The sequence below is a fragment of the Klebsiella grimontii genome (genome assembly GCF_900200035.1).
In the GTDB taxonomy this organism is placed as follows: domain Bacteria; phylum Pseudomonadota; class Gammaproteobacteria; order Enterobacterales; family Enterobacteriaceae; genus Klebsiella; species Klebsiella grimontii.
The window spans coordinates 114,924-172,219 of sequence record NZ_FZTC01000014.1 but is presented as its reverse complement, the minus strand read 5'-3'; the positions used below and the strand labels follow the sequence as shown (position 1 = coordinate 172,219).

The 57,296-nt window shown below is 55.4% G+C and carries 54 protein-coding genes, 3 tRNA genes, 2 pseudogenes and 1 other annotated feature (2 of these 60 cut by a window edge); of the genes and pseudogenes, 18 read left to right on the top strand and 41 right to left on the bottom strand.

Translation table 11 applies throughout. The annotated features are described in order from the left end of the window. Positions 1-2,042 carry the 5' portion of an isoleucine--tRNA ligase gene (gene ileS, locus KOSB73_RS06580; RefSeq protein WP_024360377.1) on the bottom strand. 775 nt of this gene lie to the left of the window's left edge, so 2,042 of the gene's 2,817 nt are visible here — the first part of the coding sequence; the start codon lies at positions 2,040-2,042; its stop codon lies beyond the left edge, outside the window. A gap of 44 nt (positions 2,043-2,086) precedes the next feature. Next, positions 2,087-3,025 (bottom strand): bifunctional riboflavin kinase/FAD synthetase, encoded by a 939-nt coding sequence (ribF, locus tag KOSB73_RS06575; RefSeq protein ID WP_049088259.1) that lies wholly within the window; start codon positions 3,023-3,025, stop codon positions 2,087-2,089. Positions 3,026-3,355: 330 nt separating this feature from the next. Between ribF and rpsT the strand changes: the two genes are divergently transcribed. Next, positions 3,356-3,619 (top strand): 30S ribosomal protein S20, encoded by a 264-nt coding sequence (gene rpsT, locus KOSB73_RS06565; RefSeq protein WP_003018940.1) that lies wholly within the window; start codon positions 3,356-3,358, stop codon positions 3,617-3,619. 110 nt (positions 3,620-3,729) lie between these two features. On the opposite strand, the gene nhaR is transcribed toward rpsT, so the two are convergent. The 6 genes and pseudogenes from nhaR to dnaK all read right to left on the bottom strand — a co-directional run bounded on the left by nhaR (position 3,730) and on the right by dnaK (position 10,011). Beyond that, positions 3,730-4,629, bottom strand: a complete 900-nt coding sequence (gene nhaR, locus KOSB73_RS06560; RefSeq protein ID WP_004872310.1) for a transcriptional activator NhaR — start codon at positions 4,627-4,629, stop codon at positions 3,730-3,732. A gap of 53 nt (positions 4,630-4,682) precedes the next feature. Further along, the gene (nhaA, locus tag KOSB73_RS06555; RefSeq protein WP_024360379.1) at positions 4,683-5,858 is read right to left on the bottom strand and encodes a Na+/H+ antiporter NhaA; all 1,176 of its coding nucleotides are present in this window, start codon (positions 5,856-5,858) and stop codon (positions 4,683-4,685) included. A gap of 98 nt (positions 5,859-5,956) precedes the next feature. Next, positions 5,957-6,251 (bottom strand): annotated as a pseudogene (locus tag KOSB73_RS31090) (hypothetical protein); the annotation flags it as partial. Positions 6,252-6,369: 118 nt separating this feature from the next. Continuing rightward, positions 6,370-6,543, bottom strand: a pseudogene (locus tag KOSB73_RS31315) (LysR family transcriptional regulator); the annotation flags it as partial. Positions 6,544-6,870: 327 nt separating this feature from the next. Beyond that, a complete protein-coding gene (gene dnaJ / locus KOSB73_RS06545; protein ID WP_024360381.1) occupies positions 6,871-8,007 on the bottom strand; it encodes a molecular chaperone DnaJ in 1,137 nt (378 codons plus the stop codon). 87 nt (positions 8,008-8,094) lie between these two features. After that, positions 8,095-10,011: a molecular chaperone DnaK gene (gene dnaK / locus KOSB73_RS06540; protein ID WP_004128758.1), complete on the bottom strand. Its 1,917-nt coding sequence runs from the start codon at positions 10,009-10,011 to the stop codon at positions 8,095-8,097. A gap of 384 nt (positions 10,012-10,395) precedes the next feature. On the opposite strand from dnaK, the gene KOSB73_RS06535 reads away from it, so the two are divergent. From KOSB73_RS06535 to satP, 3 genes are all read left to right on the top strand, one after another. After that, the gene (locus KOSB73_RS06535) at positions 10,396-10,800 is read left to right on the top strand and encodes a DUF2541 family protein (RefSeq protein WP_049086827.1); all 405 of its coding nucleotides are present in this window, start codon (positions 10,396-10,398) and stop codon (positions 10,798-10,800) included. A 27-nt stretch (positions 10,801-10,827) separates the two neighbouring features. Continuing rightward, positions 10,828-11,577, top strand: coding sequence for an acidic protein MsyB (gene msyB, locus KOSB73_RS06530; protein WP_024360384.1), 750 nt, complete (start codon positions 10,828-10,830; stop codon positions 11,575-11,577). An 88-nt stretch (positions 11,578-11,665) separates the two neighbouring features. Then, positions 11,666-12,232, top strand: a complete 567-nt coding sequence (gene satP / locus KOSB73_RS06525; RefSeq protein WP_004132816.1) for an acetate uptake transporter — start codon at positions 11,666-11,668, stop codon at positions 12,230-12,232. A 46-nt stretch (positions 12,233-12,278) separates the two neighbouring features. Here satP and KOSB73_RS06520 read toward each other — a convergent pair whose 3' ends face one another. The 3 genes from KOSB73_RS06520 to tal all read right to left on the bottom strand — a co-directional run bounded on the left by KOSB73_RS06520 (position 12,279) and on the right by tal (position 15,350). Then, positions 12,279-13,589, bottom strand: a complete 1,311-nt coding sequence (locus KOSB73_RS06520; RefSeq protein ID WP_024360385.1) for an MFS transporter — start codon at positions 13,587-13,589, stop codon at positions 12,279-12,281. Positions 13,590-13,709: 120 nt separating this feature from the next. Beyond that, the gene (gene mog / locus KOSB73_RS06515; RefSeq protein WP_004098459.1) at positions 13,710-14,297 is read right to left on the bottom strand and encodes a molybdopterin adenylyltransferase; all 588 of its coding nucleotides are present in this window, start codon (positions 14,295-14,297) and stop codon (positions 13,710-13,712) included. A gap of 99 nt (positions 14,298-14,396) precedes the next feature. Further along, the gene (gene tal / locus KOSB73_RS06510) at positions 14,397-15,350 is read right to left on the bottom strand and encodes a transaldolase (RefSeq protein WP_004098458.1); all 954 of its coding nucleotides are present in this window, start codon (positions 15,348-15,350) and stop codon (positions 14,397-14,399) included. Between the two features lie 203 nt (positions 15,351-15,553). Here tal and KOSB73_RS06505 point away from each other — a divergent pair, with 203 nt between their 5' ends. Both KOSB73_RS06505 and yaaA read left to right on the top strand, forming a co-directional pair. After that, a complete protein-coding gene (locus KOSB73_RS06505; protein WP_024360386.1) occupies positions 15,554-16,984 on the top strand; it encodes an alanine/glycine:cation symporter family protein in 1,431 nt (476 codons plus the stop codon). 77 nt (positions 16,985-17,061) lie between these two features. After that, positions 17,062-17,835 carry a peroxide stress protein YaaA gene (gene yaaA, locus KOSB73_RS06500; protein ID WP_004128743.1) on the top strand — a complete coding sequence of 258 codons (774 nt, stop codon included), beginning with the start codon at positions 17,062-17,064 and terminating at the stop codon, positions 17,833-17,835. A gap of 49 nt (positions 17,836-17,884) precedes the next feature. Here the strand turns inward: yaaA and thrC are convergent, their stop codons facing one another. The 6 genes from thrC to yjjY all read right to left on the bottom strand — a co-directional run bounded on the left by thrC (position 17,885) and on the right by yjjY (position 24,150). Further along, complete coding sequence (gene thrC / locus KOSB73_RS06495) at positions 17,885-19,165, bottom strand: threonine synthase (protein ID WP_049086824.1); 1,281 nt, start codon at positions 19,163-19,165, stop codon at positions 17,885-17,887. A gap of 3 nt (positions 19,166-19,168) precedes the next feature. Further along, on the bottom strand, positions 19,169-20,098 hold the full coding sequence (thrB, locus tag KOSB73_RS06490) for a homoserine kinase (RefSeq protein ID WP_004132828.1): 930 nt from the start codon (positions 20,096-20,098) through the stop codon (positions 19,169-19,171). A gap of 1 nt (position 20,099) precedes the next feature. Beyond that, complete coding sequence (gene thrA / locus KOSB73_RS06485; RefSeq protein WP_004132830.1) at positions 20,100-22,562, bottom strand: bifunctional aspartate kinase/homoserine dehydrogenase I; 2,463 nt, start codon at positions 22,560-22,562, stop codon at positions 20,100-20,102. A gap of 25 nt (positions 22,563-22,587) precedes the next feature. Then, positions 22,588-22,705 (bottom strand) — a sequence feature (Thr leader region). Continuing rightward, positions 22,644-22,712 carry a thr operon leader peptide gene (thrL, locus tag KOSB73_RS06480; RefSeq protein ID WP_004222578.1) on the bottom strand — a complete coding sequence of 23 codons (69 nt, stop codon included), beginning with the start codon at positions 22,710-22,712 and terminating at the stop codon, positions 22,644-22,646. Its footprint overlaps the feature before it by 62 nt. 212 nt (positions 22,713-22,924) lie before the next feature. Continuing rightward, on the bottom strand, positions 22,925-23,611 hold the full coding sequence (locus KOSB73_RS06475; protein WP_049086823.1) for a tRNA/rRNA methyltransferase: 687 nt from the start codon (positions 23,609-23,611) through the stop codon (positions 22,925-22,927). Positions 23,612-24,009: 398 nt separating this feature from the next. Continuing rightward, positions 24,010-24,150 (bottom strand): YjjY family protein, encoded by a 141-nt coding sequence (gene yjjY, locus KOSB73_RS06470; protein WP_001541509.1) that lies wholly within the window; start codon positions 24,148-24,150, stop codon positions 24,010-24,012. A 95-nt stretch (positions 24,151-24,245) separates the two neighbouring features. Here yjjY and arcA point away from each other — a divergent pair, with 95 nt between their 5' ends. Beyond that, complete coding sequence (gene arcA / locus KOSB73_RS06465; protein ID WP_004132265.1) at positions 24,246-24,962, top strand: two-component system response regulator ArcA; 717 nt, start codon at positions 24,246-24,248, stop codon at positions 24,960-24,962. Between the two features lie 53 nt (positions 24,963-25,015). Here arcA and creD read toward each other — a convergent pair whose 3' ends face one another. The 4 genes from creD to creA are packed head-to-tail and all read right to left on the bottom strand — an operon-like array spanning position 25,016 to position 29,031. After that, positions 25,016-26,374, bottom strand: coding sequence for a cell envelope integrity protein CreD (gene creD / locus KOSB73_RS06460; RefSeq protein ID WP_004132266.1), 1,359 nt, complete (start codon positions 26,372-26,374; stop codon positions 25,016-25,018). Positions 26,375-26,431: 57 nt separating this feature from the next. Beyond that, complete coding sequence (gene creC / locus KOSB73_RS06455) at positions 26,432-27,856, bottom strand: two-component system sensor histidine kinase CreC (RefSeq protein WP_049086821.1); 1,425 nt, start codon at positions 27,854-27,856, stop codon at positions 26,432-26,434. After that, positions 27,856-28,545 carry a two-component system response regulator CreB gene (gene creB, locus KOSB73_RS06450; protein ID WP_004132269.1) on the bottom strand — a complete coding sequence of 230 codons (690 nt, stop codon included), beginning with the start codon at positions 28,543-28,545 and terminating at the stop codon, positions 27,856-27,858. Before creB ends, creC begins: the two co-directional genes overlap by 1 nt. A gap of 12 nt (positions 28,546-28,557) precedes the next feature. Next, positions 28,558-29,031, bottom strand: coding sequence for a protein CreA (gene creA / locus KOSB73_RS06445; protein ID WP_024360392.1), 474 nt, complete (start codon positions 29,029-29,031; stop codon positions 28,558-28,560). 209 nt (positions 29,032-29,240) lie between these two features. On the opposite strand from creA, the gene robA reads away from it, so the two are divergent. After that, positions 29,241-30,110, top strand: a complete 870-nt coding sequence (gene robA, locus KOSB73_RS06440; RefSeq protein ID WP_004132273.1) for an MDR efflux pump AcrAB transcriptional activator RobA — start codon at positions 29,241-29,243, stop codon at positions 30,108-30,110. On the opposite strand, the gene gpmB is transcribed toward robA, so the two are convergent. Then, the gene (gene gpmB, locus KOSB73_RS06435; protein WP_004128725.1) at positions 30,107-30,754 is read right to left on the bottom strand and encodes a 2,3-diphosphoglycerate-dependent phosphoglycerate mutase GpmB; all 648 of its coding nucleotides are present in this window, start codon (positions 30,752-30,754) and stop codon (positions 30,107-30,109) included. The genes robA and gpmB overlap by 4 nt on opposite strands. Positions 30,755-30,868: 114 nt before the next feature. On the opposite strand from gpmB, the gene yjjX reads away from it, so the two are divergent. Further along, entirely contained in the window at positions 30,869-31,390 is a 522-nt protein-coding gene (gene yjjX / locus KOSB73_RS06430; protein WP_004132276.1) for an inosine/xanthosine triphosphatase, read from the top strand. Here yjjX and trpR read toward each other — a convergent pair. Both trpR and sltY read right to left on the bottom strand, forming a co-directional pair. Then, positions 31,371-31,703 (bottom strand): trp operon repressor, encoded by a 333-nt coding sequence (gene trpR / locus KOSB73_RS06425; RefSeq protein ID WP_004132278.1) that lies wholly within the window; start codon positions 31,701-31,703, stop codon positions 31,371-31,373. The genes yjjX and trpR overlap by 20 nt on opposite strands. Positions 31,704-31,820: 117 nt before the next feature. Beyond that, positions 31,821-33,758 carry a murein transglycosylase gene (gene sltY / locus KOSB73_RS06420; protein WP_049086192.1) on the bottom strand — a complete coding sequence of 646 codons (1,938 nt, stop codon included), beginning with the start codon at positions 33,756-33,758 and terminating at the stop codon, positions 31,821-31,823. Positions 33,759-34,031: 273 nt separating this feature from the next. Here sltY and ettA point away from each other — a divergent pair, with 273 nt between their 5' ends. Then, positions 34,032-35,699, top strand: a complete 1,668-nt coding sequence (ettA, locus tag KOSB73_RS06415; RefSeq protein WP_014227837.1) for an energy-dependent translational throttle protein EttA — start codon at positions 34,032-34,034, stop codon at positions 35,697-35,699. Positions 35,700-35,797: 98 nt separating this feature from the next. On the opposite strand, the gene nadR is transcribed toward ettA, so the two are convergent. From nadR to serB, 3 genes are read right to left on the bottom strand one after another with little or no spacing between them, the layout of a single operon-like run. Then, positions 35,798-37,030 (bottom strand): multifunctional transcriptional regulator/nicotinamide-nucleotide adenylyltransferase/ribosylnicotinamide kinase NadR, encoded by a 1,233-nt coding sequence (gene nadR, locus KOSB73_RS06410; RefSeq protein WP_004132285.1) that lies wholly within the window; start codon positions 37,028-37,030, stop codon positions 35,798-35,800. 21 nt (positions 37,031-37,051) lie between these two features. Next, positions 37,052-38,434, bottom strand: a complete 1,383-nt coding sequence (gene radA / locus KOSB73_RS06405; RefSeq protein ID WP_049086194.1) for a DNA repair protein RadA — start codon at positions 38,432-38,434, stop codon at positions 37,052-37,054. 9 nt (positions 38,435-38,443) lie between these two features. Beyond that, complete coding sequence (serB, locus tag KOSB73_RS06400) at positions 38,444-39,415, bottom strand: phosphoserine phosphatase (RefSeq protein ID WP_049086195.1); 972 nt, start codon at positions 39,413-39,415, stop codon at positions 38,444-38,446. Positions 39,416-39,519: 104 nt separating this feature from the next. Between serB and KOSB73_RS06395 the strand changes: the two genes are divergently transcribed. Beyond that, positions 39,520-40,161, top strand: coding sequence for a YtjB family periplasmic protein (locus KOSB73_RS06395; RefSeq protein WP_004128710.1), 642 nt, complete (start codon positions 39,520-39,522; stop codon positions 40,159-40,161). A 10-nt stretch (positions 40,162-40,171) separates the two neighbouring features. Continuing rightward, positions 40,172-41,188, top strand: a complete 1,017-nt coding sequence (gene lplA / locus KOSB73_RS06390) for a lipoate--protein ligase (protein ID WP_004132289.1) — start codon at positions 40,172-40,174, stop codon at positions 41,186-41,188. A gap of 58 nt (positions 41,189-41,246) precedes the next feature. Here the strand turns inward: lplA and deoD are convergent, their stop codons facing one another. From deoD to KOSB73_RS06325, 13 genes are all read right to left on the bottom strand, one after another. Further along, the gene (gene deoD, locus KOSB73_RS06385) at positions 41,247-41,969 is read right to left on the bottom strand and encodes a purine-nucleoside phosphorylase (protein WP_004098401.1); all 723 of its coding nucleotides are present in this window, start codon (positions 41,967-41,969) and stop codon (positions 41,247-41,249) included. A 94-nt stretch (positions 41,970-42,063) separates the two neighbouring features. After that, positions 42,064-43,287, bottom strand: a complete 1,224-nt coding sequence (deoB, locus tag KOSB73_RS06380; RefSeq protein ID WP_049086196.1) for a phosphopentomutase — start codon at positions 43,285-43,287, stop codon at positions 42,064-42,066. 52 nt (positions 43,288-43,339) lie between these two features. After that, positions 43,340-44,662 carry a thymidine phosphorylase gene (gene deoA, locus KOSB73_RS06375; RefSeq protein WP_098067343.1) on the bottom strand — a complete coding sequence of 441 codons (1,323 nt, stop codon included), beginning with the start codon at positions 44,660-44,662 and terminating at the stop codon, positions 43,340-43,342. A 77-nt stretch (positions 44,663-44,739) separates the two neighbouring features. Next, positions 44,740-45,519, bottom strand: coding sequence for a deoxyribose-phosphate aldolase (deoC, locus tag KOSB73_RS06370; RefSeq protein ID WP_004132293.1), 780 nt, complete (start codon positions 45,517-45,519; stop codon positions 44,740-44,742). A 414-nt stretch (positions 45,520-45,933) separates the two neighbouring features. Next, a complete protein-coding gene (locus KOSB73_RS06365) occupies positions 45,934-47,211 on the bottom strand; it encodes a NupC/NupG family nucleoside CNT transporter (RefSeq protein ID WP_004132295.1) in 1,278 nt (425 codons plus the stop codon). A gap of 145 nt (positions 47,212-47,356) precedes the next feature. Further along, positions 47,357-48,136 carry a metal-dependent hydrolase gene (locus KOSB73_RS06360; protein ID WP_049088256.1) on the bottom strand — a complete coding sequence of 260 codons (780 nt, stop codon included), beginning with the start codon at positions 48,134-48,136 and terminating at the stop codon, positions 47,357-47,359. Then, on the bottom strand, positions 48,133-49,206 hold the full coding sequence (locus KOSB73_RS06355) for a patatin-like phospholipase family protein (RefSeq protein ID WP_049086200.1): 1,074 nt from the start codon (positions 49,204-49,206) through the stop codon (positions 48,133-48,135). Before KOSB73_RS06355 ends, KOSB73_RS06360 begins: the two co-directional genes overlap by 4 nt. Before the next feature lie 120 nt (positions 49,207-49,326). Next, on the bottom strand, positions 49,327-49,488 hold the full coding sequence (locus KOSB73_RS06350) for a DUF1328 domain-containing protein (RefSeq protein WP_003856556.1): 162 nt from the start codon (positions 49,486-49,488) through the stop codon (positions 49,327-49,329). 123 nt (positions 49,489-49,611) lie between these two features. After that, complete coding sequence (gene osmY, locus KOSB73_RS06345) at positions 49,612-50,223, bottom strand: molecular chaperone OsmY (protein ID WP_004132300.1); 612 nt, start codon at positions 50,221-50,223, stop codon at positions 49,612-49,614. A 217-nt stretch (positions 50,224-50,440) separates the two neighbouring features. Continuing rightward, a complete protein-coding gene (prfC, locus tag KOSB73_RS06340; protein WP_004128689.1) occupies positions 50,441-52,030 on the bottom strand; it encodes a peptide chain release factor 3 in 1,590 nt (529 codons plus the stop codon). Positions 52,031-52,121: 91 nt separating this feature from the next. After that, positions 52,122-52,799: a pyrimidine 5'-nucleotidase gene (gene yjjG, locus KOSB73_RS06335; RefSeq protein WP_004128688.1), complete on the bottom strand. Its 678-nt coding sequence runs from the start codon at positions 52,797-52,799 to the stop codon at positions 52,122-52,124. Between the two features lie 14 nt (positions 52,800-52,813). After that, on the bottom strand, positions 52,814-53,260 hold the full coding sequence (gene rimI, locus KOSB73_RS06330) for a ribosomal protein S18-alanine N-acetyltransferase (RefSeq protein WP_004128686.1): 447 nt from the start codon (positions 53,258-53,260) through the stop codon (positions 52,814-52,816). After that, on the bottom strand, positions 53,229-53,642 hold the full coding sequence (locus KOSB73_RS06325) for a DNA polymerase III subunit psi (RefSeq protein WP_098140329.1): 414 nt from the start codon (positions 53,640-53,642) through the stop codon (positions 53,229-53,231). The genes rimI and KOSB73_RS06325 overlap by 32 nt, the downstream gene beginning before the upstream one ends. 158 nt (positions 53,643-53,800) lie before the next feature. On the opposite strand from KOSB73_RS06325, the gene rsmC reads away from it, so the two are divergent. The 4 genes from rsmC (at position 53,801) to KOSB73_RS06305 (ending at position 55,316) form a co-directional block, all read left to right on the top strand. Further along, positions 53,801-54,829, top strand: a complete 1,029-nt coding sequence (gene rsmC / locus KOSB73_RS06320; protein ID WP_024360401.1) for a 16S rRNA (guanine(1207)-N(2))-methyltransferase RsmC — start codon at positions 53,801-53,803, stop codon at positions 54,827-54,829. Positions 54,830-54,996: 167 nt separating this feature from the next. Next, positions 54,997-55,083: transfer RNA gene (locus KOSB73_RS06315), tRNA-Leu, on the top strand. A gap of 28 nt (positions 55,084-55,111) precedes the next feature. After that, positions 55,112-55,198: transfer RNA gene (locus tag KOSB73_RS06310), tRNA-Leu, on the top strand. 31 nt (positions 55,199-55,229) lie between these two features. Continuing rightward, positions 55,230-55,316: transfer RNA gene (locus KOSB73_RS06305), tRNA-Leu, on the top strand. Positions 55,317-55,336: 20 nt separating this feature from the next. Here KOSB73_RS06305 and KOSB73_RS06300 read toward each other — a convergent pair. Then, complete coding sequence (locus KOSB73_RS06300; protein WP_004132308.1) at positions 55,337-55,576, bottom strand: DUF1435 domain-containing protein; 240 nt, start codon at positions 55,574-55,576, stop codon at positions 55,337-55,339. A gap of 262 nt (positions 55,577-55,838) precedes the next feature. Between KOSB73_RS06300 and KOSB73_RS06295 the strand changes: the two genes are divergently transcribed. Beyond that, positions 55,839-56,885 (top strand): GGDEF domain-containing protein, encoded by a 1,047-nt coding sequence (locus KOSB73_RS06295; RefSeq protein ID WP_024360402.1) that lies wholly within the window; start codon positions 55,839-55,841, stop codon positions 56,883-56,885. 108 nt (positions 56,886-56,993) lie between these two features. Beyond that, positions 56,994-57,296, top strand: the beginning of a protein-coding gene (gene fhuF / locus KOSB73_RS06290) for a siderophore-iron reductase FhuF (RefSeq protein WP_004132120.1). It continues 486 nt past the right edge of the window; 303 of the gene's 789 nt are visible here — the first part of the coding sequence; the start codon lies at positions 56,994-56,996; its stop codon lies off the right edge, out of view.

Here is a 57,296-nt window from a genome sequence, read left to right as displayed (position 1 = left end):
ATCTCTTCCGGTTTCACCATGTCTTTTGCCGGGTCGAAGCCGTTGAGGTTCGCCAGCAGGAAGCGCGCGGTGTTACGGATACGACGATAGCTGTCGGCGGCGCGTTTGAGGATCTCGTCGGAGACGGCCATTTCGCCGGTATAGTCGGTGGAAGCCACCCACAGGCGCAAAATATCCGCACCCAGCTTGTTCATCACGTCCTGCGGCGAAACGGTGTTGCCGATGGATTTGGACATCTTGCGGCCCTGACCATCAACGGTAAAGCCGTGGGTCAGTACCTGGCGGTAAGGCGCTTTGCCCTTCATCGCGGTAGAGATCATCAGCGAGGACATAAACCAGCCGCGGTGCTGGTCGGAACCTTCCAGATACATGTCGGCGGCGTGACCGGTAAATTCCGGACGCACGTCAACAACGGAGGAGTGGGTCGACCCGGAGTCAAACCACACGTCCAGCGTATCCGGCACCTTCTCGTAGCTATCCGCATCGGCGCCGAGGATATCGCGGGAATCGAGATCCCACCACGCCTGGATGCCGTCAACTTCTACGCGTTTGGCGACTTCTTCCATCAGCTCCAGCGTACGCGGGTGCAGCTCTTGCGTCTCTTTATGCACGAACAGCGACATCGGTACGCCCCAGGTGCGCTGACGAGAGATACACCAGTCAGGACGGTTGGCGACCATCGATTCGATACGCGCCTGGCCCCAGTCCGGGATCCACTGCACGCCTTTGATTTCGGAAAGCGACTGCGCGCGCAGGCCTTTTTGATCCATGCTCACGAACCACTGCGGCGTGGCGCGGAAGATGATCGGCGTTTTGTGGCGCCAGCAGCACGGGTAGCTGTGCTGCATTTTTTCAACGTGCAGCAGCGCGCCTTTTTCTGACAGCAGCGCAACGACAACATCGTTAGCTTTGAAGACGTTTACGCCGTCCAGCGTCGGGTAAGTTCCCGGCAGGTAGGCGCCGTCCGGACCAACCGGGTTAGCGACTTCCAGACCATATTTTTGACCGATGACATAGTCATCCGGACCGTGGCCTGGCGCGGTATGTACCGCACCGGTACCCGCGTCCAGCGTGACGTGATCGCCCAGGATCGCCGGGACGTCGAAATCGAGGAACGGATGCTTAAAGCGCATCAGCTCCAGCTCGGCGCCGTTCACCACCGCCAGGATGGTGTAATCAGCAATGCCGGCGCGCTTCATCACGCTTTCGACCAGGTCTTTCGCCAGGATCAGCGCCTGATCGTCAACCTGCACCAGCGCATAGTCAAACGCCGGGGAGAGGGAGATGGCGCGGTTCGCCGGCAGGGTCCACGGGGTGGTGGTCCAGATAACCAGAGAAACCGGGCCGTTAACGTCGGCCACGCCGAATTTCGCCAGCACCGCCGCTTTATCGGCCGCGTGGAACGCCACGTCGATGGACGGGGAGGTTTTGTCGTAATACTCGACTTCCGCTTCCGCCAGCGCTGAGCGGCAGTCTACGCACCAGTGCACCGGCTTAGCGCCTTTGTGCAGGTGGCCGTTGCCGATGATTTTACCCAGCGCGCGGATGATGTTGGCTTCGGTTTTGAAGTCCATGGTCAGGTACGGGTGCGACCAGTCGCCGAGCACGCCCAGACGGATAAAGTCTTTACGCTGTCCGTCAACCTGGGTGGCGGCGTATTCGCGGCACTTGGCGCGGAACTCGGCGGCGGTGAATTTCTCGCCCGGCTTGCCGTACTCCTGCTCCACTTTCAGCTCGATCGGCAGACCGTGACAGTCCCAGCCCGGTACGTACGGGGAGTCATAGCCCGCCAGCCCTTTGGACTTAACGATAATGTCTTTCAGAATCTTGTTAACCGAGTGACCAATATGAATGCTGCCATTCGCATAAGGAGGGCCATCATGCAGAATGAAGGTTTTTTTGCCTTTTTTGGCTGCACGAATGATGCCGTACAGGTCATCATCGGTCCAACGCGCCAGCATTCCCGGTTCACGCTTGGCGAGATCGCCGCGCATCGGGAACCCTGTTTCCGGCAAATTCAGGGTCGATTTATAATCACTCATCAGATTCTCGGTTCCGTATTTCGGTTTGATAAACACCGTCAGGGTTATGCCTGCCCGGTTAGCCCAAAGAAGTCGCGGGCCGTTAACTCATCACGTGCGATTTGCGTTTTTAGTTCATCAAGCGACGCAAATCGCTGCTCGTTACGTATTTTTTTACGCAGTATTACATCTATATGGCGACCGTAGAGGTCCATTACAACATCCAGGAGATGAACTTCCAGCTGCTGACGCACGCCGGATACCGTTGGACGAGTACCAATGTTGGCGACGCCCATAAACGGTTTGTCGCCAAGCCCTGTCACTTCTACCGCATAGACCCCTTTTACCGGGGAAACCTGACGGCGCAGCGGTAAATTCGCCGTCGGGAAGCCTATTGTGCGCCCGAGCTCATCGCCGTGCACTACGCGCCCGGAGATGGTAAACGGATGCCCCAGCAGCGTCTCCGCGAGGGGCAGATCGTCGTCAGCCAGCGCCTGGCGCACCGCCGTGCTGCTGATGCGCACGCCGCCTTCACAGAAGGTTTGGGTGCTGGTGACGTCAAAGCCATACTCCACGCCGGCTTTTTGTAATAACAAGAAATCCCCCTGGCGACCCGCGCCAAAGCGGAAATCATCGCCAACGGCGAGGAACTGGACTCCCAGCCGGCGGACCAGCAGTTCGCTGATAAAGTCCTGGGCGGTCAATGCGGCAAAGCGCCGATCGAAGCGCACGCACAGGACGTAATCGACGCCGCTTTCGGCCAGATAGTTCAGCTTCTCACGCAGGCGCGTTAATCGCGCTGGCGCTTTATCGGCGGCAAAAAGCTCAAGCGGCTGTGGTTCAAAAATCATCACCACCACCGGTAAGCTACGCTGGCGACCTTCTGCGCGCAAACGCTGCAATAATGCCTGGTGCCCGCGATGCACGCCGTCAAAATTTCCAATGGTCAGCACGCACCCGTGCGGGGCCTGACTGAGATTATGTATGCCGCGTATCAGCTTCATGTCTGGCTCAAAACAGTGAAAATCGTCCGAGTATACCTTGTACAACTGGCGACGTTAACCAGCGATTGCACCTCTTCACTGAAAGATCCCGGTAATTCATTCACTCAGCGCGAGATTGCGGGAAAATCTCTCCGGCATCGTCGATTTTTATGGTCGAAAGGCTGTATTCGCCAGCAACAAGCTGGTAGAATCTTGCGCCATCACTACGTAATGAAGCGTTGTTAGTTTGAACGACGCTTATTTGCACAAATCCATTGACAAAAGAAGGCTAAACGGGCATTCTCCTCGGCCTTTGAATTGTCCATATAGAACACATTTGGGAGTTGGACCTTGGCTAATATCAAATCAGCTAAGAAGCGCGCCGTTCAGTCTGAAAAGGCCCGCAAGCACAACGCTAGCCGTCGCTCTATGATGCGTACTTTCATCAAGAAAGTATACGCAGCTATCGAAGCTGGCGACAAAGCTACTGCACTGAAAGCATTTAACGAAATGCAACCAATCGTGGACCGTCAGGCTGCTAAAGGTCTGATCCACAAAAACAAAGCTGCGCGTCATAAAGCAAACCTGACCGCTCAGATCAACAAACTGGCTTAATCGCCAGCGCGTTGTCGCTTTGAAAAAAACCCGCGAAAGCGGGTTTTTTTATGTCTGCCATTTATGACGCTGGAGCCTGGACCCGGCCTCGGCATTGTCCTCGTGCAGCCCTACGCCTGAGGTGGCGTAAAAAGCGCCGAATAGTCACGGTTACAAATCCGCTGCACCGCCGGATGCTGGATCATTCGTTCCGCAAAGATGGCGTGATACTCTTCCATGACGTTGTCCATGCGCCCGATCTCAACTATCGATTCATCGCTATAGAAATCATGCGCATATAGCGTCGGCGCAACGAAAATCGCATTGTGCGCCGCGCCGAAGGCCTTCATCAACGCCGCATCGTCAAACTCGCCCAGAATTTCCACCTGCAGCCCCTGCGAGTTAAACCAGTTGAGCAGCTTGCGCCCTAACATGGAACGACGGCCGGGGATCAGCAGACGACGTTCTTCCAGGCAGCCCGGGAAGGGTTTTTCCGGCGGCGGATTCATGCACCAGAAGCTCACGCTGCACTCGCCGATTTTTACCGAAAATAGCCCTTCCTGCTGAGTGGAGTCGATGGGGCAGTCGGAGATGATCATATCGAGCTTATGCTGGCTTAGCTGCTCAAGCAGCATTTCGTGGGTCGACTCGAAACAGCGTAAATGGATCTGTTCGTTATCGACGACGGCGGCATCCAGTACACCGCTGACCAACCGTTTCGACAGCGCGTCCGCGACGCCAACATCAAACAGCAGATTCGACTCTTTACGATAGTTAACGATGTCGAGCATTTCCTGGCTTAGCGTAAACATACGATCCGCGTAGCGGAACACAAGCTCACCGAGTTCGCTGGGCTCCAGCCCTCTTCCTTTGCGCTTGAACAGCTTCCCCTGCAGGCGCTCTTCCAGGGCTTTAATTTGCCCGGTAATGGTCTGCGGCGTCAGGAACAGCGCTTCCGCGGCGCCGACAACGGAGCCTTCTTTGTAGACGTGCCAGAAGTAGTACAGGTGATTGTAGTTGATATGCGACATGCTTCTCTCCCTGATAATGTCCTGGAGAGCCGTAGCCGGCTCTCCGTGAGATGTTAAGCCGCGTAGCCCGAATCCGTTACGCGCTTACGCAATATGATGTATCCCGTGACGGCCGATAGTATCGATCCAATCAGGATGCCAAGCTTAGCCCAGTTGATCAATCCGGGGTCTACGCTGCCGAAGGCCAAAGTGGCAATAAAAATCGACATCGTGAAGCCAATACCACACAAAATGCCGACCGCCATAATCTGCTTACAGGTAGTCCCTTCAGGCAACGAGGCCCATTTCAGCTTCAGCGCCAGCCAGCAGAACACGCTAATGCCCAATGGCTTACCGATAAACAGCCCGGCAATAATACCCAACGGCAGCAGCGAGGTCAGCCCTTCCAGCGTGACGCCTTGCAAAGACACACCCGCGTTAGCGAAGGCGAACAGCGGCAGGATCAGGAACGCTACCCATGGATGCAGAACGTGCTCAAGCTGCTTCGCCGGTGATTTACCGTTCTGCTCTTTTAGCGGGATCATAAAGCCGACGATGACGCCAGCCAGCGTGGCATGAACCCCCGATTTCAGCACCGCGGTCCACAGTATGGCGCCGACCAGGATATAGATACCGGTCCGCCTTACGCCACACAGATTTAACGCCGCCAGCACAATAATGGCTCCGGCAGCGACAACCAATGACACCACGGAAAGATCGTGCGTATAGAACAGCGCAATAATAATGATGGCGCCCAGATCGTCGATGATAGCCAGCGCCATCAGAAAAATCTTCAGCGCAGCGGGAACCCGATTACCCAACAACGCCAGTACGCCAAGCGCGAAGGCAATATCGGTCGCCGCCGGAATCGCCCAACCCTCTCTGGCAATCGGATCCTGGCCGTTAAACGCGAGGTAGACCAGCGCCGGAACCACCATTCCGCCCAGCGCCGCGACGACCGGAAACACAGCCTGTCGACGGCTGGCCAGCGCCCCTTGATTCATTTCACGCTTCACTTCAAGGCCGATAAGCAAGAAAAATACCGCCATCAGCGCGTCGTTAATCCACAACAGCATGTTCTTGTTGATCTCAAGCGCGCCAACCTTTAGCTGAACCGGCGTCTCAAGGAAAGCATGATACCAACCGCTGGTCAGGCCGACATTAGCCATCAGCATAGCCAGCGCCGCGGCGATGATAAGAATGATGCCCCCGGAGGCATCACTACTAAAAAAACGATGCAGATGTTTCACTTTTTATAATCTCTTTCTGGGGAATACTTCGTAATTACTATCCTACTCCGCCTGAATCATCGTTAAAATTAGATTATACATGATAAATGGATCGGTTTTTACGAACTATAAAACCCACAACTGGTGATGTCATAGCGATAACCTGCGCCATTAGTTATCTCATTTTTGTAATAACCTGAGATCATCGTCGCTTCAAAAGCACGGTTTTCGTTTCAGGTTCAATCTCCTGCAAGATCAGATATGGAGATTAACGATAAGATGCACAATCCAGCTGTCGTTATCCGCTGGCAGCAGGATTTTGTTATCATCCCGGGAGCGGAAATTACCGTTATCAAGGACCATCAACTCAACGATTCCCGAACTGTCGTTCGCGAGCTCCACAACCTGGTGCTGCCGGCCGTTTCCATCTCACGGTCCGCAGCGTATCCAGCGACATGAACAGTTTTGCATGCGGGTTATACCGGTACATTTCCAGCGTAATACGCGGAAAGATAATAGTTTTCGGCAATGCCAGTGCTTCCACCGTCGGGATCAGCCCGTCTTTATCCCTGACGAAAAGTTGCTCATTATAAAAAAGCTGTAGCCTGGTTAGCGCGATGGAAACAGCCGCCGACGTTTCGGATAATCGTTTTGATGCTTTTGTCACATTCCCTGCCGATATAACGGCATCCAGCACTTTCACCAGATTATAATCAACCTCTTTTTAAAATTTCCTGAATTCCCCCCTGAAATAAATACAATACAAATAATTATTTAAGCAATGCACATCATATATAAAAAGGTATTTTGAGCACTATATCGCTCGTCTTGCATGCATTTTTTCAAGGTGTTTACGGTAGATAAAATAAAATCAAAGATGACCCAAGAAAAAGAAAATTACCATAAAAAACAAAGAATAACATTACCACCAAAAAATCGAATATTTATTACCGAGGAAACACTTTTTATTGCCAATACGTAAGATATAAAAAAACCCGAAATAAATTTCGGGTTTTTTTATATAAAGTGATGATTAACGCGTCAAATCATCGAAAAATTTCTTCACACCGTCGAAGAAACTTTTGGAGCGTGGACTGTTCTTCTCGCCCGTCGGCCCGCCAAAGCTTTCCTGAAGATCTTTCAGCAGCTGCTTTTGTTTATCGTTAAGACCAACCGGCGTTTCGACCACCACGCGGCACAGCAGATCGCCCTGCGCGCCGCCGCGCACGGATTTCACGCCTTTGCCACGCATCCGGAACAGCTTCCCTGTCTGCGTCTCGCCAGGCACCTTAAGGTTCACGCGACCGTCCAGCGTCGGGACCTCAATCTCGCCGCCGAGAGCGGCCATGGTGAAGTTAATCGGTACTTCACAGTACAGGTTGTTGCCTTCACGCTCGAAAATGGCGTGCTGCTTAACCTGAACCTGAACATACAGATCGCCTGCTGGCGCGCCGTGCTCACCGGCTTCACCTTCGCCAGCCAGACGAATACGGTCACCGGTATCGACGCCCGCCGGAATTTTAACCGACAGCGTTTTGGTTTTCTCTACGCGACCATGACCATGGCATTTATTGCACGGATCTTTGATCAGCGTACCGCGTCCCTGACAATGCGGACAGGTCTGCTGAACGGCGAAAAAGCCCTGGCGCATCTGCACCTGACCCGCACCGTGGCAGGTAGGACAAGTCTGCGGCTGGCTTCCTGCTTTGGCGCCGCTGCCGTGACAAACGTCGCACTCTTCTAGCGTCGGGATGCGGATCTCTTTAGTGACTCCGCGAACCGCCTCTTCTAAGGTCAGATCCATGTTGTAGCGCAGGTCTGCGCCGCGCGATGCGCGCTGGCGACCACGACCGCCGCCAAAGATATCGCCGAAAACATCGCCAAAGATATCGCTGAAATCCGCGCCGCCGCCAAAACCGCCGCCGCCCCCGCCCATACCGCCTTGCTCAAAGGCGGCGTGGCCGTACTGATCGTAGGCTGCGCGCTTCTGGGCATCGGTCAGGACTTCATACGCTTCTTTGATTTCTTTGAATTTAGCTTCAGCCTCTTTATCGCCCTGGTTACGGTCCGGGTGATACTTCATGGCCAGGCGCTTATACGCCTTTTTGATTTCACGCTCTTCCGCCGATCTGGAAACGCCTAAAATCTCGTAATAGTCTTGCTTTGCCATTGGTGTTTTTCAGCCCCTTAACATGCGTGCACGGGCGGAGAGGAAACCTCTTCGCCCGTGCCAGTGTTTTACCCGTTCAAAGGGCGATTATTTTTTGTCTTTCACTTCTTCGAACTCAGCGTCAACAACATCGTCGTCCTTCGCGTTGCTCTCGGAAGCGTCAGCGCCGCCAGCCTGCTGCTGAGCGTGCTGCTGCTGCGCGATTTCCATCAGCTTCTGGGAAGCCTGAGCCAGCGCCTGCATTTTCGCTTCAATATCAGCTTTATCTTCACCTTTCAGCGAAGTTTCCAGCGCGGTCAACGCAGACTCGATAGCGGTTTTATCGTCTGCCGGCAGCTTGTCGCCTGCTTCCTCAACCTGCTTACGCGTGCTGTGCAGCAGGTGGTCACCCTGGTTGCGGGTCTGTACCAGCTCTTCAAACTTACGGTCAGCTTCCGCGTTCGCTTCAGCATCGCGAACCATTTTCTGAATCTCTTCTTCGTTCAGACCAGAAGACGCTTTAATGGTGATCTTCTGCTCTTTACCGCTGTTTTTGTCTTTCGCGGAAACGTGCAGGATACCGTCAGCATCGATATCGAAGGTCACTTCGATCTGCGGCATACCGCGCGGCGCCGGGTTGATACCATCCAGGTTGAACTGACCCAGTGATTTGTTATCAGAGGCGCGTTTACGCTCACCCTGAATAACATGGATGGTTACCGCGGACTGGTTGTCTTCAGCGGTAGAGAACACCTGGCTGTGCTTGGTCGGGATCGTGGTGTTCTTATTGATCAACGCAGTCATCACGCCGCCCATGGTTTCGATACCCAGAGACAGCGGGGTAACGTCCAGCAGCAGTACGTCTTTCACTTCACCGGTCAGGACACCGCCCTGTACGGCTGCGCCAATGGCGACGGCTTCGTCCGGGTTAACGTCTTTACGCGGTTCTTTACCGAAGAACTCAGCGACTTTTTTCTGCACCATCGGCATACGGGTCTGACCACCGACCAGGATAACGTCCTGGATATCGGATACGGACAGGCCAGCATCCTGCAGAGCAACTTTCAGCGGCTCGATAGAACGGTTAACCAGATCTTCAACCAGGCTTTCCAGTTTCGCACGGGTCACTTTGATGTTCATGTGTTTCGGACCGGTGGCATCCGCGGTGATGTACGGCAGATTGACGTCGGTCTGCTGAGCGGAAGAGAGTTCAATCTTCGCTTTCTCAGCGGCTTCTTTCAGGCGCTGCATAGCCAGCGGGTCGTTACGCAGGTCAATGCCCTGATCTTTCTTAAACTCGTCAACGAGGTAGTTGATCAGACGAGTATCGAAGTCTTCACCGCCCAGGTGGGTATCACCGTTGGTCGCCAGAACTTCAAAGGTTTTTTCGCCGTCAACTTCGTCGATTTCGATAATGGAGATATCGAAGGTACCACCACCGAGGTCGTATACCGCGATGGTGCGGTTGCCGACTTCTTTATCCAGACCGTAAGCCAGCGCGGCGGCGGTCGGTTCGTTGATGATACGTTTGACTTCCAGACCTGCGATACGGCCGGCGTCTTTAGTTGCCTGACGCTGAGCATCGTTAAAATAAGCAGGTACGGTGATAACCGCTTCAGTTACTGGTTCACCCAGGTAATCTTCAGCCGTTTTCTTCATTTTCTTCAGCACTTCAGCAGAGATCTGCGGCGGTGCGGTTTTGGTGCCTTTCACATCAAGCCATGCGTCGCCATTGTCTGCGGCAACGATTTTATACGGCATGATAGAAACGTCACGCTGGACTTCTTCGTCCTGGAAGCGGCGGCCAATCAGGCGTTTAATCGCAAACAGGGTGTTTTGCGGGTTTGTCACTGCCTGACGTTTAGCCGGCTGACCAACCAGAGTTTCACCATCCTGGGTATAGGCAATGATAGAAGGCGTGGTGCGATCGCCTTCGGCGTTCTCCAGCACGCGTGCAGTAGTGCCATCCATAATCGCTACACAAGAGTTGGTAGTACCCAGGTCGATACCAATAATTTTACCCATCTAAACGTCTCCACTAAAAATTCAGTCAACATGTGGTTGTGAACCTGTAATAAGGGCGAAACGTGCGGTTTCAACTGCCCAGACATCATTTTTTTCAGGTTCATTCACTGCGGTTGACTACAAGATGGGGTCACCCGCCGCTTCATCAAGGGGGGGATACAAAAAATTTTTGTCCTGATCCTGCCGCAGAGGGGGACCGGGCATCAGAAGAAGGCCGAAAAGCGGGTTTAAAAATGCACAATATATAATGAATAAAAATAATTAAATTAAAATTCATTCATATTGTAATTGACATAATCCGCAATGATTACGCGCTAAAGACAATAAAGTTCTGGTGATAAAATATTTATCACTGATAACACATCAAATAATAAGGAAATCCTCATGAAATCACTCATTCATATATCAGCAGGATTATTGTTAAGCGCCGCGTTAATCACATCCGTTTCCGCTAACGATCATAAAATTTTAGGCGTTGTCGCCATGCCGCGAAATGAGACTAACGATCTCACCCTGAAGCTGCCGGTTTGCCGGGTGATTAAGCGAATCCAGCTCACCGCCGATCGCGGCGATATCCAGCTTTCCGGCGCGACGGTGTACTTTAAAGCCAGCAATAGCGCCAGTCAGAACCTCAGCGTGCCGTCAACCATCAAAGAAGGGGCAACCAGCGACTGGATTAACATTAATAGCGACAACGATAACAAGCGCTGCGTTAAAAAAATCGCTTTTTCCGGCCACACTATTAACTCTTCTGACATGGCTTCGCTAAAAATCATTGGCGACGATTAATATCACTGTTCACATTATCTGAGATTTATGAAAATTAATTATCTGGATGATGAAGACCTCTCTTTTCTTCATCGCTGCAGCGAAGAGCATCTGGAAACATTCACCAGAATTCTGACCCACAATGAGAATGGTAAGCCGCGCCTTTCAAGCGCGCTATTGCGTAATGAAAATTTTCAGGCGATGGCCGGGCATCCTGAGCGCTATCGTCGCAACTGGCAGCTTATTGCCGGCGAGCTCCAGCACTTTGGCGGCGACAGCATCGCCAACACGCTGCGTCGTCACGGAAAGTTCTACCGGGAAATTTTGCTGGACGTCTGCAAGAGGCTAAAAATCAAAGTAGAAAAACAGATGTCTACGCCGGAAATCGAGCAGTATCTTCTGGAGCATTTTCTGGAACATAGCTGGAAGAAGATGGACGATCGGCAGAAGGCTGACTTTTTCATTGCCGTTGAGTGTCGGGTCAACGAGCATAAAGAGATACTCCCCTTTCTGCTACAGACGAATAAGCTGGCGCAGGGCGTCTCGCATCTTCTCGAGGCCCGGCTGACGAAGATCCTCCGCACGCACGCCGCCGTTAGCGTAATCGGCCACGGTTTGGTGCGTGGAGCCGGACTTGGCGGCCCTCTCGGCGCCGCGTTTAATGGCGTCAAAGCCGTGAGCGGCAGCGCTTATCGCGTGACCATTCCGGCCGTGTTGCATATTGCCTGTTTGAGGCAAATGACCAGACTTCATCAGGTGAAAAATGAAATTGGTGAAAAATACCCCGCCAGATCATAGACAGTAACGCAGCGCCTAATTATTATGCCGCGCCCCGCCGCTGAGTGGCGGGGAATGCTTCCCTTTCTAATCATTATTTTGAGGAATTATGGGCAACACTAAGTTGGCTAATCCGGCACCGCTGGGCCTTATGGGCTTCGGCATGACCACTATTCTGCTTAACCTGGCAAATAGCGGCCTGTTCGCGTTTGATGTAGCTATCCTGGCGATGGGCATTTTTTACGGCGGCATTGCGCAGATTTTTGCCGGTCTGCTGGAATTTAAAAAAGGCAACACTTTTGGTTTAACCGCATTCACGTCTTACGGCGCTTTTTGGCTGACGCTGGTTGCCATTCTTTTGATGCCGAAAATGGGGCTTGCAGAAGCGCCTAATGCGCATTTCCTCGGTATGTACCTTGGACTGTGGGGCATTTTTACCCTGTTTATGTTCTTTGGCACCCTGAAAGCCGCGCGTATGCTGCAGTTTGTATTTCTCAGTCTGACCGTGCTGTTCGCGCTGCTGGCGATTGGTCACCTGGCTGATAACGAAGGCATTGTGAAGATTGCAGGCTGGGTCGGTCTGGTCTGCGGCGGCAGCGCCATCTATCTGGCGATGGGTGAAGTGCTGAACGAACAGTTTGGCCGTACCGTTCTGCCAATTGGCGAAAAGCATTAATTAACTTCGCCGCCCGTCCGCGAGCGGCGAAGTAAGCCCTATCGATTTACGGCAGGCGCTGCAGTTCAGCTTTCGGCGCAGCGACCTGCTCATCCAGTCCCTGGCGTAGCCAAATCCCCAGACCCAATCCCATAAACGACAGTGCCAGTACGTACCACGCGGGCGCCATCGGCGAAACGCCCATCAGCATGGTCACCGCAATCGGCGTCAGGCCGCCAAAGATGGCATAAGAGACGTTATAAGAGAATGAAATCCCGGTAAAACGCACTTCAGCCGGGAACGCGCGCACCATCACATAAGGAACCGCCCCTACCACGCCGACGCACAGGCCCACCGTACCGTAGAGCAGAAACAGACGCTGCGGGCTAGCGCCGGAAAGATGGTAGAAAGCCCAGCTTGCCGCCGCGAGGAATACGCTGCCGACAATAAACGTGCGGCTGGCGCCAAAACGGTCGGCGGCCAGGCCTGCCAGCAGGCAGCCGATACACAGCATGATGGTGGCGATACTGTTCGCCTGCAGGGTGATGGCGGGGGCAAAGCCGTAGTGTTTTTGCAGCCAGACCGGCGACATCAGGATCACCACCACCACGCCGGCGGATAAAAGCCAGGTCAGCAGCATTGAGACCGCCACCGCTTTCTGATGCTTCAGCGCGACGGCCTTAACCGGCAGCTCCTGCGCTAACGCCTTGCGCTGCTGCATTTCGAGGAAAACAGGCGTCTCCTGGAGCCAACGGCGCAGATACATGGCGACGAGCCCAAACGCGCCGCCCAGCAGGAATGGAATACGCCAGCCGCCCTCATGGATCCCCTGCGGCGTCAGGTTGGTATTAATCAGCGTCGCCACGACCGATCCCAGCAGGATCCCAACCGTCAGGCCGGCGGTCAGCGTCCCGCAGGCGATACCGATTCTTTTTTCCGGTACATGCTCCGCCACAAAAACCCAGGCGCCGGGGACTTCGCCGCCAATCGCCGCCCCCTGAAGAATACGCATAAATAGCAGCAAAAGCGGCGCCACGATGCCCACCGACGCGTAGGTGGGCAGCAGGCCAATCGCCAGCGTAGGCAGCGCCATCAGTAAAATGCTCAGAGTAAACATTTTCTTACGCCCGACCAGATCGCCAAAGTGGGCCATAATGATGCCGCCAAGAGGACGCGCTAAATAGCCCGCCGCAAATATGCCGAAGGTCTGCACCTGGCGCAGCCATTCCGGGATATCCGCTGGGAAAAATAGCTCGCCGACGACGGCGGCGAAGAAGACAAAGATGATGAAATCGTAAAACTCCAGCGCGCCGCCGAGGGCGGCCAGCGTCAGCGTTTTATAATCCTGTCGATTCAGAGGTCGGGTGCAGTGTGACATAACGGGCAATCATCCAGAGGTATGAAGTTATTCTACGTACTGTGTAAAGTAAAAAACACTATATCGTAAATAAAACAACACACCACTGGTGATGCAGGTTATATCAGGAATACGGTAAATTCAGGATAATGTTTCACGTCTGGCGCTTTTAGGACGGAAAGCTGCTACTACCTCGCCGTTTGTTTCCACATAAGGCCCCTCAAGTAGCTGTACACAATACGGTACACTTGCGAAAACGCCGTGCACCAGCACGTTACCTTCCGCATCTTTCACGCCTTCCAGCGTTTCCTCAATCGCCTTTGGCTGGCCGGGCAGGTTAAGGATCAGCGCCTGCTTGCGGATAACGCCAACCTGACGAGAAAGAATGGCCGTCGGTACAAAGTGCAGGCTCACCTGACGCATTTGCTCACCAAAGCCGGGCATCACCCGATCGGCAATCGCCAGCGTCGCATCCGGAGTGACGTCACGACGGGCCGGGCCCGTGCCGCCGGTAGTCAACACCAAATGGCAGCCCATTTCATCCACCAGCTCGCACAGCGTTTGCTCAATAATAACCTGTTCATCCGGGATCAAGCGGGTCTGCAATTCGAAAGGCGTGGAGAGCGCGCGGGCCAGCCACGCTTCAAGCGCGGGGATGCCTTTATCCTGATAGACGCCGCTGGAGGCGCGATCGGAAATGGAAACTAAGCCGATTCGTAAGGTGTTCATGATTATTCCGTTCAAACAGTATCAATAAACAGAATAATACACCGAGGGGAGCAAGGCAGACAGTTTAATGTGGCCGACGGGCGTCGGCCACATGCGGGATTACAGCAGATCGCCGATCATTTTTTCCAGTTTTTCCTGGTCGATCGCAAACTTGCGGATACCTTCCGCCAGTTTGTCTACCGCCATCGGATCCTGATTGTGCTGCCACAGGAACTCGGATTCGGTGATACGAGCCGGACGCGCTTTAACTTCGCCGCTAAAGGCCAGTTTACGCTCGATAGCGCCTTCGCTTTCCGCCAGCTCTTTCAGTAGAGCCGGGGCGATAGTCAGGCGGTCACAGCCAGCCAGCTCCAGGATCTCGCCGAGGTTACGGAAGCTTGCGCCCATAACCACCGTCTCGTAGCCGTGCTGTTTGTAGTATTCATAGATTTCGCTTACCGAAACCACGCCCGGATCTTCTGCCGGCGCGTATTCTTTCTTATCGGTATTGGCTTTGTACCAGTCGAGGATACGGCCAACGAATGGAGAAATCAGGAATACCCCCGCTTCCGCACAAGCGCGTGCCTGAGCGAAGGAGAACAGCAGCGTCAGGTTACAGTTGATGCCTTCTTTTTCCAGCTGCTCGGCGGCGCGGATGCCCTGCCAGGTCGAAGCCAGTTTGATCAGAATGCGATCGTTACCGATGCCGGCATCGTTATACAGCTTGATGAGACGCTTAGCTTTGGCGATAGATGCCTCGGTGTCATAGGACAGGCGAGCATCGACTTCGGTGGAAATACGGCCAGGGATCAGCTTAAGGATTTCGAGACCAATATTCACCGCCAGCTTATCGGAAGCATCGATAATCTGCTGCGCGCGGTCGCTGCTCTGGCCGCGAGCCCATGCAACAGCGTCATCAATCAGCTTACGGTACTCAGGGATCTGAGCCGCGCCGAGAATCAAAGAAGGGTTAGTCGTGGCGTCCTGAGGCTGATACAGCTTCATTGCCGCGATATCTCCGGTATCAGCTACGACAGTGGTGTACTGACGCAGAGAGGTCAATTTATCCGTCATGATAGTGTTTCTCTTAAACAGCAGTTAAGGGGATGTAACCGGTCTGCCAAGATGATAACACGCTGCCGGGGCAGCGCAACCGCCTACAATGCATGAGCGCAGAGTGTGATAAACTGGGTCAATTAATTACCTGAACACTAAAGGATTGTCACTGGATTGGTAGCGCTTACACTCGCGCACCGATATGGGCAAGAGGATGCTTGATGCCTGATTTTCTGTCGTTTATCAATGAAATACTCTGGGGCTCGGTAATGATTTACCTGTTACTGGGCGCCGGCGTCTGGTTTACCTGGCGAACAAAATTCATTCAGTTCCGTTATATCCGTCAGTTCAGCAAAAGTCTGAAAAGGAGCCTTCAGCCGCAGCCCGGCGGCTTAACGTCTTTTCAGGCGCTGTGTATGAGCCTGGCGGCGCGCGTGGGCAGCGGCAATATGGCAGGCGTTGCGCTGGCCATTGCCGCAGGCGGCCCCGGCGCCGTTTTCTGGATGTGGCTCTCGGCGCTACTCGGTATGGCCAGCAGCTTCGCCGAATGTTCTCTCGCCCAGCTTTATAAAGAGCGCGACTCCCGCGGGCAGTTTCGCGGCGGCCCCGCCTGGTATATGGCCCGGGGACTCGGTATGCGCTGGATGGGCGTGCTGTTTTCCATTTTTCTGCTGCTGGCCTACGGGATCATCTTTAATACCGTACAGGCCAACTCCGTTGCCCATGCCATGGCGTATGCATTTCATTTACCTGAGGCGATTACCGGCGGCGTCCTGGCGGTTCTGACCCTGCTGGTCATCGTTCGCGGCATTCGCGGCGTAGCGCGAATGATGCAGTGGCTTGTGCCAGTGATGGCCCTGCTATGGGTGGCGACCAGCCTGGTCATCGGCCTGTGGCATATCACCGCCCTGCCGACGATTTTTGAAACCATCTTCCGCTGCGCTTTCGGCTGGCAAGAGGCCGCCGCGGGCGCAGTCGGCTATACCATCAGCCAGGCGCTAACCAGCGGCTTTCAGCGCGGGATGTTTTCCAATGAAGCGGGGATGGGCTCAACGCCTAATTCCGCTGCCGCCGCTGCCTCCTGGCCCCCTCACCCTGCGGCGCAGGGGATCGTACAGATGATTGGCGTTTTCATTGACACCATCGTGATCTGTACCGCCAGCGCCGTCATCATCATGCTGGCGCCGCGAGACGGCAATGGAGAAGCGGTGAACGGCATTCAGGCTATTCAGCACTCGATGAACAACCTCATCGGCGACTGGGGTTCCAGCTTTGTCGCTATCGTGGTGCTGCTGTTCGCCTTCAGCTCGATCGTCGCAAACTATATCTATGCCGAAAATAATCTCATTTTTCTCCGCATGGATAGTGACCGTAATATCTGGCTGCTGCGTCTGCTTACGCTGTGCATGGTTGCTACCGGGGCGATGATCGGCCTACCGGTGGTGTGGCAGATGGCGGATACCATCATGGCGCTGATGGCGATAACCAACCTGACGGCTATCCTGCTGCTCTCGCCGACGGTACGCATCATTGCCAGTGATTACCTGCGGCAGCGGCGGCTGGGCCAGCGGCCGGAATTTGACGTCACCCGCTACCCTGAGATTCATCAGCAGCTGGTGCCGGGTACCTGGGACAACCTGCCGCGCGAATAGCGCGGCAATCGCAGCTATCGATCCTCTCATGACGTTTTTTTGCTAAAGTCGTCAAAAATTTCCCGCAAGGACTGGATATGCTCATTCTGATTTCACCTGCAAAAACGCTCGATTATCAAAGCCCGCTGGCAACGACGCGTTATACCCAACCTGAACTGCTGGAACACTCTCAGGAGCTTATCGGTATTGCCCGCCAGCTGTCGGCGCCGCAGATTGGCAAACTGATGGGTATCAGCGACAAGCTGGCTGACCTGAACGCGACTCGTTTCCACGACTGGCAGCCAGACTTCACCCCGGACAACGCCCGTCAGGCGATTCTGGCGTTTAAGGGGGATGTCTATACCGGCCTGCAGGCAGAAACCTTTAGCGAGGCTGATTTCGATTTTGCCCAGCAGCATCTGCGAATGCTTTCCGGCCTGTATGGCGTTCTGCGCCCGCTGGATCTGATGCAACCTTACCGCCTGGAAATGGGGATTAAGCTTGAGAACGCGAAAGGCAAAGATCTGTATCACTATTGGGGAGACGTGATTACCGATAAGCTGAATCAGGCGTTGAAAGCCCAGGGCGACGATATTGTGGTGAATCTGGCTTCTGATGAGTACTTCAGGTCGGTTAAACCCAAACGGCTTGAGGGGCAATTGATTAAGCCGGTGTTCCTCGATGAGAAAAACGGCAAGTTTAAAGTGATCAGCTTCTACGCTAAGAAAGCGCGCGGCTTAATGAGCCGTTACATCATTGAAAATCGTTTAACGAAGCCGGAGCAGCTGACCCGCTTTGACAGCGAAGGTTATTTCTTTGACGCCGACGCGTCGGGCAAAGGGGAGTTGGTCTTTAAACGCCACGAGCAGTAAAAGAACTCCCCTGCCGCGGATAACGCAGCAGGGGAGCGCGGGCTCGGGTTTAACCCATCATCAGCTTACGCAGCGCGGCAAAATCGGCCGGCAGATTATGCGACAGCAGCGGCAGGTCTGCGCGTTCGGCCAGCTCTTTTGGCAGCGGCAGCGTCTCTTGCAGAATCTCTTCCACGCTCTCTTTAAATTTCGCCGGATGCGCCGTGCCGAGGAACAGGCCGTACTCGCCCGGCTGCAGCTGGTCGCGCAGCGCGCGATACGCAATCGCCGCATGCGGTTCTGAGGTATAGCCGATGGCCTTCAGCTCGCGCATGGTCTCTTTGGTGGTTTCATCATCCACCGCCGCGTAGCCCAGCTCATTCAGACGCCAGATTTTACGGCGGAACAGCTCTTCCACGCGCGGCCAGTTATTCGGCTGGCTGACGTCCATGGCGTTGGACAGCGTGGCCTGAGTCGCTTTCGGCGACCAGTTGCCGTCCTGCAGGAAGCGCGGCACGGTGTCATTGGCGTTAGTTGCCGCGATAAAGCGTTTGATTGGCAGACCCAGGGATTTGGCCAGCAGGCCGGCGGTCAGATCGCCAAAGTTACCGCTGGGTACAGAGATAACCAGCTGATTACGGGCTTCCTGAGGCAGTTGAGCAACAGCTTCAAAGTAGTAGCAAATCTGCGCCAGCAGGCGGCTGATATTGATTGAGTTAGCCGAGTTCAGACCCAGAGCGACCTTCAGCTCTTCATCATCAAAGGCCTGCTTAACCAGCGCCTGGCAGGCATCAAAATCACCGTCGATAGCCACGGTTTCAATATTGCCGCCAAGGGTGCAGAACAGCTTTTCCTGCAGCGGGCTGATCTTGCCGCGCGGGTAGAGAATGACGACTTTGACGTTTGGCAGGCCATAGAACGCATGCGCGACCGCCGCGCCGGTGTCGCCGGAGGTTGCCGTGAGGATAGTGACCGGTTTTTCGCCGGCGATATGGGTCAGCATCTGCGCCATAAAGCGGCCGCCGAAGTCCTTAAACGCCAGAGTCGGGCCGTGGAACAGCTCGAGGCAGCCGACATCATCCTGCACTTTGCTGACCGGCGCCGGGAAGGTGAACGCGTTGCCGATGCGCGCTTGCAGCACGTCCTGAGGGATCTCGTCGCCGATAAATGCCGACAGGATTTTCGCGCTACGCGACACCAAGTCCTGCTGCAGCATTTCGTCGATTTCAGTCAGGCTGAATTCCGGCAGATCGTGCGGAAAGAACAGCCCCTGATGCTTGCCAAGCCCCTGGGTGACGGCCTGCGCAAAGCTGACCTGTTCGTTATGATCTTTTAAGTTATAGAGTTTCATTGGTTATCCCACTACTCGAGCGCCCGCCGTGTCCAGCCGGCAAATATGAACGAAGCCTTCCTGATTTTGCAGATAGTGCGTAGCCAGCCAGTCGGCGACGCGCTGCGCGGTTTCCGGTTTATCGCATAATGCGAACAAGGTTGGACCGGAACCGGAAATGCCGCACGCCTGCGCGCCAATTTCCATTGCTGCCTGACGCGCTTCGCTGAAGCCCGGCAGTAGTTTGGTACGATACGGTTCGGCAATCACGTCTTTCATCAATTTCGCCGCCAGCTGAGGCTGACGGGAATAGCAGGCGTGAATAAAGCCCGCCAGGTGACGACCGTGGGCAATACAGTCCTGACGGCGATACTGCGCCGGCAAAATTGCCCGCGCTTCCGCCGTTGAGACCTTAATCCCCGGATAGGCCAGCACCCACAGCCACTCGTCGAAGGACGGAATCTGCTGGCTGATGATGCCGTTTTCCTCAAGCATCAGCTGTATCCCGCCAAGATAGCACGGCGCGACGTTATCGTAATGGATACTGCCGGAAATCCGCCCTTCCATCTCGCCCATCAGCGCCAGCATTCGGCTCTCATTGAGCGGCTTGCCGCAGAACTCATTCATCGCCACCAGCGCGGCGACCACGGAACAAGCGCTGGAGCCCAGCCCGGAACCGATCGGCATGTTTTTTTCCAGCGTCATCGCCACCGGTACCTTCTTGCCAATCTCCTGGCAAAAGCGCTCCCAGCATTGATAGACGATGTTTTCCTGCGGCGCCGTCGGCAGCTTGCTGGCGAAGCGACCCACGTTTTGCAGGCTAAAGCTCGCCGCCGCCTCAACGGAGACGTTGTCCCCCAGCAGCGTGCCGTCAACCGGCGTCACCGCAGCGCCCAGCACGTCAAACCCGACGCTCATATTGGCACTGGAAGCCGGGGCATATACTTTGACCATCTTAAACTCCTAACTTCCATGACAGGGTACGCAGCAGGTCGGCGAAAACGCCAGCCGCCGTCACATCGTTCCCCGCGCCATAACCGCGCAGCACCAGCGGCAGCGGCTGGTAATAGTGGCTGTAAAACGCCAGCGCATTCTCGCCGTTTTTCACTTTGAACAGCGGATCGTTGCCGTCAACCGCGGCGATTTTGACGCGACAGGTGCCATCCTCTTCGATATTACCGACATAGCGCAAGACTTTACCTTCATCGCGCGCTTTGGCGACCCGCGAGGCAAACTCATCATCCAGAGAAGGCAACCGCGCCATAAAGCTGTCGACATCGCCGCTGGCATCAAACCCCGCCGGCAGCGCCGGTTCCACGATAATGTCAGACAGTTCGAGCTCACGTCCGGTTTCACGCGCGAGGATCAGCAGCTTACGCGCGACATCAACGCCAGAAAGATCGTCGCGCGGATCCGGTTCGGTATAGCCCATCTCACGCGCCAGCCTGGTCGCCTCAGAGAAGCTCACGCCCTCATCGAGCTTACCGAAGATAAACGACAGCGAGCCGGACAGAATACCGGAAAAGCGCAGCAGCTCATCGCCCGCGTTCAGCAGATTTTGCAGGTTTTCGATAACCGGCAGCCCCGCGCCGACGTTGGTGTCGTATAAAAACTTACGCCGTGAGCTGCTCGCGGCGTGGCGCAGCTGATGATAGTAATCCAGCGATGAGGTATTGGCCTTTTTGTTCGGCGTGACCACGTGGAACCCTTCGCGCAGGAAATCGGCGTACTGATCGGCCACGGCCTGGCTGGAGGTACAGTCGACAATCACCGGATTCAACAGATGGTACTCTTTCACCAGACGAATGAGTCGGCCCAGATTGAACGCCTCTTTGGCTTCCGCCAGCTCGTCGCGCCAGTGTTCAAGGTTCAGGCCGTGTACGTTAGTCAGTAAAGCGCGAGAGTTGGCCACGCCGCAAACGCGCAGATCGATATGCTTACTCTTCAGCCAGCTCTGCTGGCGTTTGATCTGTTCGATCAACGCGCCGCCGACGCCGCCGATACCAATGACAAACACTTCAATAACCTGATCGGTATTGAACAGCATCTGGTGGGTCACGCGCACGCCGGTGGTGGCGTCATCGTTGCTGACGACAACGGAGATAGAGCGCTCGGAAGAACCCTGGGCAATGGCGACAATGTTGATATTGGCGCGGGCCAGCGCAGCGAAGAACTTCGCAGAGATGCCGCGCAGCGTGCGCATACCGTCACCGACAACGGAAATAATCGCCAGACGCTCCATTATCGACAGCGGCTCAAGCAGCCCCTCTTTCAGCTCCAGATAAAATTCATCTTCCATCACCCGCTTCGCCCGGGCGCAGTCGCTCTGCGGTACGCAGAAACTGATGCTGTATTCGGAAGAGGACTGGGTGATAAGCACCACTGAAATTCCCGCGCGGGACATGGTGGCAAACACCCGCGCCGCCATGCCAACCATGCCCTTCATCCCCGGACCGGAGACGTTGAACATCGCCATGTTATTGAGGTTGGAGATCCCTTTCACCGGCAGGTCGTCTTCATCGCGGCTGGCGCCGATAAGCGTACCCGGAGCCTGCGGATTGCCGGTATTTTTGATTAAACAGGGGATCTGGAACTGGGCGATAGGGGCGATAGTACGCGGGTGCAAAACTTTAGCGCCGAAGTAGGACAGCTCCATCGCTTCCTGATAGGACATCGACTTCAGCAAACGCGCATCCGGGACCTGACGCGGGTCACAGGTATAAACGCCGTCAACGTCGGTCCAGATCTCGCAGCAGTCGGCGCGCAGGCAGGCGGCCAGCACCGCGGCGGAGTAATCAGAGCCATTACGGCCCAGCACCACCAGCTCACCTTTTTCGTTACCCGCGGTGAAGCCCGCCATCAGCACCATATGGTCCGCCGGGATCTGGCTGGCGGCAATGCGGCGAGTCGACTCAGCGATATCAACGGTGGATTCGAGGTAATGGCCAACGGCCAGCAGTTTTTCAACCGGGTTAATCACCGTGACGTTATGACCGCGCGCTTCCAGCAAGCCGGCCATAATGGCGATAGAGAGCTTTTCTCCCCGGCAAATAAGGGACGCGTTAACGCTATCCGGGCACTGCCCAAGCAGGCTAATGCCGTGCAGGACGTGTTTGATTTGTGCGAATTCCTGCTCAACAAAAGCTTTCAGCTGCGCGAGCGGAAAACCCGGTTGTGCATCGGCGAGACCTTGCAGAAGTTCGGCGAAAATGCGTTCGGCATCGGCGATATTGGTCAGCGCATCCTGCCCGCCAATGGTTTTTTCGATCATGGCAACCAGGTGATTAGTGATCTTCGCCGGGGCAGACAGTACGGTCGCTACCTGCCCCTGCCTGGCATTACTCTCCAGAATATCGGCAACGCGCAGAAAACGTTCTGCATTTGCCACTGATGTACCGCCGAACTTCAACACACGCATGGTTATGACCCCTTGATTTTTTATCGAAAAAAAAGCCCGCACTGTTCAGGTGCGGGCTTTTTTCTGTGTTTCCTGTACGCGTCAGCCCGCACCGTTACCTGTGGTAATAGTGGTGGTGATAATCGTGGTGATCATGCCGATGCGATTCATGGATGTTGTGTACTCTGTAATTTTTATCTGTCTGTGTCCTGTGCCTATATTGGTTAAAGTATCTGTCGACTTAAGTCAACGAATTTCTACTTTTGGCCCATTTTTTCACACCTGGCCAATACGCCATGGTCCCCTGATAATTCATCCGAATTTGCGCATCAGGAGGCCAATAATTAGCACATAAGGGCATATGAAAATAATATGACAGAACTTTAATCTGGAAGGTTTTTTTCAATATCGTGCAGTAAACGATGCAGCATGGCGGTGTCCCGCTGCTGCAAAAGACCCATTCGCTGCTGGAGCCAGTCGGTCAGTTTTATATCGTCCTCCACGCCGAGGCGCTCGAGCAGATCGCGAGTGCGAAGGCGTAGCGCCTGCAGCTGATTGTCATCCACGCTGGCGGATGTTGACGGGGTATTCTGCAGCAACGAAGTCAGCTGATAGCAATAGACCATCACCGACTGCCCCAGATTGAGCGAGGGATAGTCAGCCACCATCTGCACGCCGCTCAGCACATCGGCAAGGGCCAGCTCTTCATTGGTTAATCCGGAATCTTCCCGGCCAAACACCAGCGCGGCATGATGCATCCACTGCGCTTTTTCTTCCAGCAGCGGCAAGAGCTGTTGCGGCGTCGCGTAGTAGTGAAAACGCGCCCGGCTACGGGCGGTCGTAGCGACGGTAAAATCGACATCGTGCAGCGCCTGCTCTAACGTGGCATAAGTTTTAACATTATCGAGGATCTCGCCAGAACCGTGCGCGACCCAGCGCGCCGCAGGCTGCAAATGAGCATCGCTATCGACGATACGCATATCGCTAAACCCCATGGTTTTCATCGCTCTGGCTGCCGCGCCCACGTTTTCTGCCCGAGCCGGGGAGACTAATACAATTGATAAACGCATTTGGTTTCTCTTTTACTTTTTAGGCGGCGGGAATGACGATTTTTCCCTTCATATTACGCGCCGTGAATTTACAAATTTGCAACAAAAATCACTAAATTTGAGCTTTATCACCCATAAAAAAAACTAAACTATTCCCAAGGCACCATGTCACAGAGTATGTTAACAGAACGGCTTTATCCGTATGTTTGGCAATGAAATTTATGTCCGAATACGTTTTGAGGCTTTGGATTCATCACGTTTATTATTTTCTTAGCGCAACTAATTGTGCGGGATATGAATTGTGACGATGAATCCCGTTTAGATGCAATGATTTCACAAGACTGTTAACGTGCTACAATTGAACTTGATATATGTCAACGAAGCGTAGTTTTATTGGGTGTCATGCCTCACTTAGCCTGTTATGTTGCTGTTAAAATGGTTAGGATGACAGCCGTTTTTGACACCGTCGGGTCCAGAGGGAAAGTACCCACGACCAAGCTAATGATGTTGTTGACGTTGATGGAAAGTGCATCAAGAACGCAATTACGTACTTTAGTCATGTTACGCCGGGCATGTTAATTTGCGACATGCACCAGGCAGGTCAGGGACTTTGGTACTTCCTGTTTCGATTTAGTTGGCAATTTAGGTAGCAAACATGCAGACCCCGCACATTCTTATCGTTGAAGACGAGTTGGTAACACGCAACACGTTAAAAAGTATTTTCGAAGCAGAAGGTTATGATGTATTCGAAGCGACCGATGGCGCGGAAATGCATCAGATCCTGTCTGAAAATGATATCAACCTGGTGATCATGGATATCAACCTGCCAGGCAAAAATGGTCTCCTGTTAGCACGCGAGCTGCGTGAGCAGGCGGACGTCGCGCTGATGTTCCTTACCGGCCGCGATAACGAAGTGGATAAGATCCTCGGCCTCGAAATTGGCGCCGATGACTATATCACTAAACCGTTCAACCCACGTGAACTGACGATTCGCGCGCGCAACCTGCTCTCCCGTACCATGAATTTGGGTACCCCGAGTGAAGAACGCCGCAGCGTAGAAAGCTATAAGTTCAACGGCTGGGAGCTGGATATCAATAGCCGTTCGCTGGTTAGCCCTAATGGTGAGCAGTACAAGCTGCCGCGCAGTGAATTCCGCGCCATGCTGCACTTCTGCGAAAATCCGGGCAAAATCCAGTCGCGCGCGGAACTGCTGAAAAAAATGACCGGCCGTGAGCTGAAGCCGCACGACCGCACCGTGGACGTGACCATCCGTCGCATTCGTAAGCATTTTGAATCCACTCCGGACACCCCGGAAATTATCGCCACCATCCATGGCGAGGGGTACCGCTTCTGTGGAGATCTGCAGGAATAACATCATTTTTCTTGCTGTCATAACGTAAAAACGGCGCAATTCGCGCCGTTTTTTTATTTCCAGATCCTCAACTTATCGTCATCATCACCGCCCTCGGGCTGCCTCTCTTTTGGCTTCGGGAGAGATAGCGTGTACCAGTCAACGCGACGCGTCAGGAACATCAGCGCGCTGAGCGCCAGCAGTAGCACTCCCGTTCCCAATAGCAGCGCGCTATCTTCCGAACGCAATAGCATCCACATAACGCCATCCAGCAGCAGCAATGCGCAGACAAAAAGAAAGCTGTTAAGCCATCCCTTCAGCACCGCATTCAGATAAACCCCATTGATCAGCGCCCCTATCAGGCTGGCAACAATCCATGACGGCGTAAAGCCAATATGCTCGGACAGGGCCAGTAATATCAGATAGAACATCACTAGCGACAAACCAACCAGCAGATACTGCATCGGGTGTAAACGGCACTGAGTCAGGCTCTCGAAAACGAAAAACGCCATAAACGTAAGGGAGATTAATAGAATGGCATACTTTGTCGCCCTATCGGTCAGCTGGTACCGATCGGCCGGCGTCGTAACGTTAACGTTGAAAGCAGGCAGTTGACGCCACTCAATCTCGCGATCGTCCATAAAAAACCGGGCCATATTGTTCGCAAACCAGCTACTCTGCCAGCGGGCGCTATAACCTGATGGGGAAACCTCACGACTAACCGGGAGAAAATCGCCCAGGAAACCAGGATGCGCCCAGTTACTGGTCAGCTGTAATTGGCTATTGCGTCCGAGCGGCGCGACTGAGAAGCTTCCGGTTCCGTTCAGGTTGAGTGTGAATTCAACATCCAGCGTTTTTTGTTGAGGAGTTAACAGCGGCATTGGCATATGAATTCCCTCTCCGCTGCCGCTGATACCGATTCCGGGCTCCACCGGCAGTGCCTCTCCATTAATTTTCGGAGCAATAATGGTGCCAATCCCGCGTGCATCGCTAACGCCGACCACCATAACCGGTTTACCTAACGTAATATTATCTTTTCTGAGTTCAGCCAGACGGGAAACATCAAATTGCGCCTTAATCCCCAGATCGTTGTGCCAGATTTGGCCTTCATAAATCCCTATTTTTCTGGATTCAACGTTCTGTTTTCCGGCTATCGCCAGCGACTCAGGTAACCAGTAATGCAGCCAGTGACGTTGATATGTGACCTCTTTTTTATCCTCAATGCGGGTCAATACCTCGGTCACGGGAATGGCGATCAGCGGCCCGACCAGTTTCTGCGATCCGCTGGTACTGCTCTCCAGAGCTTCGATGACTTCGCTGCGATAATCCGCGCGTTCAACGATCAGCTGCCGGACGATCATCAGCGGGATCGATAACAGTAAAATACACCCCAGCAGGGTGCTCATTTTCCAGAATAGTGGTGATTTCAACATAGCCCTCTCCTTAGTAATGCGCTTACCTTAAAGGGGCTATGTGTGGAGAATTTGAAGCTATGTGAAGTGAGCGTGAAGTCTCAGCAAAGCGCACACGCCGCCTTCCGGGCGGTTAACCAGCTCGATATCGCCCTGATGCAGGCGCGCAACTTCACGAACAAACGCCAGCCCCAGGCCGCTGCTTTTTTGGCCATTGTCACGGGGAAGAGAATAGAAACGCTCAAAAATACGCCCTAGCGCGTAGTCGGGAATGCCGCTTCCCGTATCGCATACGGTTAATCGCACGCCGCCATCACCTTCTTCCGCGCCAAGAACAATCTCCCCTTCGGCAGGAGTGAAATCGATAGCATTATCAAGCAGATTACCCAATGCTTGCGCCAGGAGCTCACCATCGCCCTCTACCGTCAGAGACGTTTCCTGCCAACGCAGCGTGAGGTTTTTCGCTGCCAGCGCGATGTCGCGCTCCTCGGCCAGACGACGAAAAAGCGCAGCGACGGAGACGGGACGTTGGGCGATCTCCAGCCGATTCTCCAGCCGGGCCTGCTGAAGTAAATTTTCCACCAGCGCCTGCATGCGCGCATTCTGCGCCAGGATATTGCGAGTAAAACGCGCGGCGACCTCAGGCGGAGGCGCCTCCCGAAGAATTTCTGCCGCGCCGCGAATCGCCGCCAGCGGGCTCTTCAGTTCATGGGTCAGCGCATAAACGTAGTTTTCAATCGCGTTTTTACCTTCAAGCTTAAGACGCATACTTTCCAGCGCCTGCGCCAGCTTGCGCAGTTCGCTGCTGCCCGCGTCCGGCAACGGAAGCGGACGGTCGGCGGTCACGGAGTCGGCGTAGCGAACCAGCTTGCCGATGGAAAAGTTAATCCACCATACCATCGCAACGCCGATCAGTAGCGCGATCCCCAGCAGCGCCCCTCCGGCCCACAGAATACGCCGCTCGCTGCGTTTGATGACCGGCGCCATGGCCAGATTAGGTTTTCCGACGCTGAGCACGCCAATGATTCGACCGTTATCCGTCACCGGCGCGGCAATATACATCACCGAGCTATTATCATCGTTCGGATCGCTTCGCGTGCTGCGCGCCCCGTATTGCCCGCGTAAAGTGAGCCAGACATCGTTCCAGCGCGAATAGTCTTGCCCCTGCGCGTTGCCCGCGGAATCAAACACCACCTTGCCCTGCGCATCGGTCATATAGACGTGATATTCGTTGCGAACTTTCTTAATGCCGGCAATATTGGCGTTGATCGGCTGGCGATGCAGCGTTTGAAAAGCCTGGGCCAGGCGCCCGTGCTGGGGATCGGCGGAGAGTAAATCCTCACGGGCCAGCTCGGCAAGCAGGGTCGCCGTATCAATCAGCGTCCCTTCCGTTGCGCGCCGAACCCCGGGTTTAATCTCCTGAACGAAGATAGAAAGCACAAACCAGGCAGCGATCGCCACTATCAAAAAGTAGCCCATCAGCAGCCGCATACCGATGCGCATCAGAAGCCTCCAAGGCTGTATCCCATACCGCGGTGCGTGTTGATCGGGGAGAGATCGGGATTCACTTCTCGCAGCTTAGCGCGCAGCGTTTTGATATGGGTATCAACGGTACGATCGAAGCTCTCGTTCGCGTCGCCCCATACTTTCTCCAGCAGCAGCTGGCGGGAAAAAATGCGCCCAGGAGAATGAAGTAGCGTTTTTAATAATAAAAACTCATAGCGGGTCAGATTCAGACCCTGGCCGCACCACGTAACCTGAGCCGCGGCGTCATTCAATGTGAATTCCCCCACGCGCAAAAGCGGTGAAGGGGCGGCGAATTTCTGCAGCCGCCGCAGGACGGTGCGAACCCTGGCGCAAACTTCACGGGGGGAAAATGGCTTGGCGATATAATCATCAGCGCCGATTTCCAGACCGAGCAGCTTATCCACCTCTTCGCTGCGGGCCGTCAGGAACAGCACCGGCAGCGCCGGATAGCGGGCCAGCAGTCGCCGACATAGCTCAAACCCGCTGATATCAGGCAGGCCGACGTCCAGAATCGCGAGGTCGGGTTGGTGATGATGCGCCGCGTCCAGCGCAGGGAGCCCGCGCTCGAACGCCGTAACGATAAATCCTTCCTGTTGCAGCATGTAGACGAGCGTATCGGCGATACTCATCTCATCTTCCACCAACCAGATCCGCGGTTGTTGCATCGGCGTTCCCTGTTATTTATTCCATGGCATAATCGGCACGGCGCTAAGCGCATTTTTCGGCGAGCCATCGACGATTTTATCCGAATAGGTCAAATAGATCAGCGCATTGCGTTTGGCATCGTAAAAACGCACGACCTGCAGTTTTTTAAATACCAGCGAGGTCCGTTTCTGGAACACCACATCGCCCTGCGTTTTACCGTTTTTGATTTTATCCGCCAGCTCAATCGGCCCCACCTGCTGACAGGAAATAGCGGCATCAGAGGTGTCTTCCGCCAGCCCTAACCCGCCTTTAATTCCTCCGGTTTTCGCCCGGCTGATGTAGCAGGTGACGTTCTGAACGTCCGGGTCGTCAAAGGCCTCGACGACGATTTTATGATCCGGTCCAAGGAACTTAAATACGGTATCCACAGAGCCGATTTGTTCCGCCTGCGCCATCTGGCAGCCCGCCAGCAAAAGCATTCCCGCCACTAACTTCTTGTATTTCATATTGTTACCATTCTTAAAAATTTAGCTGAGTGATTATCACACATTAAGAAGAAAAGTTTTATAGATCACAGCTTTACAAAATTACCACCGAAACTTCTGGAAGAATCGCATTTAAAAGCAAAAAAAACACTGAATGCTAAAACATCAAAAAATGCTATTATCCGCTACCTTTAGTATCAGGCACCTGAGTTTAAGGATGGGGATATTTTATGGATCAAGCAGGGATTATTCGCGATCTCCTTAGCTGGCTGGAAGGTCACCTGGATCAGCCTCTCTCACTGGACAATGTGGCAGCGAAGGCGGGCTATTCCAAGTGGCATCTGCAAAGAATGTTCAAGGACGTGACCGGCCATGCTATCGGTGCCTATATTCGCGCCCGTCGCTTATCTAAGTCGGCGGTTGCCCTACGCCTGACCGCGCGTCCGATTCTTGATATTGCGCTGCAGTATCGCTTTGACTCGCAGCAGACTTTTACTCGCGCCTTTAAAAAGCAGTTTTCGTTGACGCCAGCCCTCTACCGACGCTCTCCCGACTGGAGTTCCTACGGTATGCGCCCTCCGCTGCGTCTGGGCGAGTTCACCATGCCGCACTATGAATTCGTCACGCTGAACACCACTCAGCTGGTCGGCGTCACCCAGAGCTATACCTGTAAGCTGGAGGAGATCTCCGATTTCCGTAATCAGATGCGCGTCCAGTTCTGGCGGGAATTCCTCGCCAATACGCCATCGATTCCTCCGACGCTGTACGGCCTGCATGAGCCGCGTCCTAGCCTCGATAAAGACGATGAGCAAGAGGTGTTTTATACCACCGCGCTGACGCCGGAGCTGGCAAACGGCCACCTGCATAACGCCCATCCGGTAACGCTGGAAGGCGGCGAATACGTGATGTTTACCTACGAAGGTTTGGGCACCGGGCTGCAGGAGTTTATTCTGACGGTTTACGGCACCTGCATGCCGATGCTTAACCTCACCCGTCGTAAGGGCCTGGATATTGAACGTTTCTTCCCGGAAGATGAAAGCCGGAATCAGGAACCGCCTATTCAGCTGCGCTGCGAATACCTGATCCCGATTCGTCGTTAACGCTGGAGCTCATCCATCGCGGGGGCATCAAGATGCGACACATCCCCCGCGGTTTCCACCACCCATCCCGACGCCAGCCAGGGGCTTTGCTGATAGTCAACGCGGGAAATAGAGCAGTTGCGTAGACGCAGGCGACGCTCCGCGTAAGCGGGCAGACCAAGAATCGTACTCACCAGACATCCCAGCGCCATCCCGTGGCTCACCAGCAGCGGTCGGCTACCCGCAGGCAGTTCCAGACAAGACGTCAGCGCCGCGTGCATACGCTCGCTCAGCTCCTGCATTGACTCCCCCTGCGGGATACGCCCGTCGGGCGTGCCGTTAACCAGCTGTCGACGCCAGCCCTCCTCTTCTTCGCTCAGCGAGTCGATATGGCGCTTTTCAAGCACGCCCATATCCAGCTCACGCAAGCGTGAATCGGTCACGACGCTGCATCCGCAGGCTTCAGCGATGATTTCTGCGGTACGGCGCGTGCGGCCTAAATCGCTGGCGATAATATGCGTAATTCCCAACGTTCTGGCGCGCTCGCCCACCTGCCAGGCCTGACGCTCACCGTGGGCGGTAAGCGGGCTGTCGGACTGGCCCTGAATACGTCGCTCGGCGTTCCACTGCGTTTCACCGTGGCGAACAAGGTATACCTGTAACATGCTTTATTATCCGTTCTGAGCTCTTAACCCTCGAGCTACAAGCATAGCCGCCTGCAGCAAGAATGATTTGGAGTATACTGCGATGATGTTTAGTAATTCTGAGTTGTTTTGATTATGCACCATGTTGTCTCAGCTACCACTAATCCCGCCAAAATTCAGGCAATTCTGCAGGCTTTTAACGAGATCTTCGGCGAAGGATCCTGCCACATTGAGTCCGTCTCCGTCGAGAGCGGCGTGCCGGAACAGCCTTTTGGCAGCGACGAAACGCGCGCTGGCGCACGAAATCGCGTGGCTAACGCGCGTCGTGCGCGGCCAAACGCGGACTTCTGGGTCGCCATTGAAGCCGGCATCGACGAAGGCAGCACCTTTAGCTGGGTGACGATCGACGACGGCAGCCTGCGCGGCGAAGCGCGCTCGGCGACCCTGCCGCTACCGCAGGTTATTCTTGAAAAAGTCCAGGCAGGAGAAGCCCTGGGGCCGGTGATGTCTCAGCATACCGGCATCGATGAAATTGGCCGCAAAGAGGGCGCTATCGGCGTATTCACGGCCGGCAAGCTCACCCGCAGTAGCGTTTATCATCAGGCCGTCGTGCTGGCGCTAAGCCCGTTCCATAACGCTATTTATCGTCAGCTTTAATCAACGCCTGCTCCAGCCACAGACGTAGCTCCGCCGGTGCCGATTTGAGGCTGTTCGAACCGCGGGTAATGGTGGCGATCCCGGCGCCGAGTTCGTTTTTCAGCTCGCGCTGGCTCATCTCGCCGCGCAGTAGTTCTTCAATGATGCGCACCCGCGTGCCGAGCGCCTCGCGCTCGTCGGGCGTCAGCATGAGCTGTAAAAGCGGCAGATGGAGATCGTCGGCGTACGCCTGCTGCAGGAGGGCGACAAAACGCAGCCACTCCTGATGACGCTGTTCGGCCACCGCCGCTGAATAGGGGGATTGTTGGGTCATGTTACGCCACCTGTCGAATGTACTCACTAACGAGTACAAAGCATAACATACTTCTGTCCGGACTCTACGGATTTCGGGCAACATCGCGAAATCCGATGTTGCCCGAAGGAGGCTGTATTAATAGCGCAGCTTCCACTCCGCATCGCTCAGCAGCGTGTCTTTCTGACCCATAAAATAGCGATAGTAGGCATCATAGGACAGAACGTTTTTCACATAGCCGCGCGTTTCAGAGAACGGAATGCTCTCGATGAACGCCACCGCATCAATGCGTCCGCCGCTGTTGCCCCGCCAGGTACGCACTCGCCCAGGACCGGCGTTATAGGCCGCAGAGGCGAAGATTCGGTTATTGCCAAACTGCTGGTAAACATATTGCAGATAGCTGGTACCAATGTTGATGTTCATTTCCGGATCCAGCAACTGCGACGGACCGCTATAGCCGGGAATACTGAACATGCTCACCGTATGCGTTGCCGTACCCGGCATAATCTGCATCAGACCGCGGGCGCCAACCGGTGAACCGGCTTTCGGGTTCCAGGCGCTCTCCTGGCGCGCGATGGCCATCGCGTAGCTTTGCGGAATATCTTTACCGCTGATGTAGCGGGTAAAGAGGTCGTTATAGGCCAGCGGGAAACGCTCTTCCAGCTGATCCCACAGTTTTCCGGCGATGGTGGCCTGGACGCTCAGATCCCACCAGTCCTGATTAAACGCGTAACGAGCCAGCTGCGCCTGCTGATCTTTGGTTTTGCTGGTCACCAGGTTTGCCCACTCGCTGCGGGCGGTATTATCCATATTCCAGTACATCAGCTCGCGGACCCGCGCCATTTCCGGCCCCGAGGTCAGCGTCGGGTCGAGATTCGCCGGCGCTTTGTCGACGCGGAAGGTGTACTCCTCGCCAAGGCGCTGGGCGGCGACCATGGGATAAAAGCCGCGCTGCTGCATCAGCGAGCGTAGAATATCTTTCGCTTCGTCATCACGTCCGCGTTCCAGCAGCAGATCGGCCTGCCAATAGCGCCATTCGTCCTTCTCTTTCGCCTCCATCGGTAAACGCGCCAGCCAGGTGTTCAGGCCACGGCGATCCCCAAGCCCCAGCGCCATACGTACCCGGCGCTCCACCAGCGAGGTGGATTGCGAACGCATAATGGCGTCGTCGCGCCAGATGGCCTGCTCTTCGGTCACATCGCTGCCCATCAGGCGCCAAGCGACGATATCCCGCAGCTCCTGAATCTGATCTTCATTGAGCTGCTGCGCCTGCGCTAGTGAGGGGATCATCAGGCGCGCGTTTTCCACATCCTGCCGGGCAACGCTGGCAAACGCGACCGCCGCCATCTGGCGGGTGAAATCCGTCGCGCCGGTTGTGCGGGCGAAGGTCATCACGCTATTGGGATCGTCAGCCAGCGCGATGACCGCCGTGGCAATGGTTTGATAGTCGGCCGGCATCTGCTGGGCCAGAACCCGTACCAGGCTGGTATTGCCTGCTTTCATCGCCAGGCGAATGCGTTCAAGGTAGGCCAGCGGATCCTGCTGACCAGAGGCGCGCCAGGCGCCAAACAGCTGGTCACAGGCGTTTGGCTGGCTTTTGCCGCTCAGCCACAGCGCTTTCGCCCCATCCCAGGCTTCCTGAGCCTGGCCGACGTTCCATTTCGCATAGTAGTAATTGCACTGCGCCTCGGTGCCGGTCGGCTTATCCGGGCTGAAGGCCAGCAGGCCGCGCCAGTCGCTGCGGCGCGCCAGTTCGTTGACGAACCGTGATTTCAGCGATCGTGCGGGAGGCAGCGTAGGATTAGCGGCAATAAAATTGGTCACCACCAGCGCCGGCTGGTTCATCAGATCGTCGGTAATCTGCCGGTACTGGAGATAAGGATAGAGCGGATAGGTCGTTAGCGTGGGCATCAGCTGATTAACGACATCCATCTGTCGACCGTCCCACGCCTGTTTAATTTGAGCATAGCGGCTGCGCTGTTCATCCAGTGAATCCGCATGCGCCAGTTGGCTTAACGTCAGCAGACTTACGCCGGCGGCCAGAAGACGCCACGTCACAGTTTTGGCTTTTTCCACAAGCTCTTCCTCTATTCAGGTACACCACAGCAGCATCATGCCGCGGGCAAAAATTTCAGGTATTACGTAGATATGCTAATCAGACAACGCGAATCGCGCCACGTCCCGGACATTTTTTTACTCTTTTGTGAATCCCATCGCCTCGCTGGGATTAAAGCGCGAAAAAGGCTACACTTCGCCTTTGAAAACTATTCACTACCCTACTCAATATCATTCTGGCTGCATCAAGCTAGCCTGAGGGATGAAGAGTATATAAAAGAGGCGAAGTCCAACGTGGCTCAATTCGTTTATACCATGCATCGTGTCGGCAAAGTGGTTCCGCCGAAACGTCATATTCTGAAAAATATCTCCCTGAGCTTTTTCCCTGGCGCAAAAATCGGCGTTCTCGGTCTGAACGGCGCCGGTAAGTCGACCCTGCTGCGTATTATGGCCGGCATCGATACCGATATCGAAGGCGAAGCGCGTCCGCAGCCGGGCCTGAAAATCGGCTATCTGCCGCAGGAGCCGCAGCTCAATCCGGAGCAGACCGTACGTGAGTCGGTTGAAGAAGCGGTGGCCGAAGTGGTCAATGCGCTGAAAGGCCTGGACGAGGTGTACGCCAAATACGCGGAGCCGGATGCCGACTTCGACAAGCTCGCCGCCCAGCAGGGCAAGTTCGAAGAAATTATCCAGGCGCACGACGGGCATAACCTGAACGTGCAGCTGGAACGCGCCGCCGATGCTCTGCGCCTGCCGGACTGGGATGCGAAAATCGCCAATCTCTCCGGTGGTGAACGCCGCCGCGTCGCACTGTGCCGCCTGCTGCTGGAAAAACCAGACATGCTGCTGCTCGACGAACCGACCAACCACCTGGATGCGGAATCCGTGGCCTGGCTGGAACGCTTCCTGCACGACTTCGAAGGCACCGTGGTGGCGATCACCCACGACCGTTACTTCCTCGATAACGTCGCCGGCTGGATCCTTGAGCTTGACCGCGGCGAAGGTATTCCGTGGGAAGGCAACTACTCCTCCTGGCTGGAGCAGAAAGATCAGCGTCTGGCGCAGGAAGCATCTCAGGAAGCGGCGCGTCGTAAGTCAATCGAGAAAGAGCTGGAGTGGGTCCGTCAGGGCGCGAAAGGCCGTCAGTCTAAGGGCAAAGCCCGTCTGGCGCGCTTTGAAGAGCTTAACAACGTTGAGTACCAGAAGCGTAACGAGACCAACGAACTGTTTATTCCGCCAGGCGCACGTCTGGGGGATAAAGTGGTGGAAGTCAGCAACCTGCGTAAATCCTACGGCGACCGTCTGCTGATTGACGATCTGAGCTTCTCGGTACCGAAAGGCGCTATCGTCGGCATCATCGGTCCTAACGGCGCGGGTAAATCGACGCTGTTCCGCATGATGTCCGGTCAGGAACAGCCTGACGCCGGTTCTATCACCCTCGGTGAAACCGTCAAGCTGGCTTCCGTCGATCAGTTCCGCGATGCCATGGACAACAGCAAAACCGTGTGGGAAGAAGTTTCCGGCGGGCTGGATATCATGAAGATCGGCAACACCGAGATGCCGAGCCGCGCCTACGTGGGCCGCTTTAACTTCAAAGGGGTTGACCAGGGCAAGCGCGTCGGCGAGCTGTCCGGCGGTGAACGCGGACGTCTGCATCTGGCGAAGCTGCTGCAGGTGGGCGGTAACGTCCTGCTGCTCGATGAACCAACCAACGACCTGGATATCGAAACCCTGCGCGCGCTGGAAAACGCCCTGCTGGAGTTCCCGGGCTGCGCGATGGTTATCTCGCACGACCGTTGGTTCCTCGACCGCATCGCGACCCATATTCTGGACTACCAGGATGAAGGTAAGGTGGAGTTCTTCGAAGGTAACTTTACCGAATACGAAGAGTACAAGAAACGCACCCTCGGCGCCGATGCGCTGGAGCCGAAGCGTATCAAGTACAAACGTATCGCGAAATAAAAGCAAAAGGGCAACGCAGGTTGCCCTTTTTGGTGTTTGCCCTCTCTCCCGCCGGGAGAGTGTTGTAGCCCGGCTCAGGCATTCAGGCCGCAGAAGGCCTATCCCTGCTCGCCCATCATCTCTTTTACCAGCTCAACGCAGCGCAGGAAGCGGGCATCGTAATCGGCCTCTTTCACATGCACAAAATCTATCTCGTTTTCTTTGAGCAACGACACCAGCATCGTCTGAAACTCCTTGCGGTCTACCGAGCTGCCAAGGCTACGTAAACCGTCGGCTACCCACGGCGTGTTGTTTTCCAGCAGGATGACCAGGTCAAAACGATACTCGTCGATCAGCGCTTGAACAAAGGGGTGTTCCCGCCCTTCGTACTTGAGACAGAACGCCTGGGTGCTGACAAAATCCGTGTCGATGAACGCCACCTTGTTGGCATACTTCACCGCGAAATCAATATATTGCGCGTGCCCAAGGGCAATCTTGTCATAGTCGGAGTATTGCAGCGCCATCTCATCGCCGCCGAGGTGCGAAAAGACATAGTCGCGGCCATATTCCCAGGCGCTGGTGGTATTAAAGATATTGGATAGCTTATTCACCAGCGTCGATTTACCGCTCGACTCACCGCCGAGGATCGCCACCGTGCGCACAAAAAACGGCTTCACTTCGGTAGGAATATATTCCCAGTAGCGGAACGGATTTTCACGGATCTGCCCGCCGCTGATGTTCATAAAGGTGCGTTTAGGATCGATGAGTACGGTTTCAATTCCCAGATGATCCAGATACTGCGGCGCGTCGCCCTCTTCCGAGGTGTAGATCCAGTTAGGTTCGATGCCCTTCTCGCTCATAAAGGCGCGGATCCCGCGGCTCCAGACGTCCCAGCCGTGCGGATAAGGCTCCATTCCCTCTTCATTGAAGGCGTGGATGCGGATATTCTTCTGATACTTAAAGGTTTGCAGCAGCCAGCGCAGGCGGTCAGGTACGGTCGGCTGCTGCGACATCGCGCTCTTTTCAAACAGCTCACGGTCACGGGGATCGTCGTAGCCCATAATGATGTGCAGCTCATCGACCTGGCTACAGGCGCGCTGAATCAAGTAGATATGGCCGGTATGCAGCGGGTAAAACTTACCAAATACCACGCCAACGCTTTTTTGCCGACGCGGAAACTCCAGCCCGAGAAACCGGTGCAGCGCTTCCAGCTTCTGCGCGCTGGGGCTTTTAATTTTCGCGTTCAGCAGCTGGCTCAGATAGCCTTTTGTCATCCCGCTGGCGTCCGCTACCTGCTGTAGCGTACAGCCCTTCTGCTTAATGGCGCTTTTTAAATAGTCAAATGACGACATAGCGAGTCTCCTTTTCACTTATTATAAGTCGTCAAAGACGCTTAGCGCGTCCGCAAGCTTTTTCACGCCAAAGATTTGCATCCCTTCCGGCGCTTTTTTCGGCACATTCGCTGCCGGAACAATCGCCCGACGAAAACCATGCTTAGCCGCTTCGGAGATACGCTCCTGCCCGCTCGGCACCGGGCGAATTTCGCCTGCCAGCCCCACTTCGCCGAAGACGACCAGATCCTGCGGCAGCGGACGGTCGCGCAGGCTGGATATCATCGCCAGCAGCAGCGCCAGGTCGGCGCTGGTTTCGGTGACCTTCACCCCGCCAACCACGTTGACGAAGACGTCCTGGTCGGCCATCTGCAGACCGCCGTGACGATGCAGGACCGCCAGCAGGATCGCCAGGCGGTTTTGCTCCAGCCCCACCGCCACGCGGCGCGGGTTGGACATCATCGAGTGATCGACCAGCGCCTGGATCTCCACCAGCAGCGGTCGCGTGCCTTCCCAGACCACCATCACCGAACTGCCGGAGGTCACTTCGTCCCCGCGGCTCAGAAAGATGGCCGATGGGTTGCTTATCTCACGCAGCCCCTGCTCGGTCATGGCGAATACGCCCAGTTCGTTGACCGCGCCGAAGCGGTTTTTATGGCTGCGCAGGGTGCGGAAACGAGAATCGGCGTCGCCGTCGAGCAGCACGGAGCAGTCGATACAGTGCTCAAGCACTTTCGGCCCGGCCAGCGAGCCGTCTTTGGTGACGTGACCGACCATGACGATAGCCACGCCGCGCGTCTTGGCAAAGCGCGTTAAATAGGCCGCCGTTTCGCGCACCTGGGCCACGCTGCCCGGCGACGACTGCACGTCGGCCATATGCATGACCTGGATGGAGTCGATAACCATCAGCTGCGGCTTTTCTTCGTCGGCTATCTGGCAAATCTGCTCAATGCTGGTTTCTGACAGCATATTGAGGTTGGCCGTCGGCAGGCCTAAACGGTGAGCGCGCATCGCCACCTGCTGAAGCGACTCTTCCCCGGTGACGTAGAGCGTTTTCATGCCTTCGGAGAGCTTACACAGGGTTTGCAGCAGCAGCGTCGACTTACCCGCGCCGGGGTTGCCGCCAATCAAAATCGCGCTTCCCGGCACCACGCCGCCGCCGAGCACGCGGTCAAACTCTTTAAATCCGGTCGAAAAACGCGGCAGCGCTTCGAGGCTGATATCGGAGAGCTTCTGCACTTTCGACACCCCGGCATTACCGGCATACCCTGACAGGCGTTCGTTTCTTGCCACCTGCGGCGAAGCGGCAATGCGCATCTCGGTTATGGTATTCCAGGCATGACAGGCGCTGCACTGCCCCTGCCAGCGCGGATAATCCGCACCGCATTCATTACAGACAAATGCGCGTTTTGGAGCTTTCGCCACGTTAACCTCTTACTTTTGATTCATGCTGCCGGAGAGAATACAGAATACCCCCATCAGGTCAGCGTGGCGGATTGTCACCTCCGCCAGTTCATTAACTTTTGGCTTTGCATGATAGGCAATGCCGAGCCCTGCCGCTTTAATCATCGGCAGATCGTTTGCGCCATCGCCAATGGCGACGGTTTGCGCCGGCGGGATCTCATACTTTTCCGCCAGTTTACGCAGCGTATTGGCTTTATATTTCGCATCGACGATATCGCCGATGACGTTGCCGGTCAGCTTACCGTCCCTGATCTCCAGTTCGTTGGCGAACACCGCGTCGAGATGCAGCTTGTCGCGCAGATACTCGGCAAAGAAGGTGAAGCCGCCGGAGGCGATCGCCACCTTCCAGCCAAGCGTCTCCAGCTTCAGCACCAACTGGGTCAGGCCCGGCATCAGCGGCAGCGATTCGCGCACCTGCAGCAGAATGCTGGCATCGGCATCTTTCAGGGTCGCCACGCGCTGGCGCAGGCTGGCGGTGAAATCAAGTTCGCCGCGCATCGCGCGCTCGGTCACTTCCGAGACCAGCTCGCCGGTCCCGGCCAGTTTGGCGATTTCATCGATGCACTCAATCTGAATCGCCGTCGAGTCCATATCCATGACCAGTAAGCCCGGCGTACGTAAATGCGGGATTTTACCCAGCGGCGCCACGTCAAACCCGGCCTCATGGGCCAGACGGGTGGCACGAAGCGTAAGGGAGCCCGCCAGCCGCATCACCTGATAGTCGTCAACCGCCCAGGAGGCGACGATAACCAGCGCCGCGCCCAGCTCGCGCTGCCACTCGGTCAGACGATGCTTGTTAAGACCGCGACCATACAGCAGCCAACCGCTGCGTCCGGCATGATAATCCAACGGCATGACCTCATCACCGCTCAGGGAAAGCGGCAATCCAGGCCACAGGGAAACATCTTCAGGCAGGTCGCACCAGGTCAAACTGTTTGGCATCACGGCTCCACATAACTTCATTCAGGCGAGGAAAATAACGCATGAGGCTACCTTGTAACCAGCGCTTCTGGCAACATTAAGCTGCAAATTTTCAAAGGTGGAATATGGTACGCGCAAAACTTAAATTCCGACTGCATCGCGCGGTAATTGTTCTGATCTGTCTCGCACTCCTTGTCGCCCTGATGCAGGGGGCCTCCTGGTTCAGCCAGAACAGTCAGAAGCAGCGCAATCCGCAGCTGGAAGAACTGGCACGCACGCTCGCCCAGCAGGTCACGCTAAACCTGGCGCCGCTGTTGCGTAGCGAAACGCCCGATGAAAAGCGGATTAGCCAGCTGCTGGAACAGCTTACCCACAAAAGTCGCATCCTCGACGCCGGCGTTTATGACGAGCAGGGCGACCTGGTGGCGCGTTCAGGCGAAAGCGTCGAGGTACGCGATCGGCTGGCGCTGGACGGTAAAAAAGCGGGCGGTTACTTCAACCAGCAAATTGTCGAGCCTATCCAGGGAAAAAACGGCCCGCTCGGCTACCTGCGCCTGACGCTGGATACCCATACCTTAGCCACCGAAGCGCAGCAGGTCGATAATACCACCAATATCCTGCGCCTGATGCTGCTGCTATCGTTGGCCATCGGCGTCGTCCTGACGCGCACCCTGCTGCAGGGGAAACGTACCCGCTGGCAGCAATCGCCTTTCCTGCTCACCGCCAATAAGCCGGTGCAGGATGAAGATAAAGATGAATCAGAATAAGGAAATCGCTATGTCCACGTTGCGCCTGCTGCTCTCCGACTCTTACGATCCCTGGTTCAACCTGGCGGTTGAGGAGTCTATTTTTCGCCAGATGCCCGCCACCCAGCGGGTACTGTTTCTGTGGCGCAATGCCGATACGGTGGTCATTGGCCGGGCGCAAAACCCGTGGAAAGAGTGTAATACCCGACGCATGGAAGAAGATAACGTGCGCCTGGCGCGTCGCAGCAGCGGCGGCGGCGCGGTATTCCACGATCTGGGCAATACCTGCTTTACCTTTATGGCCGGCAAACCGGAGTACGATAAAACCGTTTCCACGAATATCGTCCTGTCAGCGCTGAATGCGCTGGGCGTCGAGGCGGAAGCCTCGGGCCGCAACGATCTGGTGGTGAAAACCACTGAGGGCGACCGCAAGGTCTCCGGCTCCGCCTATCGCGAAACGATGGATCGCGGCTTTCATCACGGTACGCTGCTGCTGAACGCCGATTTAAGCCGTCTGGCCAACTACCTCAATCCTGATAAGAAGAAGCTGCAGGCCAAAGGCATTACCTCCGTACGCGGACGGGTAGCCAATCTGGTCGAGCTGCTGCCGGAGATTACCCATCAGCAGGTCTGCGAGGCGATTCAGGAGGCATTCTTCGCCCATTACGGCGAACGCGTCGCAGCTGAAGTGATCTCGCCGGAGAACATGCCGGACCTGCCGAATTTTGCCGCGACCTTTGCGCGCCAGAGCAGCTGGGAGTGGAACTTTGGCCAGGCGCCCGCCTTCAGCCATCTGCTGGATGAGCGTTTTACCTGGGGCGGCGTAGAGCTCCATTGCGACGTCGAGAAAGGCCATATCACGCGCACGCAGGTCTTTACCGACAGCCTTAACCCGGCGCCGCTGGAGGCGCTGGCCGCCAGATTGCAGGGTTGCCTGTACCGCGCGGATATGCTGCAGCAGGAGTGTGACGCGTTGATTGGGGATTTCCCGGAGCAGGAAAATGAGCTGCGGGAGTTGTCAGCGTGGATTGCACAGGCCGTACGCTAGCTACGGCCTGGTACCCTCATCCCGGCCCTCTCCCATAGGGAGAGGGAGGAAGAGATGATTACTCTTTATCGCCCAGCAGAACGGATTCCAGCGCGATTTTAATCATGTCGTTGAAGGTCGTCTGACGTTCAGCGGAACTGGTCTGCTCGTGGGTACGGATATGGTCGGAGACCGTGCAGATGGTCAGCGCTTTAGCGCCAAACTCCGCCGCGACGCCGTAGATACCGGCCGCTTCCATTTCCACGCCCAGGATACCGTATTTTTCCATCACGTCGAACATCTCGCCGCCGTCCGGCGCATAGAACAGGTCGGCGGAGAAAATGTTGCCCACGCGAGCGTCAACGCCCAGCGCTTTTGCCGCGTCAACCGCGTTACGCACCATGCCAAAGTCGGCAATCGCCGCAAAGTCGTGGTCTTTAAAACGCATACGGTTAACTTTAGAGTCGGTGCAGGCACCCATGCCGATAACCACGTCGCGCAGCTTAACGTCCATACGCACCGCGCCGCAGGAGCCTACGCGAATGATTTTTTTGACGCCGAAGTCGGTGATCAGCTCTTTTGCGTAAATGGAGCAGGACGGGATCCCCATACCGTGGCCCATAACGGAAATTTTGCGGCCTTTGTAGGTGCCGGTGAAGCCCAGCATACCGCGCACGTTGTTCACTTCGCGGACGTCTTCAAGGAACGTTTCTGCAATGTGCTTCGCGCGCAGCGGGTCGCCCGGCATCAGCACAACGTCAGCGAAATCGCCCATTTCTGCGTTAATGTGTGGAGTAGCCATCGTTAAATCCTTCTGAATGTTGTTGCCTGATGGCGGCAGCGCCTTATCAGGCCGACAAAAAAGGCCCGGCGAACGAAGCTCGCCGGGCAAATAATCACAGCATGTTTTTGCCGTAGTCCATCGCAGAGGTACCGAAGTACGTCGCCAGGGTCTGGCCAATATCCGCGAAGGTTTCACGGTGACCCAGCGAGCCCGGCTTCACTTTCGGGCCATAAATCAGTACCGGAATGTGTTCACGAGTATGGTCGGTACCGGTCCAGGTCGGGTCGCAGCCGTGATCGGCGGTCAGGATCAGAATGTCATCTTCCCCGACCAGTTCCATCAGCTCCGGCAGACGGCGATCGAACAGCTCCAGCCCTGCGGCATAGCCTGCAACGTCGCGGCGGTGGCCCCAGGAAGAGTCGAAGTCTACGAAGTTGGTGAAGACGATGGTCTCGTCCCCCGCTTCTTTCATCTCTTTGATGGTGGCGTCAAACAGCGCATCCAGGCCGGTCGCTTTCACTTTTTTAGTGATACCGCAGTTGGCGTAGATATCGGCGATTTTACCCACCGATACGACCTGGCCGTTTTTCTCGTAGACCAGCTTCTGCAGTACCGTCGGCGCCGGCGGCTCAACGGCCAGATCGTGGCGGTTACCGGTGCGCTGGAAGTTGCCGGCTTTGTCGCCGATAAACGGACGCGCGATGACGCGACCAATGTTGTAGCCGCCTTCGGTCAGCTCTTCACGCGCGATTTCACACAGCTCGTACAGCTTATCGAGACCATAGGTCTCTTCATGGCAGGCAATCTGGAATACCGAGTCAGCGGAGGTATAGAAAATCGGCTTGCCGGTTTTCATATGCTCTTCGCCCAGCTGGTCGAGGATAACGGTACCGGAAGAGTGGCAGTTGCCGAGGTAGCCCGGCAGGTTGGCGCGCTTAACCAGCTTATCCAGAAGCTCCTGCGGGAAGCTGTTTTCATGCTCGGGGAAGTAGCCCCAGTCAAAGAGAACCGGCACGCCGGCGATTTCCCAGTGGCCTGACGGGGTGTCTTTACCGGAAGAGAGTTCATGCGCCCATGCGTAAGCGCCGATAACTTCCGCGCTGCCGTCCATACCGGCGGCAACTTTACCGGTAGAACCCTCATGGGCTTTAACCAGCCCCAGACGGGTCAGATTAGGTAAATTCAGCGGGCCTTTGCGGCCGTTGTCAGCCTCGCCCTTGGCGCAGGCTTCTGCAATATGGCCCATGGTGTCCGAGCCGACGTCGCCAAAGCGATCGGCGTCTTCAGTCGCACCGATGCCGAATGAGTCCAGCACCATAATAAATGCACGTTTCATATTATTCTCCGTACCTTTTGCGCTGTAAAAAAGCGATCAGATCAGTATATAACTATTCGGTGATACGACGATAGACCGTCGGCGTCATTTCAGGCGCTTTAGCGCCAAGTTTTATGGCGGCTTTAACGGCCCTGGCCGCTTCCTGCCAGCTGTTTTCATCTTTTGCATGGATAACCGCCAGCGGCTGCTGCGCGTCGATACGCGCGCCGAGGCGAACCATATCGGTGAAACCGACGCTGTAATCAATCAGATCCGAGGCCTGACGGCGACCGCCGCCCATCGACACCACCGCCATGCCCAACGCACGGGTGTCCATTTCTGCGACAAACCCTTCGCCTTCGGCGTAGACCGCTTTGCTCAGCATCGCGGCCGGCAGATATTTATCGTAGTTTTCCACGAAGTCGTTCGGCCCTTTTTGCGCCGCCACCATCCGGCCGAAGACGTCGGCGGCTTTACCGTTATCCAGCACCGCCTGCAGCTTCGCCCGCGCGTCGGCGTCGTTCTCCGCCAGTTTGCCGGAAATCAGCATCTCGACGCATAGCGCCATCGTCACCTCAAGCAGCCGCGGATTGCGGTACTCGCCGGTGAGGAACTGCACGGCTTCACGCACTTCCACCGCATTACCGGCGCTGGAAGCCAGTACCTGATTCATATCGGTTAACAGCGCGGTCGTTCGCACGCCGGCGCCGTTGGATACCCCAACGATCGCTTCAGCCAGCGCGGCGGAAAGCTCATAAGTAGGCATAAAGGCGCCGCTGCCGACTTTGACATCCATCACCAGCGCGTCCAGTCCTTCCGCCAGCTTCTTGGCCAGAATCGAGGCGGTAATCAGCGGGATAGAGTCCACCGTCGCGGTGATATCGCGCGTCGCGTAAAAACGTTTGTCCGCCGGCGCCAGAGAGCTGGTCTGCCCGATAATCGCGACGCCGACATCTTTAATGATTTCCCGGAAGCGGCTATCGTCCGGGAAGATATCGAACCCTGGAATCGCCTCCAGCTTATCGAGCGTACCGCCGGTGTGCCCGAGGCCGCGCCCGGAGATCATCGGCACATAGCCGCCGCAGGCCGCGACCATTGGCCCCAGCATCAGCGAAGTCACATCGCCCACGCCCCCGGTGGAGTGTTTATCGACGATTGGGCCATTAAGGTTAAGATGCTTCCAGTCCAGAACGGTTCCTGAATCCCGCATCGCCATGGTCAGCGAAACGCGTTCCGGCATAGACATATCGTGGAAAAAAATGGTCATCGCCAGCGCGGCGATCTGCCCTTCTGAGACGGTGTTGTCGCGGATGCCGTTGATGAAGAAGCGAATTTCTTCATCACTCAGCGCATGACCATCACGTTTTTTACGAATAATTTCTTGTGCGAGAAACAAGATAACCTCCCGGGGAAAGAGTCAAAGACCAACCGCAGGCCGGACAACATCCGGCCTTGAGGTCGGCAAATTACGTTTTAGTAGCTGCTGGCGCTCTTACCATCGCCGTGACCCAGCGCTTTCAGCAGGCTTGCCAGCAGGCTGGAGGCGCCAAAACGGTAGTGGCGAGAGTCCGCCCAGTCGGCACCGAACAGCTCATCGGCAATCGCGAGGAATTTTTGCGCGTCTTCTGCGCTACGCACGCCGCCTGCCGGCTTGAAGCCGACGCTCTGCTGAACGCCCATATCGCGGATGACCTCCAGCATGATGCGCGCGCTTTCCGGGGTCGCGTTCACCGGAACTTTACCGGTAGAGGTTTTGATGAAGTCGGCGCCGGCTTTGATGGCGATTTCAGACGCTTTACGAATCAGCGCATCTTCTTTCAGTTCGCCGGTTTCGATAATCACTTTCAGCAGCACGTTTGCTGCCGCGCAGGCTTCTTTACAGGCTTTCACCAGGTCAAAACCGACCTGTTCGTTGCCGGCAATCAGCGCGCGGTAAGGGAACACGACGTCAACTTCGTCAGCGCCGTAAGCGATCGCCGCGCGGGTTTCCGCCAGCGCGATATCAATATCATCGTTACCGTGCGGGAAGTTAGTCACCGTCGCGATGCGAATATCCGGGGTACCCTGCTCGTTCAGCGTTTTACGCGCGATCGGGATAAAGCGCGGGTAGATGCACACTGCGGCAGTATTACCTACCGGTGTTTTGGCCTGGTGACACAGCGCGATCACTTTTTCATTGGTGTCATCATCGTTCAGGGTGGTCAGGTCCATCAGTTTCAACGCGCGCAGGCTGCTTGCCGTTAAATCAGTCATTTCATACTCCGACGGCGTAGTGCCGTTTTAAAGTTTGTTCACCTTGCGAGTCTGTTACTATTGTAACATTCCCTCGCCGCTACACTTCGATACACATCACAGTTAATGAAAACTAATTGCTAATTTGCATTACTGTATAGTGATAAAAATCACAAAATAAAGCCTAATCCGTGCGCTTCCACTGCCAGACTCTCTATAAGCATAATCAGGAATCGCCACTGCGAATCAATGTTATTATTATAACATAACCTCGCAACAAGCCTCGACACCGGCACCGACATTTTGTGCGAAAAAATGCCAGATACATCATGAGTGGTTGATAAATAGAGAATTATAAAATGATAGAATTTTAACACTCAGAAGTGAGAACCCCACGGCGGCAATGCCGCGGGGTTCTTGGCGTGCAAGACGGCGTTATAGCGCGAGGAATACGCCCGCTATCGTGGCGCTCATCAGGTTAGACAGCGTTCCCGCCGCCACGGCCCGCATGCCCAGTTGGGCAATTTCCTGGCGGCGATTAGGCGCCATGCCGCCCAGTCCGCCAATCAGGATGGCAATGGACGACAGGTTGGCAAAACCGCACAGGGCAAAGGAGATGATGGCCTTGGTGTGGGTTGAAATCACCTGCAAACCGGCGGCAGCGACCTCGGTATCGGCTTTCAGATACTCGCCGAAATTCATGTAGGCCACAAACTCGTTGATAATCAGCTTCTGGCCGATAAACGAACCGGCAACGGTGGCTTCATTCCACGGCACGCCAATCACCCACGCCAGCGGCGAGAAAACCCAGCCAAGGATCATTTGCAGCGACAGGTCCGGATGGTTAAACCAGCCGCCCACGCCGGAAAGAATACCGTTAACCAGGGCAATCAGCGCGATAAACGCCAGCAGCATCGCCCCGACGTTAAGCGCCAGCTGCATCCCGGAAGCCGCGCCGGATGCGGCGGCATCCAGCACGTTCGCCGGCGCCTGCGGATCGGCGTCATTTTTTTCCATCGCCGGGTTGTCCCGGGGCTGCTCGGTCTCCGGCACGATAATCTTCGCGAACAGCAGGCCGCCCGGCGCCGCCATAAACGAAGCGGCGATCAGATATTCCAGCGGTACGCCCATCTGAGCGTAACCGGCCAGAACGGAGCCCGCTACCGAGGCCAGCCCTCCGCACATCACCGCGAAAAGCTCGGAACGGGTCATGGTGGCGATGTAAGGACGCACCACCAGCGGCGCTTCGGTCTGACCAACGAAGATGTTCGCCGTGGCGGAGAGCGACTCCGTGCGCGAGGTTTTGAGTACCGCGCGCAGCGCCCCGCCGAGGATGCGGATAACAAACTGCATGATGCCGAGGTAATAAAGCACGGCGATCAGCGATGAGAAGAAGACGATGACCGGCAGGACGCGCAGGGCAAAAACAAACCCGCCGCCGCCGAAGACTTCAAACATCTTATCGGAAACCAGCCCGCCAAAAATAAAGCCGATCCCTTCATTGCCGTAGGCAATCACGTTAGCAACGCCGTTCGACATGGCCAACAGCGCCGTACGCCCGGCCGGTACATAAAGAATTAACGCGCCGATCCCGACCTGGATAATCCAGGCGCCGAGGACGGTGCGCAGATTGATGGCTTTTCGATTACTGGAGAGGAGCACAGCGATGGCTAACAGCACCACCATGCCAATAAGTCCCATGATAATTTGCATACAGAGTCCCTGTGTATTGATAGTTCAGTCTAAAACCCCGCGATTATAACGGCATGAAACCATCACGCTTATTTCAGCTCACACATTTTAAGCAAAACAATGAGATAAAAAGGCAGGAATGAGACACAGGTCACTCAGTAAGACGTTACTGAAGGGAAAAAATCTCTTTTGTATTATCTATCAGGGTATTAGCTATCACTTCCGCGGGCTCAGGGCGCAGCTCGCATAGGGAGGAGAAGACGCGAGCCGCCTGTTCGGGCCGGTTCGGCTGCCCCTGGAAACCGTTCAACGGCATATCCGGCGCATCGGTCTCCAGCAGTAGCGCCGAAAGCGGCAGCTGCGCCATCACATCGCGGGTCTTGCTGGCGCGCGGGTAGGTAATGGTGCCGCCAACGCCAATCTTATAGCCCAGTTGCACAAACCGCTCCGCCTGCTGAAGGCTGCCGGCAAAACCGTGGACCACGCCGGTTCGCGGTAAAGCGTGTTTTTTCAGCAGCATCGCCAGCTTATCGTGAGTGCGTCTGGAGTGGAGGATCGCCGGCAAATCGTAGCGTTTCGCCAGACGTAGCTGCGCCTCAAATACAGAAAGCTGGCGCTCAAACTGCGGATCTTCGCGATAGAGATCGAGACCTATCTCCCCGACCGCGACCAGCTTAGCATCGCGTTTCGCCAGACAGCGCTCAAGCCGTTCAAGGCTGTCGGCGCCATGCCGCTCAATCGCTATCGGGTGGAGGCCCAGGGCGGCGTAGAGCTCGCTATGCTTCTCTGCCAGCGCTAACACGCGGTCAAAGTTATCCGCTTCCGTCGCGGGCACCACGATCTGCGTCACGCCAGCCCGCACCGCCCGGGCAATACTGGCGCTTTCGTCACCGGTGAACGGGGGGAAATCGAAATGGCAGTGGGTATCAATAAATCGCAGGGTCACGCCAGATCCTCACTCTCAAAGCTGGCATCATTGGCCTGCACGGCCGCGATAACCGGAGCCTGGGGGATCTCATTGGCCACCGGCGCCGGCGGGATAACCACCGTTTTCGGCACCGCAATACGCGGCGCATGGCGCAGCAGCGGCGGTCTGTCGGCCAGCAGTTTGCCGACGGTGGCGAGGAAATAGCGCCCGCACTGGCGCCCGGTCTTGTAGTCTTCCAGCAACGCCGGTAGACGACTGCCTAACGCCATACTCTTCAACGGCTTCTGCGGATAAATCTCCAGAATTCTCAGCTTACCCGGCGGTTTTTCAATGAACTCCTGGGTGGAGCGATAGGTGGTTTCGTGGTGCTGCACCAGATTCACAAACGGCTGCAGGCTGCTTTCGCCGAGCCAGCGCTCCATCCGCTTAAACCACTGCGGGGTGTAGTACATCTGGGACGGTACGGTGCGGATCACCACGATGGTTTGCGCCCCGCGACGGGCGGCTTCCTGCACGGGGATCGCATCGCTGACGCCGCCGTCGAGATAGCTCACGCCGTCCAGCAGCACGCCGCTGCGGTAAAAACCGGGAATGGCGCTGGAGGCGCGAATCAGGTCAAGCCAGGTCTGCTGGGTTGGGGAGAAGTAGTTTGGCGTGTAATCATCGCCGCGACAGGCACACATCCAGAACTCTTTGCCCTGGGCAAAACGATCTTCAGCATAGGCCATCGCCAGCGGCATTTTTTTCGCGGTGCTGTCGACCAGCCAGTCGAGATCGATAAGATTTCCGCCGCGCACAAAACGCATCGGGTCGAAAAACTCGCGGGCGGTGGTGTAGCGGGTGATCACCTTACGGGCATAGCCGGGCTGGTTGCACAGATAGGCCGACAGGTTTTGCGCCCCGGCAGAGGTGCCGAACATCATATCGAACGGGTTAAATCCCGCGCGCATGAATTCGTCCAGCACCCCGGCGGTAAAAATCCCTCTCTGTCCCCCGCCTTCGCACACCAGAGCAAGCCTGCCCGGCTGGAAGGGTTTAACAGATAACGGCGTAATGTTGCCCAACGTAACGGGAATTCGCTGCCCCACCCTGCTTTCCTGTCCTGCTTATTATAAAAACAAAGGTAACGCATTTTTTAACGCCCTGAAACCGAGAAAGCCAGTCACATTGACTGGCTTTATGTAAGACGGTATTTCACACGTTAACGTCTAGGGACGCCGACGGCCGGTGAACAGGCTGACCAGGAACAAGATAATACCGACAACGAAGACAATTTTCGCAGCCCAGGCAGCGGTACCAGCCAGGCCACCAAAGCCCAAAGCGGCGGCAATTAACGCGATCACCAGAAAAATAATGCCCCATCTAAACATACGTCTCTCCTTACCATAGTTAATGACGGTCGATTTTCTGCGCACTCAGGCCGCGCATACACAACCCTGTGGTGCTACACATCCTGCGGAAAGGCCGCAGAATAATTTTTTTAATGAATAGATTTATTTGACGCTAAGGTCGTTCTTCACGCTTTTGACGCCGGATACAGCTTTCGCAATACCTTCCGCCCGCTCCGACTGCTTACTGGATGCGACCGTACCGGATAGATGTACAACGCCATCGGTGGTCTCTACCTTCACGTTTCGCGACGGAACGATATCGTCAGCCAGCAATTTAGCTTTGATCTCGCTGGTCACCGCCGTGTCGCCGGCATAGCCCTTCAGCGAAGCAGATTTTTCGTTCTGCACGCTAAGCTTATCGTTAACGGAGCTCACGCCTTCAACCGCCTTCGCGACGCTAAGCGCCTGCTGGTGCTGTTCTGAACTATCAACCGTCCCGCTTAAGGTGACGACTTTATCTTCAGTTTTCACAGAGATATCGGTGCTGCGAATATCTTTATGATCGATCAGCGCCGCTTTCACCCTGGCGGTGATGGTGCTGTCGTCCATAAAATTCCCGACTTTGTTCATCGAATTATCGACGGCTTGCCCGGCATTGCTTGCTGCAGATTTCGCGCTGTCTACGGTCGAGTTTTCTGCATACGCCGAAGCGCTGATTATTGCTGAGCCCAGGAAGAGGGCCAGGAGTGTCTTGCCGCTCTTAAGTCTTGTCATCGTCGTTCCTCGTTATATCTAAGCAGGTAAAGCAAAATAAGTAGTCTATTAAGCCAGGATTCCAAAAATTACTTATTAAATGTAGTAGATACACGGAAGAGTGCGGCATTAACGGGTAAAAAAGCGCGCAAAACGGTAAGAATTAAGAACTTTCCAGAAAGGGCAAACCGAGGGGAAAATGGCGTGGAGCGCGGCGAAAACCGCGCTCCAAAGAGGATTAGTGCTCGCGGGTTTTACGGAACTGGACGTCTGGGTAACGTTCCTGCGTCAGATTCAGGTTCACCATGGTCGGGGCGATATAAGTCAGGTTATCGCCGCCATCCAGCGCCAGCTGAATTTCATTCTTACGCTTGAACTCTTCAAATTTCTTCGCGTCGCTGCATTCCACCCAGCGTGCGGTCGCGACGTTGACGGACTCATAAATCGCCTCGACGTTGTATTCGCTCTTCAGACGAGCGACAACCACGTCAAACTGCAGCACGCCCACCGCGCCGACGATCAGATCGTTATTGGCGATCGGCCGGAATACCTGCACCGCGCCCTCTTCCGAGAGCTGTACCAGTCCTTTCAGCAGCTGCTTCTGCTTGAGCGGATCTTTCAGGCGAATACGGCGGAACAGTTCCGGCGCGAAGTTCGGGATACCGGTGAACTTCATCATTTCGCCCTGGGTGAAGGTATCGCCAATCTGGATGGTGCCGTGGTTATGCAGGCCAAGGATATCGCCCGGATACGCTTCTTCCACGTGCGAACGGTCGCCGGCCATAAAGGTTAGCGCGTCGGAGATCACCACGTCCTTGCCGATACGCACCTGGCGCATCTTCATGCCCTTCTCGTACTTACCGGAAACCACGCGCATAAAGGCCACGCGGTCGCGGTGTTTCGGGTCCATGTTAGCCTGAATTTTAAACACGAAGCCGGTGAACTTATCTTCCGAGGCTTCCACCGTGCGGGTGTCGGTTTTACGCGGCATCGGCGCAGGGGCCCACTCCACTAAACCGTCCAGCATATGATCGACGCCAAAGTTACCCAGCGCGGTTCCGAAGAATACCGGGGTAATTTCGCCCGCCAGGAACAGCTCTTTATCGAACTCGTTAGACGCGCCCTGCACCAGCTCCAGCTCATCGCGCAGCTGCTGCGCCAGGTCTTCACCCACCGCCGCATCAAGCTCCGGGTTGTCTAACCCTTTCACGATGCGCACTTCCTGGATGGTGTGGCCTTTACCGGTCTGATACAGGTAGGTTTCATCTTTATAAAGATGGTAAACGCCCTTGAACAGTTTGCCGCAGCCAATCGGCCAGGTGATCGGCGCGCAGCCGATTTTCAGCTCGTTTTCCACTTCATCCAGCAGCTCCATCGGGTCACGGATGTCGCGGTCAAGTTTGTTCATAAAGGTCAGGATCGGCGTATCGCGCAGACGGGTGACTTCCATCAGCTTACGGGTACGATCCTCGACGCCTTTTGCGGCATCGATAACCATCAGGCAGCAGTCCACCGCCGTCAGGGTACGGTAGGTATCTTCGGAGAAGTCTTCGTGCCCCGGGGTATCCAGCAGGTTAACCAGGCAGTCGTGATAGGGGAACTGCATCACGGACGTGGTGATGGAGATACCGCGCTGCTTTTCCATCTCCATCCAGTCAGATTTTGCATGCTGGCTGGAGCCGCGGCCTTTTACCGTACCGGCGGTCTGAATCGCCTGTCCGAATAACAGAACCTTTTCAGTAATGGTCGTTTTACCGGCATCCGGGTGAGAAATAATGGCAAAAGTGCGGCGCTTGGCCACCTCCTGCAAATAAGGAGACAACGTCATAATTCAATCTTCTTGAGTAAGCGGCAACGCGCCGCGCATGTTGAATACGAAAAAATTGCGGCTATTTTACCCATCAATGGGGGGGAGGCAATCAGTGTTTACACAGGAGTTGCTCCAGTTCGCTCAAAGAGGTGACCGTCCAGTCCGGGCGGAGGTCCGCGGGCAGCTCGCGTTGATGGGGGTTGAACCAGCAGGTCGCCAGGCCGGCATTTACGCCGCCGCGAATATCAGACTCAGCGGTATCGCCAACCATCAGCACCCGCGAACGATCGGGGTTGCCCGCCTGCGCCAGCGCATAGTCAAAAATACGCGCATCCGGCTTAGCCACCCCAACCTCTTCGGAGATAATCAACAAATCAAAGTGATCGCGTAAACCGGTACGTTCAAGACGCGTCTGCTGTAGCGAGGTAAAACCGTTGGTGATGATGCCCATTTTCACCTTCCCCTGCAGCGAGTCGAGCAGCGATACGGCCCCCGGCAGCGGCGAACAGATTTCCGCCATCGCGTTCATAAACGCGGCGTTCAGCTCGCCGGGAGGGACATTCAGGCGCTCCGCCCAACCGTCAAAGCGCTGATGCTGCAGCTGAAGCGAAGTAATGGCGCCGTTCTGATAATCCACCCACAGCGGCTTATTCACGGCCTGGTAGTCCTGAAAATCCTCTGCGGAGAACGTCACGCTATAGTCGAGAAACATCCGCTGTAGGCCGCTAAACGAGTCAAACGTAAATAACGTTTCATCGGCATCAAAGAAAATCCAGTCCCACTTCATCGTATCACCTTGTCTTACATACTGATTGGCAGTGCCATAATGATTGCGTCCTCACGTCCGTCGACCGTGGGGTAATAGTTGCGGCGAATCGTCGCCTCGTTAAAGCCTAAGCTTTCATAGAGCGCGATGGCGGCGACGTTAGATGCGCGCACCTCCAGCCACAGCGTGACGACGCCGCGTTTTTCGACCTCATCAATCACCTGTTCCAGCAGTTCCCTGCCCAGACCGCGACGCTGAAACGCGGGGTCGACGGCGATATTGAACAGCGTCGCCTCGTCGAGGATGATTTGCGTAATGGCAAAAGCCGCCATCACGCCGTCCACGGACAGTTGAAGATTCAGATAGCGCTCGCCCTGATTACTGGCAAACGTCTGCTCGCTCCACGGAAAAGCGTGGGCGCGCGTTTCAATTTGCCAGGCGCGGGGCAAATCAGCCGGGTTGAGGGTAGAAATCGTGTTCATGTGCGCAAATCTGTTGCCAGAGCGCCATGCGGGCAGGCGTACTGGTCTGAAGTTCATCGAAAGCGGGCGTGGCGATCTGTGCGCCCGCCAGCGGTAGCGGCGCGTCGGTGCCCAGCCGCCAGCTATTACAGCGTGCGTCCTGAGGCAGCATCGCAACGCGCTCAGGCGTCAGCTGCATCACCTGCTCCGGCGTCAGGGCCAGCGCGCGCAGAATATCGCTGATAAGCGGTTCGCTCAGCAATGGCGGTTCTTCCGCCACCATCACCAGGCGAATATGTCCAGGAAGCGAGATAGAGATTTCACCCTGTAACGCCCCAGGACGACGCAGCGACCACTGGGTGATGCCCAGCTGCTGTAATTGCCAGTCTCGTCGGGATGTCATAGCGAAACACTCCTGTTAATTAAGCGCGCAATATAGCAAATCCGTCGTATCTGCGCCAACAAACTACGCGGCGGTCGGAGCGCGTCCCACCGCCAACAAAGAGGCAGCCTGAAAGATAACGTGTATAATCGGCGCCAGTCTCAATGAAGGAGTGTTTCATGTCCGCTTTTACCCCGGCAAGTGAAGTCTTGCTGCGCCACAGTGATGATTTCGAGTCCGCCCGCGTTCTGTTTGCCGGTGACCTGCAGGATGACCTGCCCGCACGTCTGGACACGGCCGCCAGCCGCGCCCATACCCAGCAGTTCCACCACTGGCAGGTACTGAGCCGCCAGATGGGCGAAAATGCCCGCTATAGCCTGGTCGCAGAGGCCGGCGATGTCGCCGATTGCGATACGCTGATCTACTACTGGCCAAAGAATAAACCGGAAGCGCAGTTTCAGCTGATGAACCTGCTTTCGCTGCTGCCGACCGGTATTGATATTTTCGTGGTTGGCGAGAACCGCAGCGGCGTACGCAGCGCCGAGCAGATGCTGGCGGAGTATGCGCCGCTGAGCAAAATCGACAGCGCGCGCCGCTGTGGCCTGTATCACGGTCGTCTGGAGAAACAGCCCACGTTCGATCCCGAACAGTACTGGGGCGAGTACCCGCTGGAGAATCTGACGATTAAAACGCTTCCCGGCGTCTTCAGCCGCGACGGGCTGGATATTGGTAGCCAGCTGCTGCTTTCCACGCTCACCCCGCATACCAAAGGTAAAGTGCTGGACGTCGGCTGCGGCGCTGGCGTGCTGGCAACCGTGCTGGCCAGCCACTCGCCTAAAGTTCGCTTAACGTTATGCGACGTCAGCGCGCCGGCAGTAGAAGCCAGTCGCGCTACGCTCGCCGCTAACGGCATCGAAGGGGAAGTGTTCGCCAGCAACGTGTTCTCCGAAGTAAACGGCCGTTTCGACATGATCATCTCCAACCCGCCTTTCCACGACGGTCTGCAGACCAGCCTGGAAGCCGCGCAAACCCTGATCCGCGGCGCCGTTCGTCATCTCAACAGCGGCGGAGAGCTCCGCATTGTCGCCAACGCCTTCCTGCCCTACCCGAACGTGCTGGATGAGATCTTCGGCTTCCATGAAGTGATTGCTCAAACGGGCCGATTTAAGGTCTACCGAACGGTGATGACGCGTCAGGCGAAGAAATAACCTCGTTTTTTTCGGCGCCAGCAGCCGCTGGTCGCCGATGCTTCCCCTCCCTGACCGCCCATTTTTGCAACAATCAATCCAACTGATACAATTAACTATTGACGAATAGCTGAAAACCACTAGAATGCGCCTCCGTGGTAACGATACTTTCATAGTGTCGATGGTATGCGAAGGTGGCGGAATTGGTAGACGCGCTAGCTTCAGGTGTTAGTGTCCTTACGGACGTGGGGGTTCAAGTCCCCCCCCTCGCACCATAATCCACGTTGATATTGCTCGCACTGGGCGAAGGTGGCGGAATTGGTAGACGCGCTAGCTTCAGGTGTTAGTGTTCTTACGGACGTGGGGGTTCAAGTCCCCCCCCTCGCACCAACGAGGCGATATCAAAAATTAAGAATACTGTGCGAAGGTGGCGGAATTGGTAGACGCGCTAGCTTCAGGTGTTAGTGTCCTTACGGACGTGGGGGTTCAAGTCCCCCCCCTCGCACCAATATTCTTATCCCTTCTGCTTTATCCCATCAGCTTGACATTCATTATAATCAGCATCATTCCACTGACTAACGCCACGCATGACGGCAGCAAAACGAAATGTCGCAGCTGACGGTGCCAAATCATCATCGCTGACATAAGCATTCCCAGCGCCACCAATGCGCGCCAGGCATCAACCGACAAATCGGCAAACCCAAGCGCAGCAATCAGTACGCCGGGGAGCACCACGCCCCATCCACTCCCTAAAGTTCGCTGCAACATGTTTTCGCCTCTCGTAACGATAATGATAACCAATATCATATGGTAGTTTTTATCATTTGTCATGTCAGGGAAACGGGAAGCCTTTATTCTTTACGTTTGCAGTAATGACATACATTCATGAAGGTGATAAATTAAGCAAAAGAAATTATATATTAAATAATCTGATTATTTCGTAAAAACCTTATTTTGCGCACTGTTTTTTATTATTCACTTCAAACTAACATCACATTGAATTTTAACGATTAATAATGACAACTCCGACATGACTGCACAATCCTGGCGCTCCCATTACGAACAGAAATATCAGTATTCCTTACGGCTATTTTTACTGCTTAATTTAGTTTCATCTTTCTTATCCCTTGTCAGCCCGCTCTTCACCGTCATCACGTTTACTCTGCCCTGTTTTCTGATTGTTGCCTGCAGCACGGTCCTGCTGCTGTGGCACTGTAAGTTCGCTCAGCACAAAATAAATATTCCGGTTATTTCTCTGATATTTGGCCTGCTTTGGGCATGGCACGTTGCGCTAAAAGCAATGATGATGGGTCCGCCGCATTTTAACTACCTGGTGATCGCCTTATTAAGCGTGTTATTTATTGGCACTATTGCTTTTTCCAGCAATATCATTGGCTTTACTTTGCACTCTTTACCAACCTACCTTACCTGCCTGATTCTTGGCGGCGGAGAACAATGGTTGCGCATGTCCTGGTGCTTCTTGTTGCCTATTGCGGGTATCACCCTGCAAAGCTTAATTCAGAAACGCAGCGATATATTCACCCAGGGACTAATGGATAAGCTGCTGAAGGAACGTAATACCCTTAACGATCTCAGTATGTTGGATCCGCTTACCGGCTTGTATAACCGTCGGGGTTTACAAAATCGTCTGGATACCGTTCTCTCTCTGGACAGCGCCGGACATTACGTCCTGCTGCTGGATATTGACCATTTCAAAGCCTACAACGACCACTATGGGCATATGATGGGCGACCAGGCATTAATTCAGGTTTCCGCCGCCATTCGTAACGCCGTGCGCTCACGCGATATCGTAGCCCGCTTTGGCGGCGAAGAGTTCATGGTGCTGTTGACCAGCAGCAGCGCGGAGAACGCTCTTCAGGCCGCAGAGCGCATCCGTCAGCGGGTCTACGATCTGAAAATCCCGCATATGTTTAACGAAAGCGTCGCGACCAATGTGACCATTAGTATCGGTATGACGCCGCTGGTGGATGCTGATATCGACAGCGCCCTGAAACGGGCGGATAACGCGCTCTACGAAGCCAAAAACATGGGAAGAAACATCATTCTCGCCAGCTAATCCTTTACCGCGCGGCAAGAGTCGCCGCGCGGACAAATCACTTGCCAAGCCGGGACCACGGCATTAGTATCAGAAATCATTATCATTTAGATTTGTATCTGGCACTCGATGGCTTACCGTTCACTCGCATTCAATACTGAGATCATCTGGCGGGCCCCGCTCCCTTCGGCTGAGCGTGAACTGGCAAATTCAATACGCGACAAAATTAGCGCGTTACGTCCGCATCTGCTGGATTTTCTCCGTCTGAATGAAGAAGCCCCTCCCCATGCGCTAACTCTGGCTGAGTGGTCACAGCCCGCGACGCTGAGTTCGTTCATCGCGACCTGGTCCGACCATATTTATCGTCACCAGCCCGGTCAACCCCGTGAGCAAAAACCGCTGCTGTCCCTCTGGGCGCAATGGTACATCGGT

Bases quoted from the DNA above. Each gene is read 5' to 3' on its own strand.
- ribF (WP_049088259.1), bottom strand. From the start codon at position 3,025: ATGAAGCTGATACGCGGCATACATAATCTCAGTCAGGCCCCGCACGGG.
- nhaR (WP_004872310.1), bottom strand. From the start codon at position 4,629: ATGTCGCATATCAACTACAATCACCTGTACTACTTCTGGCACGTCTAC.
- dnaJ (WP_024360381.1), bottom strand. From the start codon at position 8,007: ATGGCAAAGCAAGACTATTACGAGATTTTAGGCGTTTCCAGATCGGCG.
- dnaK (WP_004128758.1), bottom strand. From the start codon at position 10,011: ATGGGTAAAATTATTGGTATCGACCTGGGTACTACCAACTCTTGTGTA.
- KOSB73_RS06535 (WP_049086827.1), top strand. From the start codon at position 10,396: ATGAAATCACTCATTCATATATCAGCAGGATTATTGTTAAGCGCCGCG.
- msyB (WP_024360384.1), top strand. From the start codon at position 10,828: ATGAAAATTAATTATCTGGATGATGAAGACCTCTCTTTTCTTCATCGC.
- satP (WP_004132816.1), top strand. From the start codon at position 11,666: ATGGGCAACACTAAGTTGGCTAATCCGGCACCGCTGGGCCTTATGGGC.
- KOSB73_RS06520 (WP_024360385.1), bottom strand. From the start codon at position 13,589: ATGTCACACTGCACCCGACCTCTGAATCGACAGGATTATAAAACGCTG.
- mog (WP_004098459.1), bottom strand. From the start codon at position 14,297: ATGAACACCTTACGAATCGGCTTAGTTTCCATTTCCGATCGCGCCTCC.
- tal (WP_004098458.1), bottom strand. From the start codon at position 15,350: ATGACGGATAAATTGACCTCTCTGCGTCAGTACACCACTGTCGTAGCT.
- KOSB73_RS06505 (WP_024360386.1), top strand. From the start codon at position 15,554: ATGCCTGATTTTCTGTCGTTTATCAATGAAATACTCTGGGGCTCGGTA.
- yaaA (WP_004128743.1), top strand. From the start codon at position 17,062: ATGCTCATTCTGATTTCACCTGCAAAAACGCTCGATTATCAAAGCCCG.
- thrC (WP_049086824.1), bottom strand. From the start codon at position 19,165: ATGAAACTCTATAACTTAAAAGATCATAACGAACAGGTCAGCTTTGCG.
- thrB (WP_004132828.1), bottom strand. From the start codon at position 20,098: ATGGTCAAAGTATATGCCCCGGCTTCCAGTGCCAATATGAGCGTCGGG.
- thrA (WP_004132830.1), bottom strand. From the start codon at position 22,562: ATGCGTGTGTTGAAGTTCGGCGGTACATCAGTGGCAAATGCAGAACGT.
- KOSB73_RS06475 (WP_049086823.1), bottom strand. From the start codon at position 23,611: ATGCGTTTATCAATTGTATTAGTCTCCCCGGCTCGGGCAGAAAACGTG.
- yjjY (WP_001541509.1), bottom strand. From the start codon at position 24,150: ATGACTAAAGTACGTAATTGCGTTCTTGATGCACTTTCCATCAACGTC.
- arcA (WP_004132265.1), top strand. From the start codon at position 24,246: ATGCAGACCCCGCACATTCTTATCGTTGAAGACGAGTTGGTAACACGC.
- creD (WP_004132266.1), bottom strand. From the start codon at position 26,374: ATGTTGAAATCACCACTATTCTGGAAAATGAGCACCCTGCTGGGGTGT.
- creC (WP_049086821.1), bottom strand. From the start codon at position 27,856: ATGCGCATCGGTATGCGGCTGCTGATGGGCTACTTTTTGATAGTGGCG.
- creB (WP_004132269.1), bottom strand. From the start codon at position 28,545: ATGCAACAACCGCGGATCTGGTTGGTGGAAGATGAGATGAGTATCGCC.
- creA (WP_024360392.1), bottom strand. From the start codon at position 29,031: ATGAAATACAAGAAGTTAGTGGCGGGAATGCTTTTGCTGGCGGGCTGC.
- robA (WP_004132273.1), top strand. From the start codon at position 29,241: ATGGATCAAGCAGGGATTATTCGCGATCTCCTTAGCTGGCTGGAAGGT.
- gpmB (WP_004128725.1), bottom strand. From the start codon at position 30,754: ATGTTACAGGTATACCTTGTTCGCCACGGTGAAACGCAGTGGAACGCC.
- yjjX (WP_004132276.1), top strand. From the start codon at position 30,869: ATGCACCATGTTGTCTCAGCTACCACTAATCCCGCCAAAATTCAGGCA.
- trpR (WP_004132278.1), bottom strand. From the start codon at position 31,703: ATGACCCAACAATCCCCCTATTCAGCGGCGGTGGCCGAACAGCGTCAT.
- nadR (WP_004132285.1), bottom strand. From the start codon at position 37,030: ATGTCGTCATTTGACTATTTAAAAAGCGCCATTAAGCAGAAGGGCTGT.
- serB (WP_049086195.1), bottom strand. From the start codon at position 39,415: ATGCCAAACAGTTTGACCTGGTGCGACCTGCCTGAAGATGTTTCCCTG.
- KOSB73_RS06395 (WP_004128710.1), top strand. From the start codon at position 39,520: ATGGTACGCGCAAAACTTAAATTCCGACTGCATCGCGCGGTAATTGTT.
- lplA (WP_004132289.1), top strand. From the start codon at position 40,172: ATGTCCACGTTGCGCCTGCTGCTCTCCGACTCTTACGATCCCTGGTTC.
- deoD (WP_004098401.1), bottom strand. From the start codon at position 41,969: ATGGCTACTCCACACATTAACGCAGAAATGGGCGATTTCGCTGACGTT.
- deoB (WP_049086196.1), bottom strand. From the start codon at position 43,287: ATGAAACGTGCATTTATTATGGTGCTGGACTCATTCGGCATCGGTGCG.
- deoC (WP_004132293.1), bottom strand. From the start codon at position 45,519: ATGACTGATTTAACGGCAAGCAGCCTGCGCGCGTTGAAACTGATGGAC.
- KOSB73_RS06365 (WP_004132295.1), bottom strand. From the start codon at position 47,211: ATGCAAATTATCATGGGACTTATTGGCATGGTGGTGCTGTTAGCCATC.
- KOSB73_RS06350 (WP_003856556.1), bottom strand. From the start codon at position 49,488: ATGTTTAGATGGGGCATTATTTTTCTGGTGATCGCGTTAATTGCCGCC.
- osmY (WP_004132300.1), bottom strand. From the start codon at position 50,223: ATGACAAGACTTAAGAGCGGCAAGACACTCCTGGCCCTCTTCCTGGGC.
- prfC (WP_004128689.1), bottom strand. From the start codon at position 52,030: ATGACGTTGTCTCCTTATTTGCAGGAGGTGGCCAAGCGCCGCACTTTT.
- yjjG (WP_004128688.1), bottom strand. From the start codon at position 52,799: ATGAAGTGGGACTGGATTTTCTTTGATGCCGATGAAACGTTATTTACG.
- rimI (WP_004128686.1), bottom strand. From the start codon at position 53,260: ATGAACACGATTTCTACCCTCAACCCGGCTGATTTGCCCCGCGCCTGG.
- KOSB73_RS06325 (WP_098140329.1), bottom strand. From the start codon at position 53,642: ATGACATCCCGACGAGACTGGCAATTACAGCAGCTGGGCATCACCCAG.
- rsmC (WP_024360401.1), top strand. From the start codon at position 53,801: ATGTCCGCTTTTACCCCGGCAAGTGAAGTCTTGCTGCGCCACAGTGAT.
- KOSB73_RS06300 (WP_004132308.1), bottom strand. From the start codon at position 55,576: ATGTTGCAGCGAACTTTAGGGAGTGGATGGGGCGTGGTGCTCCCCGGC.
- KOSB73_RS06295 (WP_024360402.1), top strand. From the start codon at position 55,839: ATGACTGCACAATCCTGGCGCTCCCATTACGAACAGAAATATCAGTAT.